At 74.0% G+C, this 57,671-nt stretch carries 44 protein-coding genes and 1 other RNA gene (2 of these 45 only partly in view); 13 read left to right on the plus strand and 32 right to left on the minus strand.

All coding sequences use genetic code 11. The features are described 5' to 3' along the window. The 6 genes from cpt to P2424_RS11295 all read right to left on the minus strand — a co-directional run. Positions 1-361 carry the 5' portion of a chloramphenicol phosphotransferase CPT gene (gene cpt / locus P2424_RS11270; RefSeq protein WP_276475620.1) on the minus strand. Its footprint begins 176 nt before the window's first position, so the window shows 361 of its 537 coding nt (coding positions 1-361); it begins with the start codon at positions 359-361; its stop codon lies off the left edge, out of view. A 232-nt stretch (positions 362-593) separates the two neighbouring features. Next, positions 594-977 carry an XRE family transcriptional regulator gene (locus P2424_RS11275; RefSeq protein WP_276475621.1) on the minus strand — a complete coding sequence of 128 codons (384 nt, stop codon included), beginning with the start codon at positions 975-977 and terminating at the stop codon, positions 594-596. A gap of 561 nt (positions 978-1,538) precedes the next feature. Beyond that, positions 1,539-2,231 (minus strand): RES domain-containing protein, encoded by a 693-nt coding sequence (locus tag P2424_RS11280; RefSeq protein ID WP_276475622.1) that lies wholly within the window; start codon positions 2,229-2,231, stop codon positions 1,539-1,541. 492 nt (positions 2,232-2,723) lie between these two features. Beyond that, positions 2,724-3,692 carry a hypothetical protein gene (locus P2424_RS11285; protein ID WP_276475623.1) on the minus strand — a complete coding sequence of 323 codons (969 nt, stop codon included), beginning with the start codon at positions 3,690-3,692 and terminating at the stop codon, positions 2,724-2,726. A gap of 257 nt (positions 3,693-3,949) precedes the next feature. After that, positions 3,950-6,460, minus strand: a complete 2,511-nt coding sequence (locus tag P2424_RS11290) for a WD40 repeat domain-containing protein (protein ID WP_276475624.1) — start codon at positions 6,458-6,460, stop codon at positions 3,950-3,952. Then, the gene (locus P2424_RS11295) at positions 6,457-8,661 is read right to left on the minus strand and encodes an AAA family ATPase (RefSeq protein WP_276475625.1); all 2,205 of its coding nucleotides are present in this window, start codon (positions 8,659-8,661) and stop codon (positions 6,457-6,459) included. Before P2424_RS11295 ends, P2424_RS11290 begins: the two co-directional genes overlap by 4 nt. 19 nt (positions 8,662-8,680) lie before the next feature. On the opposite strand from P2424_RS11295, the gene P2424_RS11300 reads away from it, so the two are divergent. Further along, positions 8,681-10,153: a hypothetical protein gene (locus P2424_RS11300; RefSeq protein WP_276475626.1), complete on the plus strand. Its 1,473-nt coding sequence runs from the start codon at positions 8,681-8,683 to the stop codon at positions 10,151-10,153. A 102-nt stretch (positions 10,154-10,255) separates the two neighbouring features. Here the strand turns inward: P2424_RS11300 and P2424_RS11305 are convergent, their stop codons facing one another. The 3 genes from P2424_RS11305 to P2424_RS11315 are packed head-to-tail and all read right to left on the minus strand — an operon-like array spanning position 10,256 to position 12,463. Next, complete coding sequence (locus P2424_RS11305; RefSeq protein ID WP_276475627.1) at positions 10,256-10,765, minus strand: hypothetical protein; 510 nt, start codon at positions 10,763-10,765, stop codon at positions 10,256-10,258. A gap of 24 nt (positions 10,766-10,789) precedes the next feature. Next, positions 10,790-11,899 carry a MerR family transcriptional regulator gene (locus P2424_RS11310; protein ID WP_276475628.1) on the minus strand — a complete coding sequence of 370 codons (1,110 nt, stop codon included), beginning with the start codon at positions 11,897-11,899 and terminating at the stop codon, positions 10,790-10,792. A 33-nt stretch (positions 11,900-11,932) separates the two neighbouring features. Next, a complete protein-coding gene (locus P2424_RS11315) occupies positions 11,933-12,463 on the minus strand; it encodes a GNAT family N-acetyltransferase (RefSeq protein ID WP_276475629.1) in 531 nt (176 codons plus the stop codon). A gap of 176 nt (positions 12,464-12,639) precedes the next feature. Here P2424_RS11315 and P2424_RS11320 point away from each other — a divergent pair, with 176 nt between their 5' ends. Further along, on the plus strand, positions 12,640-13,113 hold the full coding sequence (locus P2424_RS11320; protein WP_276475630.1) for a carboxymuconolactone decarboxylase family protein: 474 nt from the start codon (positions 12,640-12,642) through the stop codon (positions 13,111-13,113). Positions 13,114-13,258: 145 nt separating this feature from the next. Continuing rightward, positions 13,259-14,182, plus strand: coding sequence for an RNA polymerase sigma-70 factor (locus tag P2424_RS11325; protein ID WP_276475631.1), 924 nt, complete (start codon positions 13,259-13,261; stop codon positions 14,180-14,182). A 40-nt stretch (positions 14,183-14,222) separates the two neighbouring features. Here the strand turns inward: P2424_RS11325 and P2424_RS11330 are convergent, their stop codons facing one another. Next, on the minus strand, positions 14,223-14,648 hold the full coding sequence (locus P2424_RS11330) for an ATP-binding protein (protein ID WP_276475632.1): 426 nt from the start codon (positions 14,646-14,648) through the stop codon (positions 14,223-14,225). Positions 14,649-14,760: 112 nt separating this feature from the next. Here P2424_RS11330 and P2424_RS11335 point away from each other — a divergent pair, with 112 nt between their 5' ends. From P2424_RS11335 to P2424_RS11345, 3 genes are all read left to right on the plus strand, one after another. Beyond that, positions 14,761-15,582: a helix-turn-helix transcriptional regulator gene (locus P2424_RS11335; RefSeq protein ID WP_276475633.1), complete on the plus strand. Its 822-nt coding sequence runs from the start codon at positions 14,761-14,763 to the stop codon at positions 15,580-15,582. Then, the gene (locus P2424_RS11340; RefSeq protein WP_276475634.1) at positions 15,579-15,848 is read left to right on the plus strand and encodes a DUF397 domain-containing protein; all 270 of its coding nucleotides are present in this window, start codon (positions 15,579-15,581) and stop codon (positions 15,846-15,848) included. Before P2424_RS11335 ends, P2424_RS11340 begins: the two co-directional genes overlap by 4 nt. Positions 15,849-15,983: 135 nt before the next feature. Next, positions 15,984-16,538, plus strand: a complete 555-nt coding sequence (locus P2424_RS11345; RefSeq protein ID WP_276475635.1) for a flavoprotein — start codon at positions 15,984-15,986, stop codon at positions 16,536-16,538. Between the two features lie 31 nt (positions 16,539-16,569). Here P2424_RS11345 and putP read toward each other — a convergent pair whose 3' ends face one another. Continuing rightward, entirely contained in the window at positions 16,570-20,151 is a 3,582-nt protein-coding gene (gene putP / locus P2424_RS11350) for a sodium/proline symporter PutP (protein ID WP_276475636.1), read from the minus strand. Between the two features lie 305 nt (positions 20,152-20,456). Then, positions 20,457-21,425: a LysR family transcriptional regulator gene (locus tag P2424_RS11355; protein WP_276475637.1), complete on the minus strand. Its 969-nt coding sequence runs from the start codon at positions 21,423-21,425 to the stop codon at positions 20,457-20,459. 103 nt (positions 21,426-21,528) lie between these two features. On the opposite strand from P2424_RS11355, the gene P2424_RS11360 reads away from it, so the two are divergent. Then, the gene (locus tag P2424_RS11360) at positions 21,529-22,905 is read left to right on the plus strand and encodes an MFS transporter (RefSeq protein WP_276475638.1); all 1,377 of its coding nucleotides are present in this window, start codon (positions 21,529-21,531) and stop codon (positions 22,903-22,905) included. Here the strand turns inward: P2424_RS11360 and P2424_RS11365 are convergent. The 7 genes from P2424_RS11365 to ftsE all read right to left on the minus strand — a co-directional run bounded on the left by P2424_RS11365 (position 22,887) and on the right by ftsE (position 28,960). Continuing rightward, entirely contained in the window at positions 22,887-23,825 is a 939-nt protein-coding gene (locus tag P2424_RS11365; RefSeq protein ID WP_276475639.1) for an oxygenase MpaB family protein, read from the minus strand. The two genes, P2424_RS11360 and P2424_RS11365, sit on opposite strands and share 19 nt — an antisense overlap. A 76-nt stretch (positions 23,826-23,901) precedes the next feature. Further along, complete coding sequence (locus tag P2424_RS11370; protein ID WP_276475640.1) at positions 23,902-24,537, minus strand: GPP34 family phosphoprotein; 636 nt, start codon at positions 24,535-24,537, stop codon at positions 23,902-23,904. Positions 24,538-24,871: 334 nt separating this feature from the next. Continuing rightward, positions 24,872-25,244, minus strand: a transfer-messenger RNA (tmRNA) gene (gene ssrA / locus P2424_RS11375). A 132-nt stretch (positions 25,245-25,376) separates the two neighbouring features. Next, complete coding sequence (gene smpB / locus P2424_RS11380) at positions 25,377-25,898, minus strand: SsrA-binding protein SmpB (RefSeq protein WP_276478930.1); 522 nt, start codon at positions 25,896-25,898, stop codon at positions 25,377-25,379. 27 nt (positions 25,899-25,925) lie between these two features. Beyond that, complete coding sequence (locus P2424_RS11385) at positions 25,926-27,245, minus strand: S41 family peptidase (RefSeq protein ID WP_276475641.1); 1,320 nt, start codon at positions 27,243-27,245, stop codon at positions 25,926-25,928. A gap of 69 nt (positions 27,246-27,314) precedes the next feature. Then, entirely contained in the window at positions 27,315-28,229 is a 915-nt protein-coding gene (gene ftsX, locus P2424_RS11390) for a permease-like cell division protein FtsX (RefSeq protein ID WP_276475642.1), read from the minus strand. A gap of 41 nt (positions 28,230-28,270) precedes the next feature. Further along, positions 28,271-28,960, minus strand: a complete 690-nt coding sequence (gene ftsE / locus P2424_RS11395; RefSeq protein WP_075003567.1) for a cell division ATP-binding protein FtsE — start codon at positions 28,958-28,960, stop codon at positions 28,271-28,273. A gap of 265 nt (positions 28,961-29,225) precedes the next feature. On the opposite strand from ftsE, the gene P2424_RS11400 reads away from it, so the two are divergent. Beyond that, the gene (locus P2424_RS11400) at positions 29,226-29,420 is read left to right on the plus strand and encodes a hypothetical protein (RefSeq protein ID WP_078534678.1); all 195 of its coding nucleotides are present in this window, start codon (positions 29,226-29,228) and stop codon (positions 29,418-29,420) included. A 151-nt stretch (positions 29,421-29,571) separates the two neighbouring features. On the opposite strand, the gene P2424_RS11405 is transcribed toward P2424_RS11400, so the two are convergent. The 5 genes from P2424_RS11405 to P2424_RS11425 form a co-directional block, all read right to left on the minus strand. Next, positions 29,572-30,384: a collagen-like protein gene (locus P2424_RS11405; RefSeq protein WP_276475643.1), complete on the minus strand. Its 813-nt coding sequence runs from the start codon at positions 30,382-30,384 to the stop codon at positions 29,572-29,574. A 270-nt stretch (positions 30,385-30,654) separates the two neighbouring features. After that, the gene (gene prfB / locus P2424_RS11410; protein ID WP_276475644.1) at positions 30,655-31,770 is read right to left on the minus strand and encodes a peptide chain release factor 2; all 1,116 of its coding nucleotides are present in this window, start codon (positions 31,768-31,770) and stop codon (positions 30,655-30,657) included. A 35-nt stretch (positions 31,771-31,805) separates the two neighbouring features. Next, positions 31,806-32,579 (minus strand): 2OG-Fe dioxygenase family protein, encoded by a 774-nt coding sequence (locus tag P2424_RS11415; RefSeq protein ID WP_276475645.1) that lies wholly within the window; start codon positions 32,577-32,579, stop codon positions 31,806-31,808. Positions 32,580-32,822: 243 nt separating this feature from the next. Beyond that, on the minus strand, positions 32,823-34,208 hold the full coding sequence (locus P2424_RS11420; protein WP_276475646.1) for a serine/threonine-protein kinase: 1,386 nt from the start codon (positions 34,206-34,208) through the stop codon (positions 32,823-32,825). Positions 34,209-34,373: 165 nt separating this feature from the next. Continuing rightward, a complete protein-coding gene (locus tag P2424_RS11425) occupies positions 34,374-36,104 on the minus strand; it encodes a serine/threonine-protein kinase (protein ID WP_276475647.1) in 1,731 nt (576 codons plus the stop codon). 375 nt (positions 36,105-36,479) lie between these two features. On the opposite strand from P2424_RS11425, the gene P2424_RS11430 reads away from it, so the two are divergent. Then, complete coding sequence (locus tag P2424_RS11430) at positions 36,480-40,619, plus strand: FHA domain-containing protein (RefSeq protein WP_276475648.1); 4,140 nt, start codon at positions 36,480-36,482, stop codon at positions 40,617-40,619. 49 nt (positions 40,620-40,668) lie between these two features. Here the strand turns inward: P2424_RS11430 and P2424_RS11435 are convergent, their stop codons facing one another. The 3 genes from P2424_RS11435 to P2424_RS11445 all read right to left on the minus strand — a co-directional run bounded on the left by P2424_RS11435 (position 40,669) and on the right by P2424_RS11445 (position 42,916). Then, a complete protein-coding gene (locus P2424_RS11435; protein ID WP_276475649.1) occupies positions 40,669-41,205 on the minus strand; it encodes a GtrA family protein in 537 nt (178 codons plus the stop codon). A 101-nt stretch (positions 41,206-41,306) separates the two neighbouring features. Next, entirely contained in the window at positions 41,307-42,383 is a 1,077-nt protein-coding gene (locus tag P2424_RS11440; protein ID WP_276475650.1) for a decaprenyl-phosphate phosphoribosyltransferase, read from the minus strand. Continuing rightward, positions 42,380-42,916 (minus strand): phosphatase PAP2 family protein, encoded by a 537-nt coding sequence (locus P2424_RS11445; protein ID WP_276478931.1) that lies wholly within the window; start codon positions 42,914-42,916, stop codon positions 42,380-42,382. The genes P2424_RS11440 and P2424_RS11445 overlap by 4 nt, the downstream gene beginning before the upstream one ends. A gap of 187 nt (positions 42,917-43,103) precedes the next feature. On the opposite strand from P2424_RS11445, the gene P2424_RS11450 reads away from it, so the two are divergent. From P2424_RS11450 to P2424_RS11465, 4 genes are all read left to right on the plus strand, one after another. Then, on the plus strand, positions 43,104-44,510 hold the full coding sequence (locus P2424_RS11450; RefSeq protein ID WP_276475651.1) for an FAD-binding oxidoreductase: 1,407 nt from the start codon (positions 43,104-43,106) through the stop codon (positions 44,508-44,510). A gap of 91 nt (positions 44,511-44,601) precedes the next feature. Continuing rightward, positions 44,602-45,375 carry a decaprenylphospho-beta-D-erythro-pentofuranosid-2-ulose 2-reductase gene (locus P2424_RS11455; protein WP_276475652.1) on the plus strand — a complete coding sequence of 258 codons (774 nt, stop codon included), beginning with the start codon at positions 44,602-44,604 and terminating at the stop codon, positions 45,373-45,375. Between the two features lie 248 nt (positions 45,376-45,623). After that, positions 45,624-48,080, plus strand: coding sequence for a bifunctional glycosyltransferase family 2 protein/CDP-glycerol:glycerophosphate glycerophosphotransferase (locus P2424_RS11460; RefSeq protein ID WP_276475653.1), 2,457 nt, complete (start codon positions 45,624-45,626; stop codon positions 48,078-48,080). Next, positions 47,978-50,407, plus strand: a complete 2,430-nt coding sequence (locus tag P2424_RS11465; RefSeq protein ID WP_276475654.1) for a bifunctional glycosyltransferase/CDP-glycerol:glycerophosphate glycerophosphotransferase — start codon at positions 47,978-47,980, stop codon at positions 50,405-50,407. The genes P2424_RS11460 and P2424_RS11465 overlap by 103 nt, the downstream gene beginning before the upstream one ends. On the opposite strand, the gene P2424_RS11470 is transcribed toward P2424_RS11465, so the two are convergent. The 5 genes in view from P2424_RS11470 to P2424_RS11490 are tightly spaced (at most 57 nt apart) and all read right to left on the minus strand, a layout consistent with a single transcriptional unit that may run on beyond the window. Continuing rightward, a complete protein-coding gene (locus tag P2424_RS11470) occupies positions 50,400-51,533 on the minus strand; it encodes a glycosyltransferase family A protein (RefSeq protein WP_276475655.1) in 1,134 nt (377 codons plus the stop codon). The two genes, P2424_RS11465 and P2424_RS11470, sit on opposite strands and share 8 nt — an antisense overlap. Further along, complete coding sequence (locus tag P2424_RS11475) at positions 51,530-52,810, minus strand: nucleotide sugar dehydrogenase (RefSeq protein ID WP_276478932.1); 1,281 nt, start codon at positions 52,808-52,810, stop codon at positions 51,530-51,532. Before P2424_RS11475 ends, P2424_RS11470 begins: the two co-directional genes overlap by 4 nt. Then, positions 52,695-54,563 carry a glycosyltransferase family 4 protein gene (locus P2424_RS11480; RefSeq protein ID WP_276475656.1) on the minus strand — a complete coding sequence of 623 codons (1,869 nt, stop codon included), beginning with the start codon at positions 54,561-54,563 and terminating at the stop codon, positions 52,695-52,697. Before P2424_RS11480 ends, P2424_RS11475 begins: the two co-directional genes overlap by 116 nt. A 57-nt stretch (positions 54,564-54,620) precedes the next feature. Beyond that, a complete protein-coding gene (locus P2424_RS11485; protein ID WP_276475657.1) occupies positions 54,621-57,407 on the minus strand; it encodes a glycosyltransferase in 2,787 nt (928 codons plus the stop codon). Then, a protein-coding gene (locus P2424_RS11490) for a Gfo/Idh/MocA family oxidoreductase (RefSeq protein WP_276478933.1) crosses the window boundary here: on the minus strand, positions 57,404-57,671 show its end. 908 nt of this gene lie beyond the right edge of the window; the window shows 268 of its 1,176 coding nt (coding positions 909-1,176); the start codon falls outside the window, past its right edge; the stop codon is at positions 57,404-57,406. Before P2424_RS11490 ends, P2424_RS11485 begins: the two co-directional genes overlap by 4 nt.

Consider the following 57,671-nt stretch of genomic DNA (forward strand, 5'->3'; position numbering starts at 1 on the left):
ATCGGACGCCGACCCACAGCACTTCCAGTCCGCGGAGGGCCTGCTGCCACCGCTGCTGCGAGGCGGCGCCGCCGAGGAAGACCTCGTCGATGACGACGCGGGCTCCCGCGCCGGCCATCGCCGCGACGCCCGCCATCCATGCGGCCTCCAGCTCCCGGAACCGCGGCCCGACGCTCACTCCGCCGTCCTCCGCGAGTTCGATGCCGGTGTCCCCGGTGCGCAGCGATGCGGGCATGGCCTCGATCAGGTCGTCGACCCCGAGGGCGAGCCAGGGCTCCGGCAGGGTGGTCTGCAGGCATCTGGTGAGTTCCGTCTTGCCGGAGCTGGAGCCGCCGTTGAGCACGATCACGTGGGTTGTCACGACGCCACGGTAGAGGGTGCCCTCCCGACGGGCGCAACGGCTTTTGACGGCGTACCGAGAGCGGCGAGCCGGGAAGGCGCGGAACCGCGCAGGCTCCCGGTCGCCGGATGGGTCCGGCGACCGGGAGCCTGCGCTGCGGGTGCCGCTGGTTCTGCTGCCTCGGGTGTGCTCGGTCCGCCGGATGCGGCGGAGGGGTCCGGCTCCCGGCCCGATCCGAGCCGGGAGCGGTCGTTCAGAGGTCGCCTTGCAGATAGGAGCGGGCAGCCGCCATGACGTCCTTGAAGCGGTCGTCGGCGATGGCCTGCACCGGTGCGTCGTCTTCCAGCTGCGGGTTCATCCCGATCATCCAGGCTCGGGCGACGTGCGAGTTCTCGCCGTTCTCGATGAGTTTGAACACCTGGTAGGCGGTGCGCAGTCGTAGTTCGGAATCGATGCGGGGCGCGTTGTCGGCCTTGCACCACTTGCCGACCTGCTTGGGGTCCTCGATGCCGGCGACGAGCGCCGTCACCCGTTGGCCGAAGTTGTCCTGCAGGAAACGCGCGACGTAAGCGGTGGTCTGCTCCGCGGTGTCGCGGTGTGCTCGGACTTCTGCGGCCAGCTCTCGCTGTGTCTGCATGGTCTCCTCATTCCCCCCGGCAGGACAGCCCGGGTGGGGCTGTGCGGACTGGACGCGGAAGGCTGTGAACGGGCTGTTGGAGGCGCAGGGTTCGCCGTGACGGCGGCTGTGCCGCGGGGCGCACCCGCACCCGGGACGTGCCTGTCCCCGCACCGGTGGTCGTCCGGTTCGCGAGCGGGCGGCAGGACGACGCACCAACGGCGCTCGTCGCGCCTGCCGTGCTCGGATCCCGAGGGCGCGGGGGCCTGGACAAGTGCATAGTCGGCGTGCTCAACATGCCTTCTCCCTGCTCCTGATGGAAGGAGTCTACCCCCGGCCACACCCCATACTCCAGATTTTTCCCACTCTAAAAGACCCTTAAATCCCCCTCGAATCCCCCCTCTGATCCTCCCCCAGGTCTTCCACCTGGCAAAATACGCCGGGCCGAGGGAGTTCCCGGCGACGGGATCGAGACAGCGATCGGCAGATTGACTCAATCCGGGTGACGGCTCGTACGGCCGATCGCCCCGGCGCCGCCCTCGGAGCCCCGGCAGCCGGGCCCGCCGTCACCGGCCCGCGGTCTCACCAGACCGTCAGACCGAACTCACGAGCGACTTCCTGCAACTCGAGGGACTCCGCGAGGATGGGCCGCCGCTCCACCTCCTCGATCTCGGGGCCGCTCAGGAGTGCCCAGCACCGGCGTCCGCCGTACCCGGAGCGGAAGGCGATCCCCTGGATCAGCTGGTGGCCCTGCGTGTTGCGTTGGGCGACGCTCCAGGCGGCGATCTGCCGGGTGATCCGCCGGTCCGTGCCGTGCAGATCGTGGTCCGAGAGGGAGTCCGCGGCGACCCAGTCGTTCAGCTCGCTCTTCAGCTCCTCGCCGAGGAATCGCCGGGTGTCCTCGGACTCGACATCCAGGAACCGCGCCTCGGCCGGCGGCCGGAGTCGCACGAGGATCCGTTCGTTCCGCCAGCTCGACGGCAGATGCCCCGGCCGCATCCGCCCGCCGCCCTCGGACAGCCCGTCCTGTGCCATCAGCCGGCGCATCCGGGGATGGACGCGGAAGGGGGCCAGGGCCTCCGCGTAGCAGCCGGTGGTCTCACTGCACGTGTAGAGCATCCCGTAGCTGAAGAGGCTGAACCTTCCCGCGCACGAGCCGCTCGTGGTCTCCGGCTCGACCCTGTTGTACCGGAGGGGTTCGGCCGCCTTGCCGAGGCGCCAGACACCGCGTTCCGGGGCTCCGACCAAGGTGACGGGAGGGAGGGGACTGGTCATCGCGGCCTCCTCGGCGTGCCGGTGCCGGTGCCGGTGCGGGTGCCGGCCTGCCGTGCTGTGCGGCGGGGGCGGACGGCGCGGGCGTCTGACGCGTCGTGGCGTCGGATCGGTGGGATCGGGAAGACGGTCATAGGTCCTTGAGGCAGCTGCGGGCAGAGGTGCGCCGAGAGGCGAGGCGCCCATTGTCGCGCAGGGGGACCAACGGAAGAGGGGCTACGGAAGTGCCCTGCGGGGGCGCACAGATGAGGCGTGGAGGCGCGGACGGGGCGCACGGGGTACCCCCGAGCGCCCTTCAGCTGTTTCTGCTCCCGTGGTCCCGTCCCGCTGAACGCACCGGACACGTCCTCGCGACCCGCTGCCGCCGAGCGGCTGGTCCGCCATCCGGGACGTCCGCCTTCTGCGACCGGACCCTGGGGGCCCGGCCGGCCGCCTTCCGGTCCCCGCGCCGTGCGCACTCCGCCTGTTCCGGATCGGCACCCCGAGCCCCGGGAACTACTGTGCCGGCGCCCCGCGATGCAGTATGTGCCGCTTGAGGGAATCGGGGTCGCCGATCCAGTGGAAGAGGGTGGGCTGTTCCTCGGTGCCTCCGAACTGCCAGCTGCTGACCGCCCTGCAGTCGGTGACGTCGAGAGCGAGCTGCGAGGTTCCGTCCGGCGCCGCACCCTTCGACCATGAGCCGGAGCCGTCGCAGTGCTCGTGAGCCTCCCCGCTGGTCGCCGTGTCCGCGTCGTGGACGCCCAGCTCGTCGGCCACCGCGGTGCCGTCGGCGCGGAGAGTGAGGGTGCCGCCCTGGTCGTCGCTCCAGACCCCGACGAGCTGTGTCTTGGTGAGCCGTGGCGGCTCGTACTCCTGGATCAGTCCGGTTCCGTAGGCCGCCAGGCCGCCGACGAAGACCACAGCCGACAGCGCCAGTCCGCAGCCGAGGACCCCCGCGGCCAGCCCGAACCGGGCACCGGTGCGACGCAGCACGGTCACGGCCCTGCTGCACAGGACGGCGGGGACCAGGCCGACGAAGGCCACCAGAAGAACCAGCGGCAGCGCGGTCCAACCGCCCCCGAACAGCGCCGTCGGCACCCCGATGCACAGGGCTGCCGTCGCGGCGACCGCACCGCACACGGCCAGGCACCAGCGCGCCGTCTCCGGCCGCCCCTTCTTGCGGGCCGACCAGCGCGACAGCTGTACGACCGGCAGGACGACCGCGGCCGAGCAGATCAGCCCCGCCAGGCCGAGCAGCACCATGGCGACCACGGAGACGAAGAGATATCCGACATAGGCCGGGACGCCGGCGGCGAGATAGTACTCGTCCCGCAGGCCCGCCAGGAAGTACACGACCAGCGCGAGGACTCCCTCCGCCGCCAGGGCCACGGCGCCGGTCAGCCACACGGCCGTCCAGCCTGCGCCGCCGACGCGTTCCGGTCCTCCGGGAGTCGTTCTCTCCCTTTCCACCGTCGATTGCGCCATTTCCCGCCCCTTCCTTCACATGTCCCCCTCATCATGCACCTGACCGGCAGGAACGCCGCGGCCGGGGTGCCGCGCAAGAGGTCCGCGAGGCCCGGACAGGCCGGCAGGACCTCCCACCGTGCGCGCCCGCTGTGCGCTGTGCGCACAAGATCGCCACCCGTGAGGCGGACAGCTCGGGAGTCGATACGTCGCGGGGGGGAGCACACGCGTCACCGGCGAGTCGGTGACCACAGGGGACCCGCGATCGAAGGCCCTGCTCAGAGGCGTTTGTCGTCGAGACGCAGGATCATCGTGCCCGCCTCCCCGGTGGCCAGCAGCACCGGCGCGGCCGATTCCGAGGCGCGCTGCGGCGCCATTTTCAGGGTGTTGACCGGATACCCGGTGACGGCTTGCAGGAGCGGTCGGTCGACGGTGGCGTCCCACAGGTGGATGCCGGTCCTGCCGGCGACCGCGAAGAGGGTGCGGCCGCGGCCGGCGGTGAACCGGGTGACGGCGGTGAGTTCGCCGTCCCCGGGATTGAACTCCCGTACGAGATCGGCTCCGTCGTACGACCGATCCCGCGATCGCTCCTCCGGCCGCGGCCCCGGATCCTGCTCCCGCTCCTCCCCGTCCTGCTCTTCCTCCCGCACCGACCAGACTTTCAGCGAGCCGTCCTGCCCGGCGGTCGCCAGCCGCAGCCCGCCGTTGTCCAGCGGGAAGAAGGCCACGTCGTTCACGGCGTGCTGCTCACAGCGGATGGTGATCGGGTCCGGCCGGTGGCCGTCATCCGCCGCGCGAGAGTGCCGCCGCAGGTCCCAGATCCGCACGTTGCCGTCGCTGCCGCCGGAGGCGAGCAGGAACCCGTACCGGGAGTGCACGGAGGCCAGGCAGCGGACGCTGAGGACGTGCTGGGAGAAGCTGTGCACGGTTTGGCCGGTGCTCAGGTCCCACACCAGGACTCTGCCGTCGGCGCCGCCGCCGGCCAGCAGCGCGGTGGAGTCGTCGACCATCGGCACCAGGCACAGCGCCGGTGAGTAGTGGCCCGTCAGTTCGCGGACGGTCGAGACCGGGCCGCGCTCGGTGAGGTCCCACAGGGCGACGCTGCTGTCGCTCATCCCCGCCGCCAGCAGCAGCCGGGTGCCCAGCGGGACCCAGGCAAGCGCCGTCGGGGAGTCCCCCTCGTGGACGAGCCGCTCGGCGCCGGTCTCGATGTTCCACACCTTGGTCCGCGTCTCCTCGGCGGTGGCCAGCAGGCGCATGGGCGGGGGCGAGAGGGCACTGACGGTGATCGGGGTCCAGACGCGCGGGGGGTCGTGCAGCGCGGCCGCCGACAGCGGCCAGGCGCGGATGGTGCAGTCCAGCCCGGCGCTGTAGAGGCGGGTGTGCCCGTCGCGGGTGACGGAGGTGAGGGCGGTGGCCGGAGCGGAGTGCCCCGGCAGGGCCTGGTGCAGGGGGCGCAGAGCGGGCAGTTCCCACAGCCGTACGGTGCCGTCCGCCGACGCCGAGGCGAGGGTCTGCCGGTTCTCGACCTCGACGACCCGGAGGGCTGTCGCCTGGGTGGTGCCCGGCCCGGTACCGGTCGGCGGGGCGAGGCGGGGGTGCGGTGCGGCCGCGTCGTGGAGGGCCAGCGAACCGTCCTCCAGCGCGACGACGTACCGGCCGCTGCCGTCCGGCGGGGCCAGCAGCGCGCGGACGGCAGCGGGATGGCGGGAGCACCGGGTGGTGGTACGGCCGTCGAAGCACCCGACCGTGTCGTGCTGGGCGAACAGCAGCACCGGCGTCCCGCGGGGCCGCGGGCCCGGCACCACGGCGTCGCCGTCCTGCGCCGGGGCTCCGCCGCCCGGGGCCGGCGGAGCCGCGCGGCCGGGCAGCCGGGTGCTCTGGAGGAGCACCGGGGCGCTTTCGAGGACGGGGAGGGGGATGTCGACCGGCTGGAAGGTGGCGGCGTCGAAGGCGGCGATGTGCCCGTCGTCGTAGGCCGCCAGGAGGGTGGAGGCGTACGCGGACTGCTCGTGGCGGATCAGGGAGCTGACCCAGGCGCGCTCGCGGTGATGGATCTGCCGTATCGGCCGGGCCCGGTGCGCGTCGAGCACGGTGACCCGTCCGTCGGTCCCGGCGGTGACGACGAGCCCGTCGGCCAGTGGGAGCAGTTGGGTGACGGCGCCCTGGTGCAGCGGCAGCGGGGCGGCGGCCGCGGTGCCGTCGGGGCGCAGGAGGCGTACCGCGCCGTGGTCGTCCCCTGCGACGACGAGCGTCCGGCGGGGCCCGCGGGGGGTGAGGGACGTCAGGGAGGTGACGGCGGGATCGGTGAGGGCCCAGAGATTCTCGGCGCTGGCGCAGTCGCTCCACAGCGGGGTGACCGGTGATCCGGCGAACGGTTCCGGCGGGGTGCCGCGCTGCTCCGGCGGCAGGTGCCGGGCCGTGGCGGCGTGGTGGGCCAGTTGCAGGCTGGCGAGCCGGGAGAGCGGGCTGAGGTTGCGGGTGAAGGGTTCGAGTTTGGCCCACGCCTGGAGCCACTGCTGCCGGAGCGGGCTGGACTCCCCGGCCGCCAGCAGGCGGCGGACCGCGGCGCTGGTCTCCCAGGGCAGCAGGGCGGGTGGCACGTGCGTGTCGTCCAGCACATGGCCCTGGGCCGCGTGCTGGGCCAGGTGGCGGCGCAGATAGGGGTGCGGGGGGATGCTGGGGTCGTCGGGCACCAGACCGGCCAGCGCGGCGGCCAGCTTCTGCTGGATCTCCACCTGGCCGGGAGCCTGCGGGCCGCGGTCGGGGCGCTCGGGCGGTTCGGTCACGCGATGCCGCCGTCGTCGAGCAGGGTGCCCGCGCGCAGGACTTCGGTGAGGGATTCGTGCGTCGGGCGGTAGACGCGTCGTTCGTCCTGGTGGTCATGGGTCAGATAGCCGTTGAGCCGGCTGCCGAGCAGCTTCTCGATCATCTCGTCCCAGTTCTCCAGGGGCCTGCCCAGCAGCGTCTGGGCCATCGCCGGCCAGATGACCGACCAGGGCACGCCGGAGCCCTCCGCGAAGGCGGCGGCCCGCAGCAGCGCGTGCGCGACGTCGGCGGGCAGCCCTTCCTCGGCCACCAGTGCCAGATCGCGCCGCAGCAGGCCCCGGACGCCGAGTCCCAGCATCTGCTGCCATTCCGGTTGCCGCACCGTGTGCACGGGGTCCGCGTCGCCCTTGAGCTGTTCCCCGGCCAGGCGCGCGTCGATGAAGGACGGCCACACCTGCCGGGCCACCAGGGCGGCGGCCTCGTGTGCTGCTCGCGGGTGGCTGCGGTCGCCGAGGAGAGCGGTCACGTACTCCGCGATGTCGGCGGTGCTCTGCTCGTCGTCGGTGCGTTCCACTTCGGCGCTCGGGAAGGTCTCGCGCAGCAGGTCGAGCAGACCGCGCTGCGCGTCGGGGCAGGTGTCCGCCGGTGCTGCCGCGGCCGGTCTGCTGGAGCGCACGCCGAGCAGCAGGCTCAGCTCCGCGGGGCCAGGCCCGCCGCTTCCGCCCTCCGCGTCATCCGCCGGTCCCGGCGCTTCCGGCGCCCCGGGCTCCCCCGCGGCCCGCGGCGCTCCCCGCTCCCCCGCCGCTCTCCGCTCGCCCCTGGCCTGGGAGGGCAGGCGGGCGGTGCAGAACTCGCCGAGGGGACCCAGCACATCGCTGACGATACGGTCGGCTTCCTCGGATTCGTCCAGGCCGTCCAGGACGACGCCCACCCGTCCGGTGCGGCCGCGCAGATGGGTGACGAGCTGCCGGGACCAGCAGGTGACCGGGTCCTCGGCCGACTCGGGGACTGCGGGGGTCTCGCCGAGTGCGCGCAGCAGGGCGGCGGCGACCTGGGAGGCGTCCTGGTGGCGGGCGAGGACGGCCGCGTCGACGGAGCCGGGCGGCGGGACGGTGGCGGCGGGTACCTGTTCGGTCGCCGCCTTGCACAGCGGCTGGTTCCGGTAGGCGGGGTCGCTGAGGACCACCGCGCGGGCGAGCACGGCGGACTTCCCGCTGCCCGCGCTGCCGGTGACCAGCAGGACTCCCCGGGCGCGGGTGCCGTCCAGGTGGGTGGTGAGCGTCCGGTTGAGGCGCTCGCGGCCGCGGAAGTACCAGCCGCTGTCGCCGTCCTGGGTGCGGCCGGTGGCCCGGTCGAGCCAGTAGCCGTCCTTGGTGTTGCCGCCGCCGTGTGCACTGCCGGGGCCGGTGCTCTCGCGGTCGTGCCGGTAGCCCGGGTTGGGGATGCACGGCGTCGGTTCGAGCGGGCTGGAGCTGTGGACCAGTTGGCGCAGCCGGTGCCGCTCACGTTCCGGGCCGCGCCGCAGGCCGCGTTCGAACTCGGCCATGAAGTCGCCGACGCTCAGGTGCGGCGTGGTCACCCCGGCGTTGGTACGCAGCCGGTGCAGGGCCCCGCGCAGCAGCGTGGGGAACCGGCGCACCTGTACCGGACGGTCGTGGCCGCAGGTGACCAGGACGTCCAGCCGGCAGGTCTCGCGACGCTGCTGACCGATGTCGGCGTAGAGCGCGGTGAGTTCGGAGGCCAGCTGTCCCGCGTAGCAGGCGTTGACGATGACCAGGACGTTCTCCGCGTGCGAGTCCAGAGCCGCGGCGACCACGTCCGCGGTCCGCACGGCGGTGGCGAGCTTGCGGTTCTTCACCGAGCCGGGCAGCTTCAGGTAGTGGGAGCGGGACGCGCCGGCGAGTCCGTGGCCGGTGACGAACAGCACCAGGGCCTGCCCGCCCAGCTCCCGCACCTTCCGCTCCCGGAAGAAGTCCTCCACATCGTCCCGGGTCTCCAGCACCGGGTTGGGCACCTGGTGGAAGGCGGTGGACGACCCCTCGGCCGACCACCACGCGGTGACCACGTCCAACTGCTCGCGGATGCCGCCGGTGAACTCCTCGTCGCCGTCCCCGTAGTCGAGGACCGCGAGCGTCAGCAGAGTGCGCGGGGGCGGCACGTCCGCCTTCTCGTCCGCCGAGAAGGCGTCGCGCAACTCGACTCCTCCCCCAACACCGCTCATGGTGCCTATCGTTGCAGGTATGAGTCCGCCTTCGCAGTGGAACGCCGCCACGTCCCTCGCCCCGGCCGTCACCCACGACGCGATCGTCATCGTGCCGGGCATCATGGGCAGCGAACTGATCAACGCCGGAGGCGAGGTCCTGTGGGGGCTCTCCCATCCCCGTTGGCTCGCCAAGGCGTGGCTGAGCAGGTCGGGGCTCGGCTCCCTGCACGTCACCGACGCGGAGCGCGCGGGAGAGCCCGGGTCCGTGCGGGCGAGCCGACTGCTGCGCTTCCCCACCTGGATTCCCTTCGTCGGCGGTGTCGAGCCCTACACCCGGCTGGTCGAGGACGCGGGCGCGGTCGCGGCCCATCCGCGGGCCCTGCGCACCTTCCCCTACGACTGGCGGCTGCCCGTGCGCACCAACGCGCGGCTACTGGCGCAGGAGGCCCGTCGTCACCTGGAGGAGTGGCGTGCGCATCCGGCCCATGCACAGGCGCGGCGGCTGGCGGTGGACGAACGCGAGGCGCGGCTGGTCTTCGTCGCGCACTCGATGGGCGGTCTGGTCACCTACGCCGCGCTCGCGCTCGGCGGCGACAGCGAACTCGCCGCCGAGACCCGGGGCGTGATGACGCTGGGCACCCCCTTCCAGGGGTCGGTGGACGCGGCCTGCATCCTCAATGGCGTCCAGGGCGCGCCGCTGCCCCTGCCGCACCGCAAACTCGCCGCACTGGCCGCGACCATGCCCGGCGTACACGACCTGCTCCCCCGCCACCTGTGTGTGGAGGACGGGACCGAGGTCCGCCGCCTCACCTCCGCGGACGTCGCCGCGCTCGGCGGCGACAAGGACCTGAACGCGGACGCGGAGGCGTTCCGGCAGAAGCTGCTCACCCAGCCGCTGCCGTGCCACCGCCAGCTCGTGGGTATCCAGCAGCGGACGGCCGCGTCCATGACACTGGAAGACGGCGTCGTCCGACCGGCGGAGTACTCCTTCCGCAGTCACACCGACGGCGAACTGCTCCGGGACCGCCACGGTGTGCCCCGGCGCTTCCCGGTACAGGGGGACGGCACGGTCCACCGCGCCTCCGCTTCCCTGCTCTCCTCGTCCGCTTCCGTGCCTTTCGCGCTCCAGCACGGCACGCTGGCCAGCGACAAGGCGGCCCGACTGGCGGTCGTCGACTTTCTGCTGGAGGAGGATCCGCTGGGCCCCGACCAGGCGGACGGCGCGCTGGGCCTCCAGGTGCCGGACTACGTCGTACCGGGCGCGGAGTGGCAGGTCGACATCACCGGCACGGACGACCCGTCGGGCGTCGAGTGCACCCTGTCCGCGCTGGACGGCGACGGCTGGAGCCGGGAGGGCAGCCCGTACGCCGACGGCGACGACCTGCTCCGCGTGGACCTGCGGGTACCCCGGCCCGGCCTCTACCGGCTCACCGTGACGGCCCCCTACAGCCCCACCACCCTCACCCAGCTCGTCTTCGCGGGCCCCGACGGCACGGCCGACGGCCGTTGAGACGGTGCCGGTGAGGAGGCAACGCTCGAGCATCGTCGGCGCCCGCGACGATGCGGAGCGGGTTGCGCGCCGACGTGCGGCGGCCCGGCGGCACAGCCGCCGTCAGGCGGCGGGCCCCGGAGCGGAGGCCCGCTTGGCGGTGTCGCGCCGGCGGATGGCCTCGGCCACCTCGTCGAGGGCGGTGCGCAGGACGGATCCGTACGTGTCCGGGGAGAGGGCGTGGGCGTGCTCTCCGGCTGCGGTGATGTGTTCGGTGGCCGCGTCGAAGGCGCCGAGACGGCGGTAGTCGTCGGCGAGGTTGAGGTGCAGGGACGGATAGAAGCCGGCGAGGTGCAGACCGGCGTGGTGCTGCTGAACGCGCTGCTCGGTGACGGCGTCGGCAGCGTCCAGGGCGCGGATGTCCCAGGCCAGGGCCGGTGCCGGGGCGTCGTGGAGGTCTGCCAGATGGTGCGCGAGGGTGCAGCGGTGCAGCGGGTCGCCGGTGACGCCGATCGTGGACCACAGATTCAGCAGCTTCCGGCGGGCGGAGGCGGCGTCGCCGGTTCGGCCTTCCTCGACGGCGCGGCCGATGGCCTCCATGGTGGCGTCGGGGCCGGCAGGGGTGGCGGTCATGGTGTTCTTCCTCGTCGTTCTCGCTCAGGATGCGTGGTCGGTTCTTGCTGAGGGTGTGCGGCCGGGCTCGGTGGGCATGGCCAGGGTGGTGAGGTCGCCGCGGTCGGCGGAGCGGATGGTGCCGGGCTGGTCCGGTCCTCGCAGGTCGAGCAGCAGGTCGGGACCGATGGCGGTGCTGACGGCCGGGTAGAGCGTGGTGAGTTCGAAGGAGATCCGCAGGTCCTGCCCCGTCACGGTGGCCGTGAGCGCGGCACCGGTGGACGCCGGCTCCGCCGCCGGGAGGACATGCAGGCCGTGCCGGGTGGCCCGCAGGGTGATCCGCTCTCCCGGGTGCTCCTCCAGGGCTCGCAGGAGGAGAGCCTTCGAGACCGCCACCCGGGTCGTGGCCTCGGGCAGCGAGGCGAGCATCAGCCGATGGTCGGGAAACTCCTCCGGCAGCAGTCGGCAGTGCCGGTCCTCACGGTCCGCCGTGCGCAGCCGGAGTGCGTGCGGCGTCGCCTCGGCCCGCACCAGTGTGCTGCGGCGGATCTCCTGCGTCACGGCCCGCAGTTGGTCACCGTCGACCGTGCCGGCCCAGGTCGCGGATGCTGCTTCGGCCGGCACCAGGGTCCGGGTCGCGAGGCGGTAGCGGTCCGTCGCGGTCAGGGTGACCGCTTCCGGTGTCGCCTCGACACGCAGCGCTCCGAGCACCGGGATGTCCGGTTCCCGCACGGTGGCGGTCAGTACCTGCTCGATCGCGTCGGCCAGCACCGGTCCCTGCACCACGGCGATCGGCAGACCGGGCGTCTCGGTGAGCGATGACGTGAGCGACGATGTGAGCGAAGCGGCCTTCCGCCGCACCGCCGCCGCGTCCTCGCAGACCTTCGCGACATGCTCGTCGATCAGCCGGGCCGCGTCATCCGGCTCCGCGTCGAGAGCCGTCTCGACGGCGGTGAGCGGCATGCCGATCTCGCGGAGCCGGCGCAGGGCCGCTGCCCGCGTCACCTGGTCGGCACCGTAGTAGCGGTAGCCGGAGACCGGGTCGACCTGGGCGGGGCGGAGCAGCCCGGAGTCGGCGTAGAAGCGCAGGGCGCTCGCGGTCAGTCCGGTGCGTCGGGCGAAGGCCCCGATCGGCATCAGTTCGTCGTCAGGCACCCGGCCATCGTCGGGCTTCAACCGACGTGAAGGTCAATACCAGCCGGGCGGGCCCGCTGCTCCCGGGCCCGCACTGTCCAGGTCGCGCCGGAACCAGGTGCCCGGCTCACCGCCGAGGTCGGCCGGATCCGCCGGATCGACCGGGACGAATCCGGCCTTGGTCAGCACCCGCTGGGACGCGACGTTCGTTCGGGAGGTGCCGGCCCGCAGGGTGCGCAGCCCGTACCGTGTCGCGGCCAGTCGGCACAGTTCCTGCACCGCCGACGTCGCCACACCGCGTCCGGCGGCGTGCTGTGCGACCCGGTAGCCGAGTTCGGCGGCGCCGTCCTCGAGGTCGTACAGGTTGAACCGGCCCAGTACCGATACGTCCTCGTCGACGAGGACGTGGAAGGCGCAGACGCCGGCCTCCTGCTCGGCCAGCAGGGCGCCGAACCGGTCGGCGAACCGGTCGAAGTACGCGTCGCCACGGTCGGTGACGAAGGCGGCGAAGTAGGCGCGGTTCGCCAGTTCGAAGGCCAGGACCGTCGGGGCGTGGTCGGCGCGCAGCCGCTGCAGCTCGGGCACAGCGCGACTCTATCCAGCCGCAGGGCTGAGGCCACCCGGGTTTCCGCCCGGCGGAGAAGCCCTGGCCGACGGCAGTGCGACGCGGGTCACATCCGCCCGTGTCACAGGAAGTCGGGCCGTCTCGTCTCAGGGGGTGTAGCCACCGAGGACCACAGAGGAGCACAGAGGAGCACACCATGGACGCACGACTGGACTACTTCGCCAGCCCGACCGCCGGCAAAGCCCTGAAGCACTTCATGTCCGCGGGCATGACGCTCAAAGAGTCACCGCTGCCGGCCGCGACGCAGGAGCTGGTGGCGCTGCGCGTGAGCCAGATCAACGGCTGCGCCGCCTGCATCGACATGCACACCAAGGAGGCCGCTGCCGCCGGTGAGACCCCGGTGCGGCTGAATCTGGTCGCGGCGTGGCGGGAGGCCACCGTCTTCACGGACGCCGAGCGTGCCGCGCTGGAACTCGCGGAGGCCGGGACCCGGGTCGCGGACGCGGCCACCGGCGTGGACGACGAACTGTGGACGTACGCCGCCAAGCACTACGACGAGGAGCAGCTCACCTCTCTGGTGGTCCTGGTCTCCTTCATGAACGCCGTGAACCGGCTGAACATCATCGCCCAGCAGCCGGCCGGGGACTACGAGCCCGGACGGTTTCACTGAGCCGTGGCGGCGACCGGCTCGGAGCCCGGCAGCGGGCTCGGGACCTGACCCCGGCAGTGTCGGTCGACGGCCGACAGCCAGGTGATCACAGAGGATGTCCGGGCCGGCGGTGCGGCCGGCGGGAAGGCACGAGGAGGGTTTCGCCGTGACCAAGGTGGAGGAGTTCGAGGAGCTGCGGCCGCTGCTGTTCTCGCTCGCCTACCGCATCCTGGGCAGCGTGGGTGAGGCCGAGGACGCGGTGCAGGAGACATGGCTGCGCTTCGACGCCTCGACGGCCCAGGTCGCGTCGGCCAAGGCGTTCCTGACGACCGCGGTGACGCGGATCTCGATCGACGTGCTGCGCTCCGCACGGGTCAGGCGGGAGGAGTACGTGGGCCCCTGGTTCCCCGAACCGCTGCTCAGCGACCCGTATCAGGACCCGGCACGCTCGGCGGAGCTGGCCGACTCGGTGTCGATGGCCGCGCTGCTGCTCCTGGAGCGGCTCAGCCCGCTGGAGCGGTCGGTGTTCGTCCTGCGGGACGTTTTCGGCTTCGGGTTCGACGAGGTCGCGGCGGCGGTGGGACGGTCGGAGGCGGCGTGCCGGCAGCTGCTGGTCCGCGCCCGGCGGCACATGCGGGACGGGCGGCCGCGGTTCGAGGCGGACCGGCAGGAGCGGCAGGAGCTGGCGACGCGGTTCTTCGACGCGCTGAAGGACGGTGACGTGGCCGGGCTGCGGAAGCTGCTGGCCGCCGACGTCCGGCTCGTCGGGGACGGCGGCGGCAAGGCCCCGCAACTGGCCAAGGCCGTCAGCGGCGCCGAGAACGCGGCCCGGCTGCTCGCCTCGGTCTTCCCCCTGATGGCCCGGGTCGCTGTGACGTTCGAGCCGCGGGAGATCAACGGACAGCCCGGTGCGCTCTTCCGCGACCGGGACGGCAAGGTACTCCACATCATGGCCCTCGACGTGGTCGACGGGCAGATCCGGACCATCCGCGCAGTGATCAACCCCGACAAGCTCGGTCACCTCGGGCCGGTCGCCGACGCCTGGGCCGTCGACCGCGAGGTGAAGCAGGCCCGTCGACGGACGGAGTGACGCCGGGACCGGCGCGGGCCGAAAACCGCCCGGACTCTCCTCAGCTTCGCGTCCCCGAAGGGCGGCAGTCGGCGAATTCCGCCCAGACGACCTTTCCCGGATTCCGCGCTCCCACTCCCCACTTGTCCGCCAGTGTTTCGACGAGAAGCAGCCCGCGGCCGGTCTCGGCGTCGTCGGTGGCGGACGAGAGTGTGGGAGTTCCCTCTCCACTGTCGTGCACCTCAATTCGCAACTGTCCGTCAGACTCCAGCCAAAGCATCACCCGGAATCCGCGCCCCGGTGGAACACCGTGCAGCAGCGCGTTCGTGGCGATTTCACTGACGCACAGCAGCACGTCGTCGCCGCGCGCCGCAGCACCCCAGTCCTCCAGCGCCCGCCGCACGAACGCCCTGGCCCGAGGGACGGAACGGCGCTCCCGGCGGTAGAAATGCTCCCGGAAGTGCGGCAGATGAGTTTCCCAGTTCATGGGAAAACCGTCGCGCCCGCCGGTTAGCCTCAACACCGGTTCCACTCGTACAGCTGAGTTGTACGAGTTCCACTCCGGTCGGTTCCCGGCCGGTTGGGGGAGAGACACGGTCATGCCACCGAAGAAGCGCCAGAAGAACGCGTCCGCCCTGAAGTTGGTCGGACAGCTCCTCGCCAACTACCGCCGCGCCGCCCACTTCACCCAGCAGGCCCTCGCCGACCTGGTGTGTATGGACGTCGATTCCATCGCCTCCATCGAGCAGGGCCGCCGCGTCCTCAAATCCGACCTGGCCGAACAATTGGACGAAATCCTCGGCACGAAGGGCTCCCTGGCCATCGCCGTCGCCCACCTGCCGGATATGGACAAGTACCCGCTGTGGGCCGAGGAGTTCATCGACCGGGAGCAGGAGGCCGTCGCGATCGACTGGTTCGAGAACCAGGTACTCCCCGGACTTCTTCAGACCGAGGACTACGCCCGTGCGGTGTTCCGGAGCAAGGAGCCGCCGCTGGAGGCGGACGAGGTGGAGGTCCAGGTCGCCGGGCGGATGGCACGGCAGGCGGTCTTCCAGCGGAAGGTCCCGCCCTCCGCCAGCTTCGTCGTCTCCGAAGCGGTCCTGCTGGACCGGCTCGGCGGCGGCAGCGTGCGACGGGACCAGCTCCGCCGCCTCCGGGAGGACGCGGACATGCCGGGCCTCGCACTCCAGGTGATGCCCCTCGGGCGTGAGAAGCATGCGGCGCTTGACGGCCCGTTCGTGGTGTTGGAAACCCCGGACCACGAACACTTGGGATACATGGAGACTCAGCGCGGCAGCATGCTCGTCTCAGAAGCGAGCGAGGTCAGCATCCTCGCCCGAAAATATGCGATGCTGCGAACCCAGGCTCTCAATGTGGAGGACTCCCGGAGCCTGTTGGACCGGCTGCTAGGAGAGGCATGAGCGAAGCACAGTGCACACCCGGCACCGACAGCCTGAACTGGTTCAAGTCCAGCTACAGCGGCAGTGAGGGCGGCGCCTGCCTGGAGGTCGCGTTCGACTGGCACAAGTCCAGCTACAGCGCCGGCGACGAGGCCGCCTGCGTCGAGGTAGCCACCTGCCCCGAAGCCCGGATTCACGTACGGGACTCCAAGAACCCCGCAGGCCCCTCCCTCACCCTCTCCCCTGCCACTTGGACCTCGTTCACGGCATACGCCATCGGCGAATAGCCGGCTGCGGGGCGGATGCACGAGCAGGGACACGTACGTGGCACTCCCCCGCACCCTGAGGCCCGCGCGGTGAGCGTCTGCTTGCGCCAACTGCGAGTCTTGCGGGTCGCCTTGCCCGGCGTGTGGACTGCTCCCGTGTCCACTGTTCTCCATCTCTGCGCGAGTGCCGCCGCCCCCGTCCAGTACATCGGCTCCGCCGTCCGGTCGGCGCGGCGGAAATGGGGCTGGGACGTGCACCTGCTCCTCACACCGACCGCCCCCCGATGGATGGAGGCGGAACTGCCCGAGCTGGAGGAGCTGACCGGCCACCCGGTCCGCCACCGGTACGACGCCCCCTGGCAGTCGGAGTCCGAGCCGCTGCCGCTGGCGGACGTCGTACTCGTGGCGCCGGTGTCGGCGGCGGATGCCTGCGCTTGGGCGTGGGGCGTCACACCCGATCCGGCGCCGGCAGTCCCGGCCGAGGCCTCCTACCGGAGCAGGCCGGTGCTGGCCATGCCCTACTGGCACTCCGAGACGGACAGGCAGCGCTCTTTGCGATATGCACTGGATCAGCTGAGGCGACGGGACGGAGTGAGAGTGCTCCGTGGCCGCAAGGGCTACCGCCCGCATCCGCCGGGCCAAGGGGACCCGGCGGCGTACCCGTGGGAAACGGCACTGGCCGCAGCGGAGCGGGAACTCGGGTGGTTCTGACGCGGACGGACCGCACGTCCCGGAGCAGCCGTCAGGCGTTCGCGGGGCCGGGGACGGCCTGCTCCGTCCAGATGATCTTACCGGTCGCCGTGTGGCGAGTGCCCCAGCGTTGGGCGAGCTGGGCCACCAGCAGCAGGCCACGGCCGCCCTCGTCGGTGGTGCGGGCGTGCCGCAGTCGCGGGGAGGTGCTGCTGGCGTCGGAGACCTCGCAGATCAGGCCGCGGTCGAGGATCAGGCGGAGGCAGACCGGTCCGGTTGCGTGGCGGATGGCGTTGGTGACCAGCTCGCTGACGATGAGTTCGGTGGTGAAGGTCAGTTCCTCCAGGCTCCACCGGGTCAGCTGTTCTCCGGCAGCGGCGCGGGCGCGTCCGACGGCGGCCGGGTCGCTGGGCAGGTCCCAGGAGACGACGCGGTCCGTGGGCAGCACCCGGGTGCGGGCCAGCAGCAGGGCGGCGTCGTCGACGGGTGGGCCGGTCAGCAGGGCGTCCAGGGCGTTGTGGCCGATGGTCTCCAGGCTGGGACCGGGCTCGGCGAGGGCTTCGCTCAGCCGGGTGAGCCCGACGTCGATGTCCCGGTCGTAGGTCTCGATGAGGCCGTCGGTGTAGAGGGCGAGCAGGCTTCCCTCGGGCAGCTCCCGTTCGGCGGACTCGAAGGGGAGGTATCCCAGGCCGAGCGGCGGTCCGACGGGCAGTTCCACGATGTCGACGCCGCCGTCGGGGCCGACGATCACGGGTGGGAGGTGGCCGGCCCGGGCGAGGGTGCACCGTCTGCTGACCGGGTCGTACACGGCGAACAGGCAGGTGGCCCCGAGGAACGCGGTGACGGCGGTCTCGTCCTCGGCCGAGATCGGCTCCTCGCTGCTGTGCGCTCCCATGAGGCCGATGACCAGGTCGTCCAGGTGGGCGAGGAGCTCGTCGGGTGGGAGGTCCAGGTTGGCGAGGGTGCGTACCGCGGTCCGCAGCCGGCCCATGGTCGCCGCCGCGTTGATGCCGTGTCCGACCACGTCGCCGATGACGAGGGCGACCCGGGCTCCGGAGAGCGGGATGACGTCGAACCAGTCGCCGCCCACGCCGCTGGGGACGTCCGCCGGAAGGTACCAGGACGCCACTGTCAGCGCGTTCCCCGCCGTCAACTGCTGCGGCAGCAGGGACCGCTGCATGGAACGTGCCGCGGTGCGCTCCCGGGTGAAGCGGCGCGCGTTGTCGACGCACACCGCGGCGTGGGCGACGATCTCCTCGGCCAGGCGCACGTCGTCCGCCTCGAAGGGGTCCCGGTGGGCGGGTCGGGCGAACGTCGCCACTCCGAGGGTGACGCCGCGTGCCCGCACCGGGATCACCACCACCGAGCGGATACCGAAGGCGCGGATGGAGGCGCCGAGGGACTCGTCCTCGGTCACCCAGGGGCTGGTGTCGGGGTCCAGCGTCCGGTCCACCAGGGTTCTGCTCTCCAGCAGGCAGCGGGTGACGGGCGAGTCCGGGGCGCGCTGGACCGCTTCGCCCACGGCGCGGGTCGCCTCCGGGCAGCCCTCGCGCACCGACTGCTGTCCCGCGCGGCGCAGCACGGGTGTCATGCCGACCGGTCCGGGGGCCGGTTCCTCTCCCTTCATGACCGACTCCAGCACGTCGACGGAGACGAAGTCGGCGAGGGACGGGACGGCCTCGTCGGCCAGTTCCTGGGCGGTGCGGGTCACGTCCAGCGTGCTGCCGATGCGGGCAGCGGCGTCGTTCAGCAGGGCCAGCCGCTCCTGCGCCTGCCAGCGTTCGGTGACGTCGATGAGCATGTACCAGATCCCCACGTGCCGGTTCTGGCGGTCCGTCATCACGAAGATGGAGGCGGAGTACGCACGTTTGCGGTACGGGTCCGGGTAGTGCGGGCCGCGGAACTCGTGGTCCATGACGGGCTCGCCGGTCTCCAGGACGGAGCGCATCGTCGCTTCGAACGCCTCCGCCACCGGCCCGGGCAGCACTTCGCTGATCTGCCGCCCCAGTCGCTGCTCCAGCGGGACCAGCCGGTCCAACGCCTCGTTCACCCAGACGTAGCGCAGGTCCGAATCCAGCACGGCGATGCCGGCCGGCGCATGGTTGAGGAACGGGCTGAGCATCAACTGGCTCATCCCGCCGCCCGGCATCCGCCAGAAGGCGCGCCGGGGCGGTCGGCCGACGAACCTGCCGAACAGCAGTGCGGCACAGGTGGCGACGAGCACGCCCGGGACCATCTCGTAGAGGCCCGACTCCAGCGGCCCGAGCAACGGGTTGATCCGCTTCCACAGGAGCACCGTGGCGGCCCCCGCCACGATCCCGGCCATGGCCCCCGCCCAGGTCATCCGCGGCCAGTACAACGAGAGGAGGACGACGGGGCCGAAGGCGGCACCGAAGCCCGCCCAGGCGTAGGCGACGATGCTCAGCAGCCCGTCGCCTTGGAGCGCGATCGCGAAGGCCGCCAGGATCACCACGCCGACCGCGGAGCGGCCGACCCGCACCAGGACCTTGTCCGAGGCGGTCCGGTTGAGGAACGCGCGGTAGAAGTCCTCCGTCAGGGCCACGGACGACACGAGGAGTTGGCTGTCCGCGGTCGACATCACGGCGGCCAGCACGGCGACCAGCATCACGCCGGCGACCCAGGGGTCGAGCAGCGTGCGGCTCAGCACGATGAACACCCTGTCCGGGGAGGTGAGCGGCGTGTCGAGTTCGGCGATGCCCACCAGGCCGACGAGGGTGGCGCCGCCGAGCACGAGGACGACCCAGCCGGTGCCGATGCGGCGGGCCGCCGGCACGGCGCGGATGCTGCGGATGCCCATGAAGCGGGCCAGGATGTGCGGCTGGCCGAAGTATCCGAGGCCCCAGGCGAGCAGCGAGACGATCGCGACGATGCCGAGCTCTCCGCCCGCCGACCACTGGCCGTCCGCGTAGTGGACGTCGGAGCCCATGTCGAGCAGGCCCACCTTCTTGTCACCGAGGGTGGAGCCGAGTGCGCCGAATCCGCCGACCGCCGTGAGACCGACCGCCGGGAGCACGATCAGGGCGCAGAGCATCAGCAGGCCCTGCATCACGTGTGTCAGGCTCACGGCGAGGAAGCCGCCGAGGCACGAGTAGATGGCGATCACCAGGGCGGTCAGCGTCACCCCGAGTCCGAAGCGGATGTCGAAGACGTACTGGGACAGCAGCCCCCCGGCCACCAGTCCGCTGGCGACATAGACGGTGAAGAACACCAGGGTGACCGCGGCCGAGACCATCCGGAGCATCCGGGTGCGGTCCTCGAACCGCTCCTCCAGGTACGCGGAGAGGCTGACCGCGTTCTCGGCGCGCTCGGTGTAGGTGCGCAGCCGCGGCGCGACGAACAGCCAGTTGAGATAGGTGCCGACGGCCAGGCCGGCCGCGATCCAGGCGGCACCGAGGCCGCCGGCGTAGACCGCGCCGGGCAGGGCGAGGAACAGCCAGCCGGACATGTCACTGGCCCCGGCGGACAGCGCGGCGACGTACGCGCTCAGCCTGCGGCCGCCGAGGGCGAAGTCGGCGAAGGTGCGGGTGCGGGTGTAGGCGCGGACACCGATGGCGAGCACGGCGACCACGTAGACGAGGAACACGGTCACGATCGGCGCACTCAGATGGAACACGTTGCCTCGCCTGCGAGGTTCATGAGCTCGGAGACGGCCGTCGGCACGCCCGGCTGGTCACGCACTGGCGTCTCAATGTACCGAACGGGGTGCCTCGGCCAGGGCTCGCGCGGTGCCTGCGTGTCGTCCCGGGAGCCCGGGCCGGTCGGTGCGGCACGCCTTCATCCGGCGGCGTGGCACGGCTCCGCCCGGCGCGGTACGAATCCGCCTCGCGCGGCGCGCCTGCCGTCCACGACGCGTACCGAGGGGGCCGGGGCAGGGGCGCGCGACCGCGGGACCGGGCGCTCCGGGGAACGCCGCGTCGGTCAGCGGTGGAGGGCCTCGTCATGGACCGGGAGCCAGCCCTCCGGAGGGCGCCGCAGCCAGTCCTCGGCCGCTGCCGCCCCGTGTGCCGCCTGCCGCAGGGCGGTCAGGCCGGGGTGCCGCAGCCCGCGGCGCCACACCATGGACACCGGGGAGAGCGGCACCGGAGCGGTCAGCGGCCGCAGGACCATGCCCTCGACTCCGACGAAGACCGATGTCGCCAGCACCGACCAGCCCTTCGCCCGCACCACCCGGGCGAACTCCCGCTCCCCCTCGATCTTCGGGAAGGGCGCGGCCAGTCGGATGCCCCGCTCCGCGAACAGGGCACGCGCGTAGGAGGTCCACTCGGCGGTGCCGTCGTTCCCGGCGCCGGCGTACAGCGTCTCGCCCGCCAGCTCCGCCAGCGGCACCTCGTCCAGCCCGGCGAGCCGGTGCTGTTCCGGCAGCAGCACAGCCGTCCGCTCGTAGCGCACCAGGGCGTGCTCCAGGCCGGAGAGGGTCTCGGGCGGCAGCCCGGCGACGCGGCCGAAGGCGACATCGAGCCGGCCGGCGAGGATGTCGGCGGCGGCCGCGGTGAGCCCGCTGTAGTAGCGGGCGACGAACTCGAGGGCCGGTGCCGCCTCGCGTGCCGCCTCCAGCACCCGCTGCCCGGTGGAGACCGGAGCCGCCACGTCGACGGCCAGCGGCCGACCGCCCCGCGTACCGTCCCCAGCGAAGGCGGCGGCGAGTTCGTCGTGGGCGGCCAGGGTCCGGCGGGCGTACGGGAGCAGCCGCTCACCCTCCGCCGTGAGCTCCACCTGCCGAGTACTGCGCACGAACAGCACGGCACCCAACTCGCGCTCCAGCGCCCGGATGTCGCGGCTGAGTGCCTGCTGCGCCACGTACAGCCGGGCCGCGGCGCGGGTGAAGTGCAGCTCCTCGGCGACGGCCACGAACGCCCGCAGCCGACGCGGGGAGAGGTCGTCGGACACCAGGAGACGGTAAGCGGGCCGGTCCCGATCCACAACACAGATGCGTGAAAGGGCCGCCAACAGGTGTTGGACCGCGCCGGTCGTCCCCGGCAACGCTGGACGCATGCCCCTCCCCCGCGTCTCCCCTCGTCCTCCCGTTCCGGCCCGGCCGCGGTACGCCGTCGTCGGCGGCACCCTGGTGGTCGTGCCCTCCGCGGCACGGGCCGACGGCCCGGCACCGGTCGAGGGCCCGGCAGCGTCAGGCGGCGCGGCCCCGCGCCCGGCGGGCCCGTACGCCCGGCTGTTCGCCCACCCCGGCGCTCGCGGCTTCACGCTCGGCGGACTCCTCGCCCGGCTGCCCATGGGCATGTTCACCGTCAGCGCCGTGCTGATGATCGCGGACGCGTACGGCTCGTACGCGCTCGCCGGCAGCGTCACCGCGACCGGCCTGGCGGCCACCGCGCTGACCGGACCGCTCGTGGCACGCGCCGTCGACCGCCACGGACAGTCCCGGGCCGCCCTGCCGGCGACTCTGCTCGCGCTGCTCGGCTCGCTGGCCCTCGTGGTCTGTGTCCACACCAGGGCGCCGGTCTGGACGCTGTTCGCCGCGTACGCCGCCACCGCCACCACCCCCAACACCGGCGGCATGGCCCGCGCCCGCTGGGCGCATCTGCTGCGCCGCGACCCGGCCGCCCGGCACACCGCGAACTCGTTCGAACAGGCCGCCGACGAGCTGTGCTTCATGCTCGGGCCGGTCCTCGCCGCCCTCCTGTGCACCGCGCTCTTCCCGGAGGCCGGAACCCTGGCCGGCTGCGCACTGCTGCTCACCGGCACGCTGCTCTTCCTGGGGCGGCGCTCGACGGAACCCCCGCCCGGCGAGGAGCGGAACCGGGCCGGATCCGCACCCCTGCGGCAGCCCGGGATACCGGCGCTGCTGCTCGTCTTCGCCGCCACCGGGGCCGTGTTCGGCGCCCTGGAAGTCGTCACCCTCGCCTATGCGGACGGGCAGGGGCACCGAACGGCGGGCGGCGCCGTCCTCGCCTGCCAGGCGGCCGGATCCGCCCTCGCCGGGCTCGCGTTCGGCACTCTGCCGCCCGCCCGTTCCGACCGGCGGCGGCTGGCAGTCTGCACCGCCGCCATGGCCGCGCTGGCCGTCCTGCCGCTGCTCGCCGCGCTGACGGCCCCACTCCCGGTGGTGGCCGGGGCGCTCCTCGTGGCAGGTATGGCGACCGCGCCGACGATGGTCACCGGCATGGCAGTGGTCCAGCGGCTCACGCCCGCCGGGCGGCTCAACGAGGGCATGACGCTCGCCGTCACCGCGCTGCTCGGCGGGATCGCCGCCGGCTCGGCCGCCGGGGGCCGGGCCGCGGAATCACTCGGCTCCGCCGGGTGGGCGTACGGCGTCCCCCTGGTGGCGGCGGCAACGGCGGCGGCGCTCGCCACCCTGCCGGCCGTGTCCGCCCGCCGCACCCGGGTGACCGCTCACACCGGGGGGACGTAGTGCTGGGGCAGGCCACGCTCCTGAGGCGGCGGCAGATTGCGGTCCGGCGTCTCCACCGGCGGCGCGCTGCGGGGCCCGCGGCCCAGGGCCCGCTCCCAGCCCGCGCGCGCCCTGGGGTGGTAGCGGCGCGCGGGCGGGACCAGCTTCCAGCCGTGGTGCACGAGCCGTCCGACCCTGCGCAGCCGCCGCTCGTCGCGGTCGGTCCACCGGTAGCCCAGCCGGTGGCGCACCGCGGGCGGGAAGAATCCGACGGTGAACCACACCGTGGCGCGCGCCTGCGGGCCCCGCACCAGGCGCCACACCGCGTCCGGCAGCAGCCGCAGCGCGGGCGGTTTCGCGAGCAGCCGCAGATCCAGCACGTCGCGGGTGGGCCGGTTGTCCTCCAGCACCTCCTCGGTCATCCGCGTCCAGTACTCCTGGAACGCCTCCCAGTCGGGCGGTACGGGCCGCATGCTCATGCCGTACAGCCGCCACCACTGCACATGCTCGTCGAACAGCTGCCGCTTCTCCGCCTCCGTCAGGCCCGGACCGATCCGGTCGGCGACCAGCAGCGTGAGCACGAAGAAGGTGGCGTGCGCCCAGTAGAAGGTGTCGGGGTCGAGCGCGTGGTACGGGCGGCCGGCACCGTCGGTGCCCTTGACCGTTCGGTGGTAGCCGCGCACCTGCCGCGCTGTCGCCGCCGCGCGCGGCCCGTCGTAGACCACGCCCCCGATGGGGTAGAGCGAACGGAACAGCCGCTGCCAGCGCTCCTCGAAGAACCGGGAGTGCTCGGCCACCCCCGCGCCGAGCTGAGGGTGCATGTTCTGCAGCGCCCCCGCCCACGGTGCCAGCAGCACTCCGCGCCAGTCCCCGAAGTACTTCCAGGTCAGCGACGAGGGCCCCAGGGGCTCCGGAGCCGGATCCGTGCTGCGGACGACCATGCGGCACTCCTTCCGCGGGCCTGCTGTGCACCGGGGCAGGGCTCTGCGCCCAGAGTAGATGCCCCGGGCGACGGAATCAGCCCCCCGCCGCCCCCGCATTGTTGGCCGCGGCCCGCGCGTCCATCGCCTTCTTCAGCGCCGGCCCGGCAACCCCCGCCCGCGCGGTCAGCTCCCTGAGGCGGCGGCGGTTCTGGTGCCGCACCCGCCAGCCCAGCTCCGGGCAGAGCCGGGCCAGCGCGGCGAACGAGGCCAGCGCCGCCCGCGACGGCTCGACCCGCGCCACGGGCTCACCGCCGGTCAGCGTCGCGACGGCCTCCTCGCGCAGCGCCCCCGGAAGACTCTGGTCACACACCGTGATCCGCTTGCGGCGCAGCGCCCTGCTCTCGACCCGGATCACTCCGGCGGCTGCCAGCTGCTCCTCCACCGCGAGGCAAGTCTGGCGGCGTTCCCGCTGCACCCAGGTGTGCCAGCGGCGGGCGCGGGGATGCTCGGTGATGACCCGGAGCGCACCGTCGAGCACGGGGTCCCCCGTGCGGCGGCCGCCCACCGCGCGGACCCGGACCTTGCCTCCCTCGTCCGCGACGCAGCCCCGCGCCTCCAGCTCCGCGAGGGTGCCCGCCCGTATCGCGTAACCGAGCTGGTCGCCCCACTTGAGCTGCTCCTTCTCCACCTCGCACGCGAGCAGGAAGAGCCGCGCCGGCAAGCTGTCCATGACCCCGACCCGTTGCATCCCCCCATCACAGCACGCTGCCGCGGGTGGGGAAAGAGCAGGTCAGAGCCGTAAGGAAAGACCGAACACGAGGATTCGGCGGCGAAGCCCCCGCACGCGCGGCGACAGCCGCGCAGAAACGACGAAGGCGAGGCCGCCCACGCTTTCCGTGAGCACACCTCGCCTTTCGCCTCCGCGAGCACACCCCACGGGGCACCCCGCACGCGGCGAAGGGGGCCGCGGGTGGCGAAGCCCCCGCACGCGCGGCGACAGCCGCGCAGAAACGACGAAGGCGAGGCCGCCCACGCTTTCCGTGGGCACACCTCGCCTTTCGCCTTCGTGGAGATGGCGGGAATCGAACCCGCGTCCAACGAAGTGGAAACAGGGCTTCTCCGAGCGCAGTCCGCTGCGATTTTCTCGGCCCCGGAGATCACGCGGACAAGTCTCCGACGGGCCCAGTCACTGTTCGATGTCCCGGTAGGTCCCGTGACCGGACCTACGCGGTGAGTTCCCTTAGCTGATGCCAGGAACCGGGGCGGGAACTACCCCGGGCTGACACTTCGCAGGTCGCTGCTCAGGCAGCGAGGGCGAAGGAATCGCGCTTGGTGTTGGCGATTATTTTTTTGCGGCACATGGTTAACGAGATCATTGCCGCGTTCCTCGGCTCGCTTCCCCTGCTTCGACGTTCGCTGTCGAAACCGATCATCCCCGTGTTGAGTTGACAATCTGCACATCCGCCCTTGCGGGCGGTGCCGTCATACTGCTGCCATGATACGTGACCCGGCCGCACAGACGCCAACCCTTTCGGCGCCGACAGGGGACCGTGATGCGAGGCCCCTGCCTCAGACGGTAGCGCGCTGGCGGCGGCGGGCCGCCGAGACGGCACGTTCCGCCTCGCGGCGGTCCTGCTTCTCGCGGAGCGTTTGCCGCTTGTCGTACTCCTTCTTGCCCTTGGCCAGGGCGATCTCCACCTTGGCCCGGCCCCGGTAGAAGTAGAGCTGGAGCGGGACCAGGGTGTAGCCGGTCTCCTGGAGCTTGCCGGTGAGCTTGTCGATCTCGGCCCGATGGAGCAGCAGCTTCCGCTTGCGCCTGGCCGCGTGATTGGTCCAGGTGCCCTGCGCGTACTCCGGGATGTGCACGTTGTGCAGCCAGGCCTCGCCGCCGTCGAGCTGGGCGAAGCCGTCGACGAGCGAGGCACGGCCCTGCCGCAGCGACTTGACCTCGGTGCCCGTCAGTACGATGCCGCACTCGTACGTGTCCAGCACGAGGTAGTCATGCCGCGCCTTCTTGTTCTGCGCGATGAGCTTCCGGGCGTCCTTGTCGTCCTTGGCCTTGGCCTTGGCTTTGGTCCGTGTCGTCTTCATCTTCGCCATAGCCGGTCCATTCTCCCACTACGACCGGGCCTCGAGGCCACTCAATACTGTCCTGGCCCGCTCCATGGAGTCGCCCCTGCTGCGCACCGAGAGGTCGGGTGCGATGCCGCGCCCCTCCACGTCGCGACCCGACGGAGTCGTGTAGTGACCGACCGTCAGTTCGGCGACCGAGCCGTCGGACTGGGGGCGGGGCATCTGCACCGACCCCTTGCCGAAGGTGCGCGAGCCGACCACGACGGCGCGGCCCCGGTCCTGCAGCGCGCCGGTGAGCATCTCGGCGGCGCTCATCGTCCCGCCGTCGACCAGCACGACCAGCGGGCGCCGCTCGACGTCGCCGGGGCGCTCCGCGTCGTCCTCGGCGTACAGCGCATGCTCGGTACCGTCGTCGTCGTAGGTGGCGACGAGACCGCCGTCGAGGAAGGCCCCGGCCGCGGTGACCGCCTCGTCGACCAGGCCGCCGGAGTTGCCCCGCAGGTCCAGCAGGACGGGCCCGGTCTCCGGTACCCGCTCGCGGACCGCCTTGCGCACCTGTTCACCCGAGCCCCGGGTGAAGGAGCGGATCGCGACCCGGGTGACGCCGTCGCCGACCCGGTCCACCCGCACCGACTCCGTCGTCAGCCGCTCCCGCCGCAGCGTGCGGTGCAGGTCGCGGCCGCCGCGGGTGACGTGGAGCCGGACGCGGGTGCCGGGGTCGGCCGCGTCGGCGGGGGAATCCGGGTCGGAGCCGCGCAGCAGCGCCACCACGGCGGTGACCGGCTTGCCCGTCACGGGCCGGCCGGCGACCGAGCGCAGCCGGTCGCCCGCCCGGATTCCGGCGCGGTCGGCGGGGCTGCCGGGCTGCACCCGCTCCACCCGCACGGCGGTACCGCGCCCGGCGCGCTGACCGTCCGCGCGGTCGGTGGCGCTCTCCCCGTCCGCGGCGCCGCTCCCGGAGCCGTCGGCGCGCGCTGCGTCGGCCCGGGTCTGCCGCACGGAGATGCCGACTCCCACGTAGGAGCCGTCGAGGGCCTGCCGCAGCCCCTCGTATTCGCGGGCCGAGTAGGCGGCGGACCAGCGGTCGCCGCTGCGGCTGACCACGGCGTCGGCCGCGTCGCCTCCGGCCCGCTCGCGGGCGCCGCGGGAGCCGGCGGACTCGCCCTTGGCGTCGGCCGGGCCGCCGAGCGCGCTGCGTCCCGCGCCGTGCGCGGTGCTGCCGGGAGCGGCCGACCCGAAGGCGGCCAGCTCCCCGCCGAACGCTCCGGTGGCGGCTCCGGTCGCCAGCACACCGGCGAAGACCATCGTCAGGGCCCCGCGCCGGGGTCGGCGCGGGCGCGTGTCGAGGAACCACGAGCCTGGCATGGTCCGGAGTGTAGGCCAGTGCGGGGCGCCTCACGGGGGGGTTGAGCGCACGGCACCCCGCGGCCTGCGTCACACCTTCAGGTACTTGCGCAAGGTGAAGAAGGCTGCCACGGCAGGCATCAGCAGCCCCACCGCGAGGATCAGCGGCATCACCGCGGCCACCGCGTCCCAGCCGATGAACTCGATCAGCACGATCTTCTGCTGCAACCAGTTGTTGATCAGGAAGTACTTGCCCAGGACGAGCAGCACACAGGCCAACCCGGCGCCGATCAGCCCCGCGATGGCGGCCTCCAGGATGAACGGCATCTGGATGTAGAAGCTGGACGCGCCCACCAGCCGCATGATCCCGGTCTCGCGACGCCTGCTGAACGCCGACACCCGCACGGTGTTGACGATCAGCAGCAGTGCGACCACCAACATCAGCGACATCACGCACAGGGCCGCGATGTTCATACCGTTGAGGAGGTTGAAGAGCGGTTCCAGCGTCTTGCGCTGGTCCTGTACCTCCTGGACGCCCTGTCTGCCGGAGAAGGCGGTCTGGAGGACCTGGTACTTGGTCGGGTCCTTGAGTTTGACCCGGTAGGACTCCTGCATCTGGTCCGGCGTCAGCGAGGCCGCCAGCGGCGAGTCCTTGAACTGCTTCTTGTAGAGCTTGTACGCCTGGTCGGCGGACTCGTGGTAGACCTTCTCGACGACGTCGAGCTTCTTCAGGTCGGCCTTGATCTCGCTCTTCTGCTGCCGGGTGACCGCGCCCTTGGCGCAGTTGGGGTCGTCCGAGGAGGCGTCGTTCTTGTTGCACAGGTAGATCGAGACCTGGACCTTGTCGAACCAGTACCCCTTCATCGTGCTCACCTGCTCCTGGGCGAGCAGCGAGCCGCCCGCGAGCGCGAGCGACAGGGCGACCGAGACGATCACCGCGAAGGTCATCGTGAGATTGCGACGGAGACCGACGCCGATCTCCGACAGGACGAACTGGGCGCGCATGGCGTCCTTTCCTCAGTGCTGGTGCCGGTGCCTCAGTCGCCTCAGTGCTGGTATCCGTAGACACCGCGCGACTGGTCGCGCACGAGGCGGCCCGTCTCGAGTTCGATGACGCGCTTGCGCATCTGGTCGACGATCTGCTGATCGTGGGTGGCCATCACCACGGTGGTGCCCGTGCGGTTGATCCGGTCGAGCAGCTTCATGATGCCGACGGATGTCTGCGGGTCCAGGTTGCCGGTCGGCTCGTCGGCGATCAGCAGCATCGGACGGTTGGCGAAGGCCCGCGCGATGGCGACCCGCTGCTGCTCACCGCCGGACAGCTCGCCGGGCATCCGCTCCTCCTTGCCGCCCAGGCCGACCAGGTCGAGGACCTCGGGGACCGTCTTGCGGATCTGGCCCCGCGACTTGCCGATGACCTCCAGCGCGAAGGCCACGTTCTCCCCGACGGTCTTGTTGCCCAGCAACCGGAAGTCCTGGAAGACCGTGCCGAGCTGCCGCCGCATGTGCGGCACCTTCCAGTTGGACAGCCGCGCCAGGTCCTTGCCGAGCACATGCACCTGGCCGGAGCTGGCCCGCTCCTCACGCAGGAGCAGCCGCAGGAAGGTGGACTTGCCGGAACCGGAGGAGCCCACCAGGAACACGAACTCGCCGCGCTCGACCTCCAGCGAGACATCGCGGAGCGCCGGGCGGTTCTGCTTGGGATAGGACTTGGAGACGCTGTCGAATCGGATCACGGATACACCACGTCGACCTGGGTAGGGACAACGGAAACCGCGGTGCGGCCCCCTGGGACGCTCTCCGGCGGCAGCCGGGAGCGGTGTGGGCGACCATACGCGAAGCGTGGCGTGCCGCGCACGCGGCACCCGCGCCCATGCCGCGCACCCGCGTCCCACCTGCCTGTTTCTGCGTGGAGCCGCCTCACCTGGCAGAGTGGAATCGAGCACCCCTGGGGAACGAATCACTCACGGGTGTCGTTGGCGCGACTGAGGAGGAGTTCGCATGACATGCGATCGACTGGTGTGTGCCAACTGCGCGGGGCCCGTGAACGAGGGGCGCTGCGCCGTGTGCCGTGCCCACCGGGAACGACTGCACCGGGAGGCCCCGCTGGCGCATCTGTCCCCGGCGGCGCTGATCGCCCTGCTTGCCGCACTGATAGCAGTAACACTTGTGGCACAGCGCGTAGCCACGGCGTGACGGTGCGGAAGTGCGCCGTGCACGAGCGCCGTCCCGGCGGGTGACCTACCCCGGGACGGCGAGCCGTGTCACCGCCGGAAAACACGAACGCGCCGGGTTGCGGCGGTCCTGAGACCCCCGCGCCCCGGCGCGCTGGTGCGAGCCTGACTCCTCAGGCGGCGGTGCGCCGCGAGGCGAGCCTCGGCATCAGGCGGAACCCGACGCCACCGGCGATCATCGTCGCCGCGCCCACCAGCAGGAAGGTCGTCTCGGCCGAACCGGTCTCGGCCAGCTCGTCCTTCGGCGCCTCCGGCTTGCTGTCCTGGACCGGCTGGCTGCCCGCGCTGTCCGGGTTGGTGCCGACCTCGCACTTCACCTGGTCACCGTCGAGGTCGCAGGTGTCGTCGCCGCCACCGCCGGAACCGCCGGTGGTCGCCGGCTCCTCGCCGCCGCCACCGTTGCCGCCGTTCCCGCCGTTGCCGTTCCCGCCGTTGCCGTTGCCGCCGTTGCCGTTGCCGCCGTTGTTGGCGTCGCCACCGTTGCCGTTACCGCCGTCGTTGCCGTTGCCACCGTCGGCGACACCGCCGTCGTTGCCGTTGCCACCGTCGGCGACACCGCCGTCGTTGCCGTTGCCACCGTCGGCGACACCGCCGTCGTTGCCGTTACCGCCGTCGGCGACACCGCCGTCGTTGCCGTTACCGCCGTCGTTGCCGCCGATGACGGTGCCGCCGATGCCGCCGTCGTCACCGCCGATGCCGCCGTCGCCGCCGCCGATGCCGTTGTCGCCGCCGCTGTCGCCGCCGCTGTCACCGCCGCCGTCGCTGTCGCCACCGCCGAAAATGCCGCCGAGGATGCCGCCGGAGTCACCGTTGTCCGACACATCGGCGGCCTGCGCGGCACCTGCGGCGGTCAGCGAGGCGCCCGCGGCGAACACGGCCGCTGCGGCGATCCGCGCGACCCGCAGCCGCGTCTTCGATTTGCTCATGTTCCAACTACCCCCAGTAGCTGTACTCGTGGATGGGGCCGCTGCGCGTGGAGCGCGATCCGCACCGGGCTTGCCGTCGAGGCGATGTCGAGGCGATGTCGTACCCCCACCCGGACTGCCGCCGTCTTCACCGGGGCTCTCTCGCCCCGTTCATGCGCTCCTGACACAGGCATGCCGAGCCAACAGCTTTCCCCAGCCCTCATACGCGCGTCAAGCGAAGATCCGTCGAAGAGTGCCGGCACCGACCCCCCGCGAGGTCCTGACGCGACGTCAGCTCTGGGCCTGCTCCTGCTGCTTGCGCCAGCGGATACCGGCCTCCAGGAAGCTGTCGATGTCGCCGTCGAGCACGCCCTGCGGGTTGCCCACCTCGTACTCGGTGCGCAGGTCCTTGACCATCTGATACGGGTGCAGGACGTACGAACGCATCTGGCTGCCCCAGGAGTTGCCTCCGTCGCCCTTGAGCGCGTCCATCTTGGCCTGCTCCTCCTGGCGGCGGTGGGCGAGCAGTCGTGCCTGCATGACGCGCATGGCGGCGGCGCGGTTCTGGATCTGCGACTTCTCGTTCTGGCAGGAGACCACGATGCCGGTCGGCAGGTGCGTCATGCGCACCGCCGAGTCCGTGGTGTTCACCGACTGGCCACCGGGACCCGAGGAGCGAAAGACATCGATCCGCAGCTCGTTCTCCGGAATGTCGATGTGGTCCACCTGCTCCACGACCGGAAGCACCTCGACCCCGGCGAACGAGGTCTGGCGGCGGCCCTGGTTGTCGAACGGCGAGATGCGCACCATCCGGTGCGTGCCCTGCTCCACCGAGAGCGTGCCGTAGGCGTACGGCGCCTTCACCGTGAAGGTCGCGGACTTGATGCCCGCCTCCTCCGCGTAGGAGATGTCGAACACCTCGGTGGGGTAGTCCCGGCGCTCGGCCCAGCGCAGATACATGCGCATCAGCTGCTCGGCGAAGTCGGCGGCATCCACACCACCCGCCTCGGCCCGGACACTGACGACCGCCTCACGCGGGTCGTACTCACCGGACAGCAGCGTGCGGACCTCCAGCTCGTCCACGGTCTTGCGGACCGCCGCCAGCTCGTTGTCCGCCTCGGCGCGGGCGTCCGCGTCGTCCTCGCTCTCGGCCAGCTCGAAGAGCACCCCGACGTCGTCGATACGCCCCCGCAGCTCCTCGACTCTGCGCAGCTGCCCCTGGAGGTAGGAGAGCCGGCTGGTCACTTTCTGCGCGTTCTCGACGTCGTCCCACAGGTCGGGGGCCGCCGCCCGCTCCTCGAGCGCGGCGATGTCTGACCGCATTTTGCCCAGGTCAAGGACGGCCTCGATCGACTCCATGGTGGAGGAGAGGGACTTCAGCTCTTCGGATACATCGACGACTGCCACGCTCCCCACCCTAACCGCAAGCCGCCACCCCAGCCCTAGCCCACTTGGGCGTCACGCTCCGCGCTGCGGTGTGCCGTCAGCGTGGTCACCAGCACGTCCCGGCGCGCGGGCGCGGTGGTCTCCGCCGGACGGACGGCGCCCACCTCGTGCAAGGTGGCCCGGTCGTCGCCGAGCAACAGGCTGCCCGGCTCGTGCAGGGTGGCGGTCAGCAGCCGGGTGCCGTCGGGCGCGTAGACGACGTGCCGGCCGCCGACGGCGTTCTGCCTGCCGACCAGCAGGGAACTCACCAGCGTCGCCCCGGCACGGTGCCGCCCCTCGGGAACGGGCAGCGCGGCCCGGTCGGCCGAGGCGATGACCCGGATCGGATGCGCTCTGACGCTCCACACCCCGGCGTCCTGCAGACAGCTCGCGATCCGGCCCAGCATCCGCACCAGCGCCTTGAAGAGCGGGTCGGCAGCGAAGACGTCGGTGAGCGGCTCGATGTGGCCGTCGTCCCCGAGCGGGAGCGGGCCGGTGTCCCCGGGCTGCGCGAAGGCCGGGTGCGGCGTGGGGCGCAGCGCACCGGTGCGGTCCAGCGAGAAGTGTCCGTAGCGGCGCAGCCGGTGCGTGTCGTCCCACGCGGCGTGGCCTTCGGGCGCCAGGTCCTCCCAGTGCAGGCCGAACCGCCGCCAGTCGGCCGCGTCGGCTCCCACGCACCGGGAGACGGCCGCCGATTCCATCACATGGGCGTGCCGGGAGAGCAGCGCCTGCCGGGCCCGGGCGATCTCGCCCGCGCTGCGCAGCATCGGAGCGCCCGCCATGTCCTCCATGGGCACCTCCCTCCTGCCCTGCCGGTGCGGCCGGTCGGTCCGGTGCGGCCCACTCGCCGGGTCGATACAGCCGGTGGGCCGGGCGCTCCGGTCCGGGACATCCGACCGGTGCCGGGGCGTCCGCCGGACCGCGGCACTCCGGGCACCCGCCCGCCGGCTCCGGCACCTCCGCGTCCGGCTCGGCACGTCCAGGCTGCTACGCGCCGGCGCGCTCCGCATCCGGACCCGGCGCACGGCCCCCGGTCAGTCCGTCGGGTACCCGGACGCGGGCACCCGCAACGAGCCGGTGTCCTCATCGGCGGTGGCCAGCCAGCCGCCCACCGCGAGGGCCACGGCGGCCAGCGCGGCGGCAACGCCTATTTTCAGCCGTCTGCGCCGCACAGCGGCCCGGTGCCGCGCGGACCCCGCGCGCGCCTCGCCCGCGGCGCGGGGCGTGCGTGCCGTGCCGTGCGCCCCGCCGGCCAGCTCGTCCTCGCCGGGCACCCGCATGCTCGTGTGGGTGTCCCGGTTCGCGTCCGGGCCGACCCGCGAGTGGACGAGGGGCACGGCGCCACCGCCCGCGGCGGCCGCCGCGCCGGGACCGGCACGCCGATCGGGCGCCGCCCCTCCGGCGCCGCCCGCGCGGTCCCCGCCCGGCGAGTGGCCGGGGTGGGCGTCGTCGCCCGCGTACTCGTCGTGATCGGGGTACGCGTCGTGGTCTGCGTACTCGGCGAACTCGTCGTGTTCACCGTATTCACGGTATTCAGCGTATTCGTCGCATTCATCGTATTCGTCGCCCTGCTCGTCGATGTCGAGCGGCGGCAGCCCCTCCAGAGCCGGCTGCAGCTCGCGCAGCCGGGCCGCCAGCTCCGCGGCGCGCAGCCGGGAGGCGGGGGCCTTGGCGAGGCACTGGTGGACAAGCTGCCACAGCTCGTCCGGGATGCCGGGCAGCGGCGCCACGGTCTCGGTCACATGTCTGCGCAGCACCGCGCCGGGGTGGCCGCCGCCGAACGGGGTGAAACCGGCCAGCAGTTCGTAGACGACGGTCGCCAGCGCGTAGATGTCGACGGCGGCGCGCGGCGGCAGCCCTTCGACGATCTCGGGCGCCAGGTAGTCGGGAGTGCCGATGATCGAGGTGGCGCGGGTGCGGCTGGGCGAGTCGATGAGCTTGGCGACGCCGAAATCGGTCAGCAGCGCGGGCGGCGCCCCGCCGGGTCCCTCCAGCGCCAAGGCGTCCAGCAGCACGTTCTCCGGCTTCACGTCGCGGTGCACCAGCCCTGCGGCGTGCGCGGCGGCCAGCGCGTCGGCGACGTCGGCGGCGATGGCGCACGCCGCGGCGGGCGCCAGGCGGCGGTCCCGCTCCAGCCGGGTGCGCAGATCGGTGCCCCGCACCAGGTCCATGACCAGGGCCAGTTCGTTGCCGTCCACGACCAGGTCGCGCACGCCGACGACGCGCGGATGGTCGAGGCACAGCAGCGCGCTGCGCTCCTGCACGAACCGCTCGACCAGATCCTGGTCGGAGGCGAGGTCCTCACGCAGCAGCTTGATGGCGACGGGACCCTCCGGTCCGTCACCGAGCCACACCGTGCCGGCGCTGCCGCGGCCGAGAATGCGGTGTGCCGTGTAGCGACTGCCGATCTTCCGTGCCATGGCGACAAAGCTACGCGGCGGGGCCCGGGTTGGGAGCCCCGGATGCCGGTAACTGTCACTTCTGAGGGGGAAATCCCCCTTCAGGTGTCGACAAATCCCCATGGTCGCCGGTGTTCAGGTCCGGCGCCACGGGATTCCGGTTCGGCTGCCGGGCGGGCCGGCGCCTCAGCTGTTGACCTTGTCGAAGAAGTCCCCGATCTCGCGGAACACGTCCTTCGTCGACTCCCAGAAGCTCTTGCCGTCGGCCCACCACTGCGGAGCGTCCGTCAGATTCCAGAACAGCACTCCGGCCACCACGAGGATCACGATGAGGAACAGGCACCCCTTGAGGCAACCCAGCCCCGGAATGCGCATGGGGTTGGCGCTGCGCTGCCGCGGCTCGCGACGCTGCCGGGGCTCGCGCGGCGGCCTCCCTTGCCGCGGGTCCCGCTGCGGCCTCGGGTCCCGCTGCGGCCGGGGCTCCCGGCCCCTGGGCGGCTGCGGCTCATAGCGCTGCGGCGGCTGCTGCGCGGGCTGCTGCCCGTACTGGCCGTACTGCCCCTGCCCGCCGTACTGCCCGTGGTCCTGCGGGCCGGGAGGCGGCGGGGCCTGCCGCTGAGGGCGGCGGCGCAGCGGATCCATGCTGGGATCGAGCGGCTGGAACTGGGTCTGCTCGTTGCGGTCCCGGGCCGCACGCAACTGGTTCTCCCACGGGTGGGGGCCGTCCTGCTGCGGAGCCCCGCCCGGCCCGCCCTGCGGCGGACCGCCCGGGACCGGCGGCATGACCCGGGTGGAGTCGGCGCCGCCCTGGCTCCCCTGCCCGTAGCCACCCTGCGGACCGCCGGTCTGCGGCAGCACATTGGTCTCGGCCGACGGATCGTACTGTCCGGGCGCGCCGTGCGGGCCGCCCGTCTGCGGCAGGACGTCCGTCTGCGCCGCGGGATCGTACTGCCCCCCGCCGCCCGGTGCCGGGGCGCCGGGCGCGGACCCCGGGACGGGTGCGGGCGCCGGATCGGGCGCCAGCAGCGCGGCCACCCCGAGCGCGGCGCCCGCGGCCTGCGGCGTGGCCTGGGCGCCGATGCCGCCGGCGACGGCCCGCAGGCCGCGCGCCAGGTTCTCGGCGCTGGGCCGCTCGTCCGGGTTCTTGCGCAGGCAGTGCTCGATGACCGTCCACAGCGGGTCGGGGAGGTGCGCGGGGCGCTCGGGCTCCTGTGCCAGATGCTGGTGCAGGACGGCGAGGGCGCTGTCGCCGCTGAACGGCGGGTAGCCGCTGACCAGCTCGTACAGCAGGATGCCCGCGCCGTAGACGTCCACCGCGGAGGTCTGCGGGCGGCCCTCGGCCGACTCGGGCGCGACATAGGCGGGGGTGCCGACGAACTCCTGGGTACGCGTCAGCCCCGGCGAGTCCGCGAGCCGGGCGATGCCGAAGTCGGTGAGCATCGGGCGCATGCCGTTCTCGTCCTCGGTGAGCAGGACGTTCGCGGGCTTCAGGTCCCGGTGTACGACGCCGTCGGCGTGGCTGGCGGCCAGCGCGTCGGCCACCTGCGCGGTGACCAAGCAGGCGGCGATGGGCGAGAACGGGCCGTTCTCGCGCAGGTAGCGATGCAGGTCCGGGCCCTCGACGAGGTCCATCACGAGCGCCAGCAGATCGCCCTCGACCACGAGGTCGCGGGTTCTGACGATGTTGTGGTGCGTCAGCCGCAGCAGCACGGAGCGCTCCCGCAGGAAGCGCATCACCACGTCGGGGTCGTTGGCGAGCTCCTCCTTGAGGACCTTGATCGCGACGGTCTCGCCGGGCTGCCCGGCCACCGCCGCCTCCGAGCCCGCCGTCTCGCGCTGGCGGGCCCGCCAGACGGTGCCCGTGGCGCCGCGCCCCAGCGGCTCTTCGAGCAGGTACTTGCTGCCTACCGGCCGCACGTCATGCGCTCCCTGGTCTCGTTCTGCAATCCCGCCCACAATAGTGCCGCCGCGCAAGGCGGCGCCGAGGCTCGCACCCGCTCCCGGGCACGCGCGCTGCCGACGCGGCCCATCGGGCACGAGTCGGTGCCCGATGGGCACGCCCGGCCGGACGACTCCCCCGGAAGACGCACGCGGGGTGGCGATGGTTGCGGCGGCGCCGTCACCCGGTCAAGATCATCAGCGCGGCAGAATCGGGCGGATGGCCAGGACCGGCTCCGCTGTCGGTCGCGGGTGCGAGTATGCATGCAGTGGTACGGACGATGTGCCGGCGCGTGAGCGCGGTGGGTGGGCTGCCCGCCGAGCGCGCGGCGCGGACGGGACCTGGAGGCGCAGATGCAGATCCGGCTGACTGTCGCGCCGGCGCCACGTGGCGCGCGCGGCACGGCGGACGCGGGCGGGGGCCGCACGGGGCCGGCAGCACGCCCCGCCGCCCGGCCGCAGTCGGCACAGCCCCCGGCCCAGCCGGTCGGACAGGCGAACGTACTGATCACGGCTCCGGCGGGCACCGTACTGTCGGCGGTGACCAGCGCGCTGGCGACCTCGGCCGCGGCAGCGCTGGCCGCGGCGACCGCCGCGTCCGGTTCCGCCGGGGACGAGGCGGCGGGCCAGGAGGAGGCGGCGCAGGAGCCCGTGGTCGTCTACGCCGGGACCCGGCGGCTCGACCCGCACCGCCAGATCATCGGCGAGCCCCCGCTGCTGGACGGCGCGCTCATCTCCCTGCACGCCCCTGTCGCCCCCGCCGCGCTCCCCGCGCACGGCGCCGCCGTGACGGCGCTGACGGCATACGGCTCGGCCCGAGCCCGGCTGCATGTCACCGGCGGCCCCGACGCGGGCGGGATCCACCTGCTGCAGGGCGGCACGGTCCACCTCGGGCGCGGCGCGGAGGCCGACGTCCCGCTGGACGATCCCGACGTCTCCCGGCTGCACTGCGCCGTCACCGTGACCGACGGCGGCACGGTCACCGTGACCGACCTCGGCTCCACCAACGGCACCACGGTCGAGGGCACCCCGGTCGGCCGGCAGCCCGTCCTGCTGCGCCCCGGCGCCACGCTGCGCATCGGCGAGACAACCGTCCGGCTGGAGGCCGCGAACCGTACCGGCCCGCAGCCGGACGCCGCCACGGCCCCCTCCGGCCCGGCCGCACCGCTGGCCCTGCCCACGGCGCCGGACGGCGAGGGGCGCCTCCGCCTCCTCCCCGAGCGGCCCGCCGGGAGCGGCACCGCGGCTGACCCGGAACCGGCTGCCCCCTCCGGCGAGGTGCCGGGCCCCCGCGGGGGCACCCCTCGGGCGGCCGAACACTGGGGCACCGGGGACGGCCCGGGCCACTCCGCGCACTCCTACGCACCGGCCTCCGGCGGCCCCTTCCCCGGGGCCGACATGACACACGGCGCGGGCCTCGTACCGCCCGGCGGCGCGGATTCCGGTGCCGCCGGGCCGGAGCCGGACGGCGGAGAGGCGGCAGCCCGCAGAGGCCGGGGGCTGAGCGCCTGGGCCCGGCGCCTCACCGCCCGCGCGGAGCCGGCCGGTCCCGTCGCGGCGCCCGGTGGCGGCCCGCGGCACCCCGACCCCGAGCCGCACGGGCCGACGCGCTACGGCTCCGGCACCGCGAGCGGCTACGCGGCGCACCCGGCCGAGGGCCTCGGAAACCGCCGGGAGGCCACCGCCGACAGCCTGTCGACCCCGCCCGGCGGCGCGAAGCGCTGGCCGGACCCGGCCTCGGTGCTGCTGAGCGCTCTCGGGCCGGGCCCCCGGCTGTGGGAGCGGGGCCCGGAGCATCCGGACGCGCTGACCGTGCGGCTCGGTATCGCGCACCGCGGCGGCGGGCACGGCGACGCGGTCACCGCGGACCTGCGCCGAGCGGGCGCGCTCGGGCTGGCGGGGCCGCGGGCGCGGCTGGCCGGACTGGCGCGGTCCGTGCTCGCGCAGTTGACGGCTCTGCACGGGCCCAGCGCGCTGGAGATCGTCCTGCTGTCCGCCGACCCGGCGCGCAGCGCCCGGGCGCGGCAGCAGGAGTGGGCGTGGCTCGGCTGGCTGCCCCATCTGCGCCCGGGGCACGGCCAGGACTGCGGGCTGCTGACGGCCTACGACCACGACCAGGCCGCCGCGCGCACGGCTGAGCTGGTACGGCGGCTGGAGGCCCAGGGCTCGGCCCCCCGCCACTCGGGCACCCGCGGCCCCGCCGCGGTCGTGGTGGTGGACGGCGACCCGGGCTCCGCGGCGCTGCGCGCGAGCATGGCCCGGCTGGCGCGGGAGGGCCCGGCCGCCGGTATCCATCTGCTCTGCCTGGCCGAGACACCGCCCGCCAGCCCGTCCTCGCCCCTGACCGCGACTCTCGAAGCGGCGGACGGCGCCTGCCCCGGGTTCGCCGAGTGCGGCACCGTCGCCCTGCTGAGCGGTGACGTCGCCACGGCGGTCAAGGTCCTGCACCCGACCGGACGGGCAGCTCCGTACGGCACCCCGGAGCATCCGGACGGACCGGCCGGGCGGGACGGACAGGCCGGACACAACGCCCGGGAGGGACACGCCGGACCGCGCGGACAGCAGCGGCTGGACGGCCAGGCCCCGGCTGCCGGCGGGGCGCCGCAGGCCAGGACCGGCCGGCCGGCCGCGGCGGGCGGCGGCCCGGGTGCGCCGCGTGGACCCGTGGCCACCGTGGACGCAGTGTCGGCGGCGTGGGCCGAGCGGTTCGCGCGGGCGCTGGCCCCGCTGCGGGAACCCGAGGGCGCGGGGACCGGCGCGTCGGCCACCCCGACGGTGACCCTGCCGGAGCAGTGCCGGCTCCTGGAGGAGCTGGGGCTGGCCCGGGCGACCCCCGCCGCACTGCTCGCCCGCTGGTCGGAGCGGGCCGCCGGCACCGCGGGCCGGGTCCCGCTGGTCTTCGGTGCCGGTCCGCACGGGCCGCTGGAAGCCGACCTCTCGGACCTGTCGGCGCTGCCCGACGGGATGGCACCCGCCGTCCCCGAGGGCGACCCCGGCGGAGCGGACCGCGCCCTGCCGGGCCACGCCTTCGTCAGCGGCGGCCCCGGATCCGGCAAGACCGAACTGCTCCGTTCGCTGGCGGCCTCCCTCGCCGCCGGGGAGCGCCCGGACCGGCTCGCGCTGGTGCTGGTGGACGGCGCGGGTGCGGACGCCGGGGACGGATTGCGGGTGTGCGAGGAGCTTCCGCACACCACCGCGCGGCTGACGGCGGGCGACCCGGTGCGGATGCGGCAGTTCGCGCAGTCGCTGAGCGCCGAGCTGAAGCGGCGGGCCGAACTGATCGGTGACGAGAGCAGCTTCGAGGAGTATGTGCGGTCGGCGGCCCGCCCCTCCGGACGGGTGGTGGCGCCACGTCGGGCGCCCGAGCGGGAGCCGGTACGGGAAGCGGCCGCCGAGCCCCGGCCCGGGGAGAGCGTGCAGGTCCCGGCCCCCGCCCGGGCGCCCGAGGAGCGGACCGCCGTGGCCGCACACCGGCCCGGGGGGCACGGTGGCGGAGCCCCGGAGGACCGCACCGCGGGCGGGAGCACGGCTCCGGGCGGCGGGAGGCATGTCGGCGGAAGCGGCGGAGGGCTGGAGGCACTGCCGCAGCAGGCCGGAGCGCCCGACGAGCCCGCCGGGGCGCCCTCGGCGGCCGCGGGCGGGGCGGAGCGGCGACCGGACCCGGGCGACCGAGCCGTCCCGGGCGGCGGGACGGCGGCGGAGCCCGAGCCGGACGGCACCCGGCGCACGCTCCGGCTGCGGCGCGCCGACGCGCGGCCCGGTGAGCAGCCGCCCGCGGAGCCGGGTACGGCCGCGGCGTCCCGCGCCGAGACAGCCCGTGAGGGGTCCGGCGCCGAAGCAGTCCGCGCCGACTCCTCCCCTGACGCGACTGGTTCCCGGCGTACCGGTGGGCAGGACGGCGACGCCCCGGCGCCCGCGCTGACGTCGCCCTCCCCGCTGGGCCCCGGTGGTGTGCCGCCCCGGCTCGTAGTGCTGGTGGACGACTTCGACACGCTGGTCGACCCTGCGCTGGGCAACCCCGGCCGTCCCGCGGCCGGTTCGGTGGTGCGGGCGCTGGAGGCGGTGGCCCGGGCGGGGAGCCGGCTCGGCGTGCATGTGATCGCGGCGACCGGCCGCGCCGACCGCACGGTGCACACGGCGCCGGCCCGTACGGCGGCGCTGCATGTGGAGCTGACCGGCGGCGAACGCGGCGCCGAGGGCACGCCCCGCGGCCGGGGCACGCTGACGCTGCGTCAGCGCCGGGGGCCGGAGGGCACCGTGGTCGGCGGGGTTCCGGTCGCCTTCCAGGCGGGCCGGGTCACCGGCCGGATCCCCCGGACCGCGACGCTGCGGCCCACGGTGGTGCCGTTGGACTGGGCGCGCGCCGGGGACCCGCCGGCGCGCCGCCAGGTACGGGAGTTGGGCAACGGGCCGACCGATCTGGCGCTGCTGGCCAGCGCGATGGAGCGGGCGGCCCGCCAGGTGACGCCGGGGACCGCAGCGGGCCCCGCATAGGCACGGTGTGTCCGGCGGCGGGCGGGCCCCCGGGGTGGCCGGCCGCCCCTCACGCGGCCCCCGCCCCGCCGTCGACCCGCGACCGTCCCCGCGCGGTCGGCGCACCCTCCGGGCCGCGCGCACCGTCCGGGCCCCGCGTGCCGGAGAAGACCAGGGTGCGGGTCCCCCAGAAGCGCACGGCGGTGCCCAGCACCAGGCCCACTCCGGCGCCGGAGACGACGTCGGCGAGGGTGGAGGTCAGTCCCAGCAGCTGCCGGGAGACGCCGAGGCAGCCGAGCTGCACGGCCCCGCCCGCCGCGTTGACCAGCACGAAGACGCTGAACCTCCGCCAGCCTCCGGCCACCCGGCGGCCGCGCAGCCGGTAGGGGCCCAGCGCGTTGCCCGTGTAGGCGACGGCGACGCCCGCCACGAAGGACAGGGCCTTGGCGTACATCGGGTCCATCCCGACGGGACCGCGCAGCCACAGGAAGCCGCCGAGGTCCGCGAGGAAGGCGAAGACACCGACGGCGGCGAATCCGGCGAGCTCCGCGCAGAACGCGCGGAGCCGCGGCGGCACCCGGGAGGCGGGGGCACTCGGCGCCCTCACCGCGCGGCCCCTCCGACGCCCGGCCCTCCCGGCTTCCTGGACGCGCACGGCGCCGGACCTCGCCGCCGCGCACGGCGCCGGACCTCGCGGACGCGCACGGTCTACATCCCCGCGACCGACAGCCCGTACAGCGCCGCCCAGCACAGCGCGGTGACCGCCAGCGGGGGGTCGCGCAGCAGGACGTCCTCGGGGGAGCCGGACGCGCCGCGGTCGGTGAAGACGGCGTACCGCAGCACCGCCAGGATCAGCGGCACCATGGAGAGTTGCCGGCACAGTGTGGCCCCGGCGCCGGTGCCGTCCTCCAACGCCCAGAGACAGTAGGCGAGCACCGCGGCTCCGGCGGCGAGCTGCCAGACGAAGCGCAGATAGCCGACGGTGTACTCGCGCAGCAGTGCCCGGGTGCCGCCCTCGCCCTCGCCCATCAGCAGCGCCTCCGAGTAGCGCTTGCCCGCCACCATGAACAGCGCGCCGAACCCGGCGGTGATCAGGAACCAGCGGGAGAGCGGAATGCCCAGCGCCAGCCCGCCGGACATCGCACGCATCACGAACCCGGCGGTCACCACGGCCAGGTCGATCACCAGGACGCGCTTGAGCCGCAGGCAGTAGGCGACCTGCATGACCACGTAGCCCGCGAGCAGCGCCGCGGTCGCGGTGTTGCACAGCAGCGCGGCGGCTGTGGTGGAGGCCAGGGCGAGGAGGGTGCCGAGGGCGTAGGCGAGGGGTACCGGCACGGTTCCGGCGGCGACGGGGCGGCGGCACTTGTCGGGGTGGGCCCGGTCCGCCTCCGCGTCGCGGGCGTCGTTGAGCAGGTAGACGGCCGCCGCTGCCGCGGTGAACAGGGCGAAGACGAGGGCGAGCGCGAGCACCGTGCGCACTGCTGCCAGTTCACCGGCGGCGGCGGGCGCGGCGAGGACGAGGAGGTTCTTCACCCACTGGCGGGGCCGTACGGTCAGCAGCAGCCCGCCGGGGAGGGTCCCGGCGAACCCGGTCGGCTGTCCGGCGGCCGGTCCGGCGCCGACGGCGAGGCGCGACTCGGAAGCCGGCCCCGCGGTCGGTCCGGCGCTCTGCTCGGCCGGCGACTCCACCGTCTGCTCGGCGGTCTGCTCGGCGTCGGGGTCCGGGGCGGTCCCGGCGGGCCGGTGCCCGGGGGAGCCGGTCAGCGTGGAGCGTTCGGTCATCCGGCCGCCCCCTCCGCAGCCCGCGCCGCGGAGCCGGGCAGGGCCGGGGGCTGCGCGTCCTGCGGCCGGGCGGCCGCACCCAGCCGGACGACCAGCGCGCCCAGGGCAGCGCCCGCCACCACGTCCGAGGGGTGGTGCACACCGGCGACCAGCCGGGAGACGCAGATCAGCGCGGCCAGCGCGGCCAGCGGCGTCTCGTACCGCAGTCCGCCCAGGGCCAGCGCCGCCGCACCGGAGGAGGCGGCGTGCGAGCTGGGGAAGGAGTGCCGCCCCGCCGTCCGTACGAGCGGGACGCGGCCCGCCGGCTCGGGGCGCGGGCGGCGCACGACCCGCTTGATCCCCATGCTGGCCAGATGCGCGGCACCCACGAGTCCGGTGCCCCGGAGCCAACGCTCCCGCTGCGTACGGTCCGTGGCGGCGCCGGCGAGTCCGACCAGGAGCCAGACGGCCGCGTGCTCCCCGCTCCAGGACAGCGCGCGGGCGACGCCGGCCACCCGGGCGTCGGCCGCGCAGTCACCCAGAGCGCACGACAGCCGCCGCTCCCACTGTCGTACCGCTTTCGCTGCCACGCTCCGACTCTGCCGCGCCCGGCGCCGCCGCAGGCCGAGCCGCGAGCCGACACACGCCGTTTCACCCTTTCAGCGACCTTTGGGCGACACCGGCGACGCCACCGGCACGGCCTCCCCTGCCGGGCATTTCCTGGCGCTTACCGTCTCGTCCATGCCCGCTCAGCACCTCCAGCGCGATGTGTCCGCACCGCCCGACCGCAGCGCCCGGCTGCTGACCGGCTGGGGCGGCACCGCCCCCACCGGCGCCCGGGTGCTGCGGCCGCGCACCCGCCAGGAGGCGGTGGCGGCGGTCCTGGAGTGCGGGGCGCGCGGCAGCATCCCGCGCGGCCTGGGCCGGGCCTACGGGGACGCGGCGCAGAACGCGGGCGGCACCGTCCTGGACACCACCGGGCTGGACCGGGTGCTGGCGGTCGACGCGGCCGAGGGGACGGTGACCTGCGAGGCGGGGGTCAGTCTGCACCGGCTGATGACGGTGCTGCTGCCGCTGGGCTGGTTCGTACCGGTGACCCCGGGGACCCGCTATGTGACGGTCGGCGGCGCGATCGGCGCGGACATCCACGGCAAGAACCATCACCTCTCGGGCTCCTTCAGCCGCCATGTGTGCTCCCTGGAGCTGCTGACGGCGGACGGGCAGGTGCGGACGGTCGTGCCGGGCACCGAGCTGTTCGACGCCACGGCGGGCGGGATGGGCCTGACCGGGCTGGTGCTGAGCGCGACGGTGCGCCTGCTGCCGGTGGAGACGTCGCTGATGGCGGTGGACACCGAGCGGCTCCCCGACCTGGACTCACTGCTGGCCACGCTGACCGCGAGCGACCACCGGCACCGTTACTCGGTGGCCTGGATCGACCTGCTGGCGCGCGGCACGGCGGCCGGACGCGCTGTGCTGACCCGCGGCGACCACGCGCCGCTGGCCGCGCTGCAACAACGGGGGCGCACGGCGCGCGCGGCGCGCAGGGACCCGCTGGCCTTCCGCCCCGGGCGGTTGCCGCCCGCGCCGCGCACCGTGCCCGGCGGGCTGCTGCGGGGCAGCACGGTCTCGGCTTTCAACAAGTTCTGGTACCACAAGGCGCCCCGCCGCCGGAGGGGCGAACTCCAGCGGCTCGCCTCCTTCTTCCACCCGCTGGACGGGCTGCCGCACTGGAACCGGGTCTACGGCAGCGCGGGGTTCGTGCAGTGGCAGTGCGTGGTGGCGCACGAGCACGACGACGCGCTGCGCCGCATCGTGCGGCTGATCTCGCGCCGCTCCTGCCCCTCTTTCCTCGCCGTCCTCAAGCGGTTCGGCGCCGGGGACCCGGGGTGGCTCTCCTTCCCCGCGGAGGGCTGGACGCTGGCGCTGGACATCCCGACCGGGCTGCCGGGGCTGGCGGACTTCCTCGACCTGCTGGACGAGGAGGTCGCGCTGGCCGGGGGACGGCTGTATCTGGCCAAGGACGCGCGCATGCGGCCCGAGCTGCTGGCGGGGATGTATCCGCGGCTGGCCGACTTCCGGGAGCTGCGCGCCCGGCTGGACCCGCGCGGCGTCTTCACCTCGGATCTGGCCCGGCGGCTGGCCCTGTGACACCGCGCCCGGCCGGACACCTCCCCGCCCCGCGCGCCCCCGGTCCCGCCCATCCCGGACCGGCATCCCGGAAGAACAGTCAGGAGCACTCATGAAGGACGCCTTCGGTTCCCCCCAGTCGCTGCTCGTCCTGGGCGGCACGTCCGAGATCGCGCTGGCGGCCGTGCGCCGCTTCATGGCCCGCCGCGCCCGCACGGTATGGCTCGCGGGGCGGCCGGGGCCGGGGCTGGACGCGGCGGCGGCCGGCCTCCGGGAGGAGGCGGCGGCGCACGGCGCGGAGGTCGCCGTGCGCACGGTCCCGTTCGACGCGCTGGCCCCGGAGACACACGAGGAGGTGCTGGAGAAGGTCTTCGCCGAGGGCGACATCGACCTGGTCCTGCTCGCCTTCGGGGTGCTGGGCGAGCAGTACCGCGACGAGCAGGACCCGATGGCGGCCGTGCGCCTCACCCGGACGAACTACACCGGCGCCGTCTCCTCCGGGCTGGTGTGTGCGAACGCGCTGCGCGCCCAGGGGCACGGGTCGCTGGTGGTGCTCTCCTCGGTCGCCGGAGAGCGGGCACGCCGGGTCAACTTCCTCTACGGGTCCAGCAAGGCGGGACTGGACGCGTTCGCACAGGGCCTGGGGGACGCGCTGCACGGCTCGGGGGCGCATGTGCTGGTCGTGCGGCCCGGATTCGTGCACACCCGGATGACGGCGGGACGCACGCCCGCACCGCTGGCCACCACGCCGGGCGCGGTGGCGGAGGCGATCGAGCAGGGGGTGCGGCGCCGGGCGCGGACGGTGTGGGTGCCGGCCGCGCTGGGCCCGGTGATGAGCGTGCTGCGGCACCTGCCGCGCAGCGTCTTCCGGCGGCTGCCGGGCTGAGGACCGGGCACCCGGGACGGCCCCGGGGAGCGGCCTTCCGGGACGACCGCAGGCGGGGTTCCGGGGCGTCGGGAAGCTTGCTCCGGACCGGGCCGAGGACGGCGCTCCGGATCGGACTGCGCGGGGGACTCGCTGGGGCGGGACGGCGCCGGGATGTGCCCTCGTCCGGCGTATGGGATAAATCAGATGATTCACCCCTGTCGAGCGAGACAGCCGCCCCTGCTCCCCGTCGACCCCGCGGAACCGCCATGCCCCGTTTCAGCGTGATCGTCCCCGCCCACCAGGTGCAGGCCTATCTGCACGAGTGCCTGGACTCCGTGCTCGGGCAGTGCTTCGGGGACCTCGAACTCATCGCCGTCGACGACTGCTCACCGGACTCCAGCGGCGAGATCCTGGACGCCTACGCCGCAGCCGACCCGCGGGTGACCGTCATCCATCTGGCGGAGAACATCGGCCTCGGCCCGGCACGCAACACCGGCACCGCCCGCGCCCGCGGCGACTACGTCCTCTACCTCGACAGCGACGACACCATGGCCCCGGGCGCCCTGCGCGCCCTGGCCGAACGCCTGTCGGAGACCAGCGACCCGGACATCCTGCTGTTCGACTTCGCTCCCGCCTACTGGGACGGCTCGCTCGGCCCCCCGGCCCACCCCGAGCTGCTCGCCCCCCGCGCCGGGCCCGGCGTGTGCACCCTCGACGAGCGGCCCGAGCTGCTCCGGCTCACCGCCGTCGCCTGGAACAAGGCGTACCGTCGCGCCTTCCTGCTCCGCGAGCGGCTCGCCTTCCCGCCCGGGACCTACGAGGACACCCCCTGGACGTTCCCGGCGCTGCTGACCGCACGCGCCCTCGGCACGCTGGACCGGGTGTGCGTGCACTACCGCCAGCGCCGTGGCGGCAGCATCCTGACGACCACCGGGCGCCGCCACTTCGATGTCTTCGACCAGTACGACCGGCTGTTCGCGTTCGTGGCGACACGCCCCGGGCTGGACCGCTGGCACCACCTCCTCCACCAGCGGATGACCGACCACTTCGCCACCATCCACAGCACCCCCGGCAGACTGCCCGGCTCGGCGCGCGCCGAGTTCCTGCACCGCGCGCGGGCGCACTGCCGCCGCCATCGCCCGGCACCCGCCGCGGAGCGCCCCGCCGCGCCGCCGGGCAGACGGCTGCGCCGCCTGCTGGTACGGCACGGGGCACACCACGCCTTCCGGCTGCTCGCGCACACGGGCCGGGCCCGCCGCCTGCTGGGCGCCCGGCTGCGCGGCGCCCGCCGCGTACTGCGCAAGGCGCTGCTGCGGGGGCACTACCTGCTCCAGCGGCGCCGGCCCCTCGATCCGCGCCTGGCCGTCTTCTCCGCCTACTGGGACCGCGGCTACTCCTGCCACCCGGCGGCCATCGAGGCCAAGGCACGCGAGCTGGTGCCGGACATCCGCACCGCGTGGATATGCTCCCCCGACCACGCGCACACCCTTCCGCCCGGCGTGCGGCGGCTGCGGCCGGGCTCGGCGGCGTACTGGACGGCGCTCGCCCGGGCCCGCTTCCTGGTCAGCAACGTCAACCTGCCGCACAGCTACCGCAAACGGCCCGGCCAGCTCCTCCTCCAGACCCACCACGGCACCCCGCTCAAGCACATGGGGCTCGACCTGATGGCCTACCCGGCCGCCGCCGACGGGATGGATTTCGGCAGGCTGCTGGAGCACACCGACCGCTGGGACTTCAGCCTCTCCGGCAACCCGCACTCCACGCTGGTGTGGGAGCGTGCCTACCCCTCGCCGTACACGACGCTGGAGTTCGGGCACCCGCGCAACGACGTCCTGCAGACCGCGACCGCCGCCGACGTCGCCCGCCTCCGCACCGCGCTGGGCATACCCGACCGGGTGACGGCCGTGCTGTACGCGCCCACCCACCGCGACCACCAGCCCGGTCGGCAGCCGTGGCTCGACCTGGCGCGGCTGGTGGCCACGCTGGGCCCGTCCTTCGTCGTCCTGGCGCGCGCCCATTACTTCCACACCGGCCAGGGGCTGCCCTGCGAGCCGCCCGGCGGGCTGCTCGACGTATCGGCGCATCCCTCGGTCGAGGAGCTGTTCCTGGCCTCGGACGTGCTGGTCACCGACTACTCGTCGCTGATGTTCGACTACGCCAACCTCGACCGGCCGCTGGTGGTGCACGCCCCCGACTGGGAGACCTACCGGGACACCCGCGGCACCTACTTCGACGTGACGGCGGCCGCGCCGGGCCCGGTGGCCCGCAGCGAGGACGAGCTGATCGACATCCTCGCCACCGGCGCCCACGCCACCGAGCACGCACGCGCCCTGCGCGCCGCCTTCCGGCAGCGGTTCTGCCCCTGGGACGACGGGCACGCGGCCGAACGCGTGGTCCGGCACGTCTTCCTCGGCACCGGAACCGGCACCGGAACCGGCCCGGGCCGCGGCACCGGCTCCGCCGCCGCGCCTCCGGGCGCCGCCGTCCCCGCGGCGGTGCCGCCCCTCGTACCGCTCGCCGAGCGGCGTCCCGCGCCCGCGCCGGGCTCCGGCGGCGGGTCCGGACCGGGCGCCGCACCCCGCACGCCTCTTGCTCCCCCCGCAGCGAAGGACTGGTGGTCATGCCCCGCTTCAGCGTCGTCGTACCGGTGTTCAAGGTCCAGGGCTACCTGCGCGAGTGCCTCGACTCGGTGCTCGGCCAGTCCTTCACCGACCTGGAGGTGATAGCCGTCGACGACCGCTCCCCCGACCACAGCGGCGCGATCCTGGACGAGTACGCGGCCCGCGACCCCCGGGTGCGGGTGCTGCACCTGGCCGAGAACGGCGGACTGGGCCGGGCCCGGAACACCGGTGTGGACCACGCACGCGGCGACTACCTGCTCTTCCTCGACAGCGACGACAGCTTCCTGCCGGGCGCCCTGGCCGCGATCGACCGGCAACTGGACGCCTGCGGTAGCCCGGACGTGCTGGTCTTCGACCACCAGCGCTCCTACTGGGACGGGCGGGCCGAGGCGAGCTGCTTCGGCGACCAGCTCGCCGGCGTCGGCACCCAGACCTTCACGGCCGCCGAACACCCCGAGCTGCTCACCCTCTTCCACGTCGCCTGGAACAAGGCCTACCGGCGCGCCTTCTACCTGCGCGAGGGGCTGCGCTTCGAACCCGGGCTGTACGAGGACGCGCCGCTCTCGAACGAAGCGCTGGTGTGCGCCGGGTCCATCGGCTGCCTGCCGCGCGTCTGCGTCGACTACCGGCAGCGGCACCAGGGCGCCATCACCCGCTCCCCCGGCCGGGCGCACTTCGACATCTTCCCGCAGTACGCCTCCCTCTTCGCCTTCCTGGAGCGCCGTCCCGAACTGGCCCGGCACCGGCCGCTGCTGTTCGAGCGGGCCGTCGCGCATCTGGTCTTCTGCCTCCGGCGCAAGGAGCGGGTGCGCCCGGCCGACCGGCGCGCCTTCTTCCGGGAGGCGGCGCGGCTCTACCGCGAGCAGGTGCCCGACGGCTTCACGCCGCCGCCGCGAAGGGCACGGGACTGCCGGCTGCTGGCCCTCGACGCCTACCCGCTGTTCGCGGCGCGGGAGGCGGTGCGCCGCAGCGCCGGGCGCGCCCGGTCGGCGGCGCGCGCGGCCCGCCCGCAGCTCGCCCGCGCGGGGCACCGCCTCTACTACGCCGTGCAGCGGCGGCTGCCCGGCTATCCGGATGTGGCCGTCTACTCCGCGTACTGGAACCGCGGCGTGGCCTGCAACCCGCAGGCGATCGAGGCCGCGGCCCGGCGGCTGGCGCCGCGGCTGCACAGCGTGTGGGTGGTACGCCCGGACGCGGTACCCGCGCTGCCGCCCGGCACCGACCACGTGGTGCCCGGCTCCCGGCGCTACTGGCGGATGCTGGCCCGTGCCCGGTACTTCGTCAACAACGTCAATTTCCCCGACCACCTGGTGAAGCGGCCCGGCCAGGTGCATCTGATGACCCACCACGGCACCCCGCTCAAGACGATGGGCCTGGACCAGCAGCCGTACCCGGCGGCCGCGCAGATGGACTTCGGCAAGCTGCTGCGCCGGGTGGAGCGGTGGGACGTGAGCCTCACCGCCAATCCGCACTCGGCCGAGGTGTGGGACCGGGTCTTCCCCTGCGGCTACCAGGACCTGTCGGCCGGCTATCCGCGCAACGACCGGTTCACGACCGCCACCGCGGAGGAGGTCGCCGCGATCCGTGCCCGGCTCGGCATCCCGCGCGGCCGGATCGCCCTGCTGTACGCACCGACGGCACGCGACTACCGCAGGGGCTTCGTCCCCCGTCTCGATCTGGAGCGGCTGAGCGCGGGACTGGGCGAGGAGTACGTGCTGCTGGTGCGCACCCACTACTACTACGGGCGGGACGCGGTGCTGCGCGACCTGCACGCGCGCGGGCTGGTGCGGGACGTCTCCCGGCACCCCTCGGTCGAGGACCTGTGCCTGGCGGCGGACGCGCTGATCACGGACTACTCGTCGCTGATGTTCGACTACGCCAACCTCGACCGGCCGCTGGTCGTCCACGCGCCCGACTGGGAGAGCTACCGCGACGCCCGGGGCACCTACTTCGACCTGCTCTCCGGACGCGCGGGCGAAACCCCCGGGCCGGTCACCCGCACCGAGGACGAGCTGACGGCGGTCTTCCGCAGCGGCACCTGGCGCGGCCCGGAGGCCCGGGCGCTGCGCGCTGCCTTCCGGGAGCGGTTCTGCCCCTGGGACGACGGACACGCCGCCGAACGCGCAGTGCGCAGGGTGCTGCTGGGCGAGGACGCGGCGGCGCTGCCGCCGGTGGTGCCGCTCGCGGAACGGCGTCCGGCGCCCACCCCGGAGCAGGCCGAGGCGGCCCTCGCGGCGGAGGCGGCAGGACCGGCGGCGGACAGGCCGGAAGCGGCGGAACGGGAAGCGGCAGGGCCGGACGCGACGGAGGAGGGGCGGGACGCGGCCGGCACCGGGGCAGCCGGGGCGCGGCCCCGGGCCCGGAAGCTGGGCGCCGTGACCGGGGGTGCGGGCGGTACCGAGCCGCCCGCACCCGAGGCGCTCAACTGACCGGCTGCCGGCCCCCGTCCCGCGGGGGCCGGCCGGCCCCGCCCGGGCCGCGCAGCCAGCGCACCAGCGAGGCGCGACCCGCGGGCGTGACCGGGCGTGGCGTCCGCTCCGGGTCTGCGGCGATCTCGGCGCACAGCGCGGCCACGTCGCCTCGCCACGCCAGTTCCAGGGTGCGGCGGCGGCGCGGGTCGAGCCGCTCCAGCACCCCGTCGCCGTATGCGCCGATCAGTCGGGCCGCCCCGGTGCACACTGCCTGCCGTACCTCGTGGTCGAGGGCGGGGAAGTCCGCGCCGAAGAGCTGGAAGACCTCGACGTGGAAGTGCCGCTTGTGGAAGGCGTCCCGCAGCGGGCCGGGCGGCAGGAGGCGGCAGGCGGCCTCGAAGAGCCGCTCGGCGCAGTGCAGCCGGACCTCGGGCCCGGAGCGGTAGGTGATGTTGCTGGAGTCGGCGCGGCGGACGGCGAAGTAGTGCGGCTGGTCGGCCAGCACGGAGATCCGGGCCGCGCGCACGCATGCCTCCAGCACGAACGGCTGGTCGCTGAAGGCGGGCATCGACGCGTCGTAGCGGATGCCGTGCTCCTCGATCAACGAGCGGCGGAAGAGTTTGGTGTTGGACAGCGCCCACGGCAGTCCGTCCCCGACCAGCCGGATCATCGGCGCGGAGCGGCCGAACACGCCGGTGGGTACGGTGCGTTCGCCGACCGGGACCATCTTGCACAGCAGCACGTCCGACCGGCAGTCGTCGGCCATGGCCACCATCCGCTCCAGCGCCTCGGGGGCGAGGTGGTCGTCGGCGCCGAGGAAGAAGACGTAGCGCCCGCGCGCCTGCTCCAGGCCCTGGTTGCAGGGCGTTGCCGGGCCGCCGGAGTTGGGCCGGCGCACGGTGCTGAACAGGTCCGGGTGCTGCGCGGCGAAGCGCTCGATCTCCTCGGTGCTGCCGTCGGTGGAGCCGTCGTCGACGACGATCACCTCCATCCGCCGCGGCCCGATCGTCTGCGCGACGAGTGAGGTGAGGCAACGGGTGAGGTAGGGCATGGTGTCGAAGGCGGCGACGACGACACTGACGTCGGGGCAGGCCGTGCCGTCCGGTCCGGCGGCCCCGGACGCCGCCCGGGTGCCGGCGCTCATACCGCCACCGCCTCCCGGCCGCCGCCGTCCCCGAGGACGACCCGCCGCACCCCCGCCCACAGTGCCGGGTCGGTGACGCGGCGGCCGTCGACCAGGACCCGCACACCGGGCAGCCGGTCGGCGGACAGCTCCCGGTAGGCCGCGTGGTCGGTCTGGATCACGGCCGCGGTCACCGGCTGGCCGGTGTGCGGGCGCAGTCCCATGTCGGCCAGTTCGTGCGGCGCGTAGAGCGGGTCGGACACGTACGGGCGGGCGCCCCGCTCGCGGAGCGCGGCCACCGTGGGGAAGACGCCGGAGAACGCGGTCTCCTTCACTCCGCCCCGGTAGGCCGCGCCGAGCACCAGCACCTCGGCGCCGCGCAGTTCGCCGTAGGCGTCGGCCAGCAGGTCGACGGCGTGCGCGGGCATGGCCTCGTTCGCCTCGCGTGCGGCGCGGACGACGGCCGCCTCCGGGTCGTTCCACAGGTACATCCGCGGGTAGACCGGGATGCAGTGGCCCCCCACCGCGATGCCGGGGCGGTGGATGTGGCTGTAGGGCTGGGTGTTGCAGGCGTCGATGACGGCATCGATGTCGACACCGGAGCGGTCGGCGAACCGCGCGAACTGGTTGGCCAGCGCGATGTTGACATCCCGGTAGGTGGTCTCGGCGAGCTTGGCCAGCTCGGCGGCCTCGGCCGAGCCCAGGTCCCACACCCCGTTGGGCCGGGGCAGTTCCTCGCGGACGTCGAAGTCGAGCACCGACTCGTAGAACCGCACCCCGTCCTTGGCGGAGTGCGGGCCGATCCCGCCGACCAGCTTGGGGTAGCGGCGCAGGTCGGCGAAGACCCTTCCGGTGAAGACCCGCTCGGGGGAGAAGACCAGCGAGAAGTCCCGCTCGGGCAGCAGCCCCGAGTCCTGCGCCAGCAGCGGCGCGAACCGGTCCCGGGTGGTGCCCACCGGCAGCGTGGTCTCGTAGCTGACCAGTGTGCCGGGGCGCAGCCCGGCGGCGACGGCGCGGGTCGCGGCGTCCATCGCCCGGAAGTCGGGCGTACCCCGCTCGTCGACGAACAGCGGGACGACGAGCACGACGGCCTCCGCGTCGGAGACGGCCGCGGCGGTGTCGGTCGTCGCCGACAGCCGGCCCGCCTGCACCGCCTCGGCCAGCCGTTCCGCCAGCCCCTCCTCACCGGGGAACGGCACCGCCGCGTCGTTGACGCTCGCGACCACGCGCGCGTCGGTGTCCGCGCCCGTCACCTGATGCCCCTTGGCCGCGAACTGGACGGCCAGTGGCAGCCCGATCTTCCCGAGCGCCACCACGCAGATCCGCATTCCCGTCTCCTTCCGGCTGCTCCTGATGGTCGGGTCGCTCCGGCGCCGCCTGGTGCAGCAGCCGCGCGTAGATCCGGTCGAGCGTGCGGGCCTGGGCCTCCCAGGTCCACTGCTCCAGCAGGCCCGGGCGCTCGTAGGCCGCCCGGTAGCGCTCCGGAGCGCCGAGCACCGCCCGCACGGCGCGTACGTAGTCGGCGGTGTCCTCCGCGCGGAAGACCTCGCCCTGGCCGGTCTCCCGGGTGGTGGCGGCCATCGTCCGCACGTCGCTGACCACCAGCGGCAGCCGGGCGTGCGCGTACTCGAAGAACTTGGTGATCAGCGCGATCTCGTGGTTCGTCCAGTGGTGCAGCGGGATCGCGCCCGCGTCCGCCTCCGCGAGGAAGGGGACGACCTGGCGGTAGGGCACGTACGGCAGGACGTGCAGCCGTTCGGCGGCCCCCAGCTCCGCGGCCCGCGCGCGCAGTTCGCGCAGGTACGGGGCCGAGGGCCGGGGCACGACCAGCGCGGTGTGCGCCTCGGGCAGGTCGGCCAGCGCCTCCACCATCGTGCCCAGCCCGCGCTGCGGGGCCGCCGCGCCGCTGTAGACGACCAGCGGGGTGCCGGCGCCGATGCCGCACAGCGCGCGCAGGCTCGGCACGGCGCCCCCGTCGGCCTCGCCGACCCCGCCGGCCCCGCTGTCGGCCGCCCGGGGCCGGGTGCTCGCGGGCGCGGGATGACCGGTGGTGGTCGGGCCGGTGGTGGTCGGGCCGGTGGTGGTCGGGCCGGTGGTGGTGTGCGCCTCCGGCGCGTTGAGGACGACGGCCGGCTCCTCGGCGAGCCCGTGTGCCTCGCGCAGCAGCGCGGCCAGGGTGCCGGAGACGGTGACGGCGGCGTCCGCGCAGGGCGCGTACTCGCGCTCGTGCGCCAGATGGGCCGGCAGCCACCGCACGTCGTGCTGCCAGGGCCGGACACCGGGCAGGTACTCGTGCGCGTCCCACACCAGCTTCACCGGACGCCCGGCGGCCGCCGCCCGGACCTTGGCGCGGGCGCCCACCCCCAGCATCCGGAAGTCGTGCGCGTGGATCAGGTCGGGCCGCAGCTCGTCCACCACCCGCCCGTAGGCGAGTTCGAAGTCGTAGAGACCGGGCCACAGCCGTCGCCAGCAGCGCTCCTTGCGGACACGCCGCCACCCGGCCACGGCCGCCCGGTCCAGCGGGGTGCCGGCGCCGCGCAGCGCCGTCCCCCGGTCGAGCTGGCGGGTGCGGAACGCCACCCAGCGCTGGGCGAGCCGGGCGGCGGCCCGCGGACCGGCCAGCCGCACCGCGGCGTACGGCACCGACCGCCGGTCGGCGGCCAGCGCCGCGCGGCGGGTGCGCAGTTCGTCGCGCCACGCCTTGACGCGCTGCGCGCGGTAGGGCGCGGTGCCCGGCCGGTAGGCGAGCGGCCGGGTCAGCAGGGGGCGGCGGGCCGTGCGCGGCGGCCGGTCGAGCGGAGTGGGCACGGGCAGCAGCCGCACCTGCGCTCCGCCCAGCCGCCAGGACGCGGGCCGCCCGTCGGGGGAGCGGCCCAGCAGCACCACCTCCCATCCGGCCGCGGCGGCCGACCGGGCGGTCTTCTGCACCCGGGAGTCGCCCTCCACCCCGTTGCACACCAGCATCACGATCCGGCCCCGCCGCCCGGCGGGCGCGGCCGGCTGTTCCGCTCCCGGTGTGCCGCCCGTACCGGCGCCGCTGTCGAACTCCACGGGTGTCCCCTTCTGTTGTCGGCCGCCGCGCACCGCCGAAGCCGGCGGCGCGGGTGCTCAGCGCAGGAAGCCGTCCAGTACGTCAGCCGTGTAGCTGCCGTCGTGGTAGGTGCGGACGTACTCCGCGGACTCCCGCGCGGTGCGCCGGGCGAAGTCGCGGTCCTCCAGCAGCGACTCGAGGGCGCCGCGCAGGGTGGCGGGGGTGGCGTTGACGATCGGGGGACGGATGCCGACCGACCGGTGCAGCCGCTCGTCCAGGAAGGCGATGACGGGCCGGCCGGCGGCCATCCCCTCGCAGGCGAAGGTGCCGTAGGTGCCGACGGCGAACTGGTCGACGACCACGTCCGCGCCCTTGACCAGCTCCCGCACCTCGCTCCAGGGCGCCCCGGTCAGCATCCGGAACTCGATCAGGCCGCGCCGGTCCATCTCCTCCAGCACCGGCACCACCTTCTCGGTGCCCTTCGTCCACCGCTTGGAGGGCGCGTGCACCACCACGGGCCGGGAGCGCTCCATGGCGGGCCGCTCGCTCGCCCAGCTCCCGGTGTCGACCACCAGCGGCGCCCAGCGGGCCCCGGGCAGCTCCTCCAGCAGGTCGGGGGTGGTCACGAACTGGGGCAGTCCGCTCTGCGCCGCCGCCCGCCGGTTGCGGGCGCTCTTCCTCGTCAGAGCCTTGAGGACGGCCTCGTCGGCGGCGTGGAAGAGGGAGTGCTCGTAGCGGCTCATGTGCCGCTGGGGGTCGCGCACGTCGCTGCCGTGCGCCAGCAGCGCCACCTTGATCCCGGCGGCGGACAGCGAGGGCAGGTCGTCCTGGATGTGGCCGCCGTTGAGCCGGCCCAGCGCCGGGGTGAAGGAGTCGGCCAGGTAGTGCGTGTAGGAGCCCAGCACCCGGCGCGCCCGCTCCAGTTGGAAGCCCAGATCGCCGGTGCGCTCGCCGATCGCGTAGATGTCGGCCGGGTAGATGACGCTCTCGTCGTGGGTGTGCATCACGACCTCGGCCGACAGGTCCTGGCGGCGCTCGCACAGCGCCCGCGCGAATCCGGCGAGCTGACCGGCCGAGTTGGCGCAGCCCAGACCGAGCCGCACCGGGGTGCCGCCCAGCGACCGCCACGCGGACGGCGCAGCCCCGGACTCCGCCTGCTCCGGGGCGGCGGCACGGGCCGGGTGGCCCAGTCCGGGCTGCTCGGCTGCGGACCACGGCACGCCGCGGGGCGCCAGGCGGGCCGCGGCGGCCGGTCCCGCGAGCTGTTCGTAGAGGTCCAGCAGTCCCGCCGACTGCTGTTCCCAGGACAGCTCCCGCAGCAGCGGTTCGGTGATCCGCGCGGCCAGCGTGCTCCGCTTGGCGAGGCCGCGCTGCACGGCCGCCACGAAGGAACGGACATCCTCGGTCACGAACACCTCGCCGACACCGGTGCGTTCGACGAAGTTGCGCAGCGTGCGCACCCCGCTGGTGACCATCGGCAGTCCGGCGTGCAGATACTCGGCCGCCTTGGTCGGCAGCGAGATCTCGCAGTTGGGCACGTGCCGGAAGCAGACCAGTCCGAGGTCGGCGGAGGAGAGGTAGTCGGGCACCTGCTCCTGCGGCACGTAGGGCACCACGTGCACCCGCTGCCGGACGCCCAGCTCCTCGGCGCGGGCCAGCAGCCCCTGGAGCGTGGCGTTCTCCTTGCCGGCAACCAGCGCCAGATGGGCGTGCGGCAGCTCCGCCAGGCCCTCGACGGCGGTGTCCAGACCGCGCTCGGGGCCGATCCACCCGGCGTAGACGAGCAGCGGCACGTCGGGGCTCAGCCCGCACACGTCCCGGACGCGGACGCACTCGCCCGCCGTGGCGCTGACGGTCTCGCGGACCGGCGCGTTGGCGACGACCAGCGGCTCGGCGGGCAGCGTGTACGCCTCGCGCAGGATGCCGGCCAGCTCCTCGGAGACGGTGACCACCGCGTCGGCCCGGCCGATGAACTCCTCCTCCACCCCCGGGAAGGCGCTCGCGCGCACCGCGTCGGGCCACTCGACGCCGCGGACGTACTCGTGCGCGTCGTACAGCCAGCGGGTGGGCACACCGCGGGCCCGCAGCCGGGCGGCGCTGCGCGCGCCCACGGCGATCATCAAATGGTCGTTGGCGTGGATGACATCCGGTTCCAGCTCCTCGACGACCGGGCCGAACGCCAGGTCGATGTCGAGCAGTTCGGGCCAGTCGATGCGCCAGTCACCGGTGGGCCGCGTCGCCCCCGCGACCTGCCGGCGCTCCCACCGGTAGGCGCGGCCCCGGCCCCGGTGCGCGTACCGGCGGGCCCGCACCCAGCCGCGGAGCGCCTCCCGGGCGAGCTGCCGGGCCAGTGCGGCGGCCCGCGGCTCCCGGGGTACCGGCCGCTCGCGTGCGGGGCCGCCGAGCCAGCCGACACGTGCCGTCTGCTCGCGCACCCAGGCCGCGTGCGCGGCCCGGGCCCGCACCCAGGCGGCGTCGTCGGGCAGCCCGAACTGGGTGAGCCGGCTGCGCACTCCGGGGCGGCGGCGCTCGGCGGCGACCACGGCCCGCAGATGCGCCGAGACCGGCACCTTGATGACGCGGACCGGGCCGAGTACCGACTCCTCGCGCCGCCGGGAGGGGCTGCGTCCGACCAGCGTCACGTCCCAGCCCGCCCGGGCCGCGGCGATGGCGGTCTTCTGCACCCGCGAGTCCCCGGCGATGGTGTTGCCGACGACGACGGCCAGCCGCGGACGCCCCCGGGGACGCTCCTCGCCCTGCCGCGCCGCGCTCCCGGCCATCCGCCCGGCGGCCGCGCCGGGCGCCTCGGGGGCGTTGCTGCCGCGCGCCGTCCGGCGCCGGATGCTGCGGTGCGTGTGCCTCATGCCGTGTGCTCCGCGATGGTGGGGGCCGTCGGATCGTGGGAGGCGACCGCTTCGTGGGAGGCGACCGCTTCGTGGGGCGCCGGTCCGCCGGGGCCCGGCGCCGCGGCGGACGTGCCGACGGGAGAGGCCACCACGAGAGGCTCGAGCGGCTCGGCCGCGTCTCCCGCAGCCGGAGGCGCCGCGCCGCGTACCCGGCCCGCTTCGCGTGCCGACTCCAGCACGGCTGCCGACACCTCCACCGTCCGCAGCCCCTCGCGGGCCGTG

This window comes from Streptomyces sp. WMMB303 (genome assembly GCF_029351045.1).
Lineage (GTDB): Bacteria > Actinomycetota > Actinomycetes > Streptomycetales > Streptomycetaceae > Streptomyces.

What these genes read in the sequence shown, in the direction of transcription:
- P2424_RS11455 (WP_276475652.1), top strand. Translation starts at nt 44,602, where the DNA reads ATGAAGGACGCCTTCGGTTCCCCCCAGTCGCTGCTCGTCCTGGGCGGC.
- P2424_RS11340 (WP_276475634.1), top strand. Translation starts at nt 15,579, where the DNA reads ATGAGCGAAGCACAGTGCACACCCGGCACCGACAGCCTGAACTGGTTC.
- P2424_RS11335 (WP_276475633.1), top strand. Translation starts at nt 14,761, where the DNA reads ATGCCACCGAAGAAGCGCCAGAAGAACGCGTCCGCCCTGAAGTTGGTC.
- P2424_RS11400 (WP_078534678.1), top strand. Translation starts at nt 29,226, where the DNA reads ATGACATGCGATCGACTGGTGTGTGCCAACTGCGCGGGGCCCGTGAAC.
- P2424_RS11405 (WP_276475643.1), bottom strand. Translation starts at nt 30,384, where the DNA reads ATGAGCAAATCGAAGACGCGGCTGCGGGTCGCGCGGATCGCCGCAGCG.
- P2424_RS11430 (WP_276475648.1), top strand. Translation starts at nt 36,480, where the DNA reads ATGCAGATCCGGCTGACTGTCGCGCCGGCGCCACGTGGCGCGCGCGGC.
- P2424_RS11275 (WP_276475621.1), bottom strand. Translation starts at nt 977, where the DNA reads ATGCAGACACAGCGAGAGCTGGCCGCAGAAGTCCGAGCACACCGCGAC.
- P2424_RS11305 (WP_276475627.1), bottom strand. Translation starts at nt 10,765, where the DNA reads ATGACCGCCACCCCTGCCGGCCCCGACGCCACCATGGAGGCCATCGGC.
- P2424_RS11470 (WP_276475655.1), bottom strand. Translation starts at nt 51,533, where the DNA reads ATGAGCGCCGGCACCCGGGCGGCGTCCGGGGCCGCCGGACCGGACGGC.
- P2424_RS11360 (WP_276475638.1), top strand. Translation starts at nt 21,529, where the DNA reads ATGCCCCTCCCCCGCGTCTCCCCTCGTCCTCCCGTTCCGGCCCGGCCG.
- ftsX (WP_276475642.1), bottom strand. Translation starts at nt 28,229, where the DNA reads ATGCGCGCCCAGTTCGTCCTGTCGGAGATCGGCGTCGGTCTCCGTCGC.
- P2424_RS11370 (WP_276475640.1), bottom strand. Translation starts at nt 24,537, where the DNA reads ATGGACAGCTTGCCGGCGCGGCTCTTCCTGCTCGCGTGCGAGGTGGAG.
- P2424_RS11285 (WP_276475623.1), bottom strand. Translation starts at nt 3,692, where the DNA reads ATGGCGCAATCGACGGTGGAAAGGGAGAGAACGACTCCCGGAGGACCG.
- P2424_RS11295 (WP_276475625.1), bottom strand. Translation starts at nt 8,661, where the DNA reads ATGAGCGGTGTTGGGGGAGGAGTCGAGTTGCGCGACGCCTTCTCGGCG.
- P2424_RS11415 (WP_276475645.1), bottom strand. Translation starts at nt 32,579, where the DNA reads ATGGAGGACATGGCGGGCGCTCCGATGCTGCGCAGCGCGGGCGAGATC.
- P2424_RS11440 (WP_276475650.1), bottom strand. Translation starts at nt 42,383, where the DNA reads ATGACCGAACGCTCCACGCTGACCGGCTCCCCCGGGCACCGGCCCGCC.
- P2424_RS11320 (WP_276475630.1), top strand. Translation starts at nt 12,640, where the DNA reads ATGGACGCACGACTGGACTACTTCGCCAGCCCGACCGCCGGCAAAGCC.
- P2424_RS11465 (WP_276475654.1), top strand. Translation starts at nt 47,978, where the DNA reads ATGCCCCGCTTCAGCGTCGTCGTACCGGTGTTCAAGGTCCAGGGCTAC.
- P2424_RS11330 (WP_276475632.1), bottom strand. Translation starts at nt 14,648, where the DNA reads ATGAACTGGGAAACTCATCTGCCGCACTTCCGGGAGCATTTCTACCGC.
- P2424_RS11365 (WP_276475639.1), bottom strand. Translation starts at nt 23,825, where the DNA reads ATGGTCGTCCGCAGCACGGATCCGGCTCCGGAGCCCCTGGGGCCCTCG.
- smpB (WP_276478930.1), bottom strand. Translation starts at nt 25,898, where the DNA reads ATGAAGACGACACGGACCAAAGCCAAGGCCAAGGCCAAGGACGACAAG.
- P2424_RS11280 (WP_276475622.1), bottom strand. Translation starts at nt 2,231, where the DNA reads ATGACCAGTCCCCTCCCTCCCGTCACCTTGGTCGGAGCCCCGGAACGC.
- P2424_RS11450 (WP_276475651.1), top strand. Translation starts at nt 43,104, where the DNA reads ATGCCCGCTCAGCACCTCCAGCGCGATGTGTCCGCACCGCCCGACCGC.
- P2424_RS11485 (WP_276475657.1), bottom strand. Translation starts at nt 57,407, where the DNA reads ATGAGGCACACGCACCGCAGCATCCGGCGCCGGACGGCGCGCGGCAGC.
- P2424_RS11460 (WP_276475653.1), top strand. Translation starts at nt 45,624, where the DNA reads ATGCCCCGTTTCAGCGTGATCGTCCCCGCCCACCAGGTGCAGGCCTAT.
- P2424_RS11385 (WP_276475641.1), bottom strand. Translation starts at nt 27,245, where the DNA reads ATGCCAGGCTCGTGGTTCCTCGACACGCGCCCGCGCCGACCCCGGCGC.
- P2424_RS11420 (WP_276475646.1), bottom strand. Translation starts at nt 34,208, where the DNA reads ATGGCACGGAAGATCGGCAGTCGCTACACGGCACACCGCATTCTCGGC.
- P2424_RS11300 (WP_276475626.1), top strand. Translation starts at nt 8,681, where the DNA reads ATGAGTCCGCCTTCGCAGTGGAACGCCGCCACGTCCCTCGCCCCGGCC.